The sequence below is a fragment of the Pseudoflavonifractor phocaeensis genome, assembly GCF_016901955.1.
GTDB classification, from domain to species: Bacteria; Bacillota; Clostridia; order Oscillospirales; family Oscillospiraceae; genus Flavonifractor; species Flavonifractor phocaeensis_A.
This window is the reverse complement of the sequence record NZ_JACJLC010000020.1, coordinates 1-48,952: the sequence shown is the minus strand read 5'-3', so window position 1 is coordinate 48,952 and position 48,952 is coordinate 1. Positions and strand designations below refer to the sequence as shown.

The 48,952-nt window shown below is 59.0% G+C and carries 43 protein-coding genes, 3 tRNA genes and 1 pseudogene; 28 read left to right on the top strand and 19 right to left on the bottom strand.

Going from position 1 to position 48,952, the window contains the following annotated elements:
• Positions 1–138: 138 nt before the first annotated feature.
• From H6B51_RS06715 to vanR, 9 genes are all read right to left on the bottom strand, one after another.
• Positions 139–2,289 carry a polyribonucleotide nucleotidyltransferase gene (locus tag H6B51_RS06715; RefSeq protein ID WP_204882944.1) on the bottom strand — a complete coding sequence of 717 codons (2,151 nt, stop codon included), beginning with the start codon at positions 2,287–2,289 and terminating at the stop codon, positions 139–141.
• A 185-nt stretch (positions 2,290–2,474) separates the two neighbouring features.
• Positions 2,475–2,741, bottom strand: a complete 267-nt coding sequence (gene rpsO, locus H6B51_RS06710) for a 30S ribosomal protein S15 (RefSeq protein ID WP_204882943.1) — start codon at positions 2,739–2,741, stop codon at positions 2,475–2,477.
• A 178-nt stretch (positions 2,742–2,919) separates the two neighbouring features.
• Entirely contained in the window at positions 2,920–4,305 is a 1,386-nt protein-coding gene (locus H6B51_RS06705; RefSeq protein WP_204882942.1) for an MATE family efflux transporter, read from the bottom strand.
• Between the two features lie 262 nt (positions 4,306–4,567).
• Positions 4,568–5,779, bottom strand: coding sequence for a DHHW family protein (locus H6B51_RS06700; protein WP_204882941.1), 1,212 nt, complete (start codon positions 5,777–5,779; stop codon positions 4,568–4,570).
• Between the two features lie 26 nt (positions 5,780–5,805).
• Positions 5,806–6,258 (bottom strand): DUF4358 domain-containing protein, encoded by a 453-nt coding sequence (locus H6B51_RS06695; protein WP_204882940.1) that lies wholly within the window; start codon positions 6,256–6,258, stop codon positions 5,806–5,808.
• A gap of 328 nt (positions 6,259–6,586) precedes the next feature.
• A tRNA-Val gene (locus H6B51_RS06690) sits at positions 6,587–6,662 on the bottom strand.
• Between the two features lie 4 nt (positions 6,663–6,666).
• Positions 6,667–6,741 (bottom strand) — tRNA-Glu (locus H6B51_RS06685).
• A 66-nt stretch (positions 6,742–6,807) separates the two neighbouring features.
• Positions 6,808–6,884, bottom strand: a tRNA-Met gene (locus tag H6B51_RS06680).
• 89 nt (positions 6,885–6,973) lie between these two features.
• Positions 6,974–7,666, bottom strand: a complete 693-nt coding sequence (vanR, locus tag H6B51_RS06675; RefSeq protein WP_204882939.1) for a VanR-ABDEGLN family response regulator transcription factor — start codon at positions 7,664–7,666, stop codon at positions 6,974–6,976.
• Positions 7,667–7,837: 171 nt separating this feature from the next.
• Here vanR and H6B51_RS06670 point away from each other — a divergent pair, with 171 nt between their 5' ends.
• From H6B51_RS06670 to H6B51_RS06660, 3 genes are read left to right on the top strand one after another with little or no spacing between them, the layout of a single operon-like run.
• Entirely contained in the window at positions 7,838–8,977 is a 1,140-nt protein-coding gene (locus tag H6B51_RS06670; RefSeq protein ID WP_204882938.1) for a sensor histidine kinase, read from the top strand.
• Complete coding sequence (locus H6B51_RS06665) at positions 8,974–9,678, top strand: GNAT family N-acetyltransferase (RefSeq protein WP_204882937.1); 705 nt, start codon at positions 8,974–8,976, stop codon at positions 9,676–9,678. The genes H6B51_RS06670 and H6B51_RS06665 overlap by 4 nt, the downstream gene beginning before the upstream one ends.
• 27 nt (positions 9,679–9,705) lie before the next feature.
• Positions 9,706–10,530, top strand: coding sequence for a putative RNA methyltransferase (locus tag H6B51_RS06660; RefSeq protein WP_204882936.1), 825 nt, complete (start codon positions 9,706–9,708; stop codon positions 10,528–10,530).
• Positions 10,531–10,597: 67 nt separating this feature from the next.
• Here the strand turns inward: H6B51_RS06660 and lepB are convergent, their stop codons facing one another.
• The 4 genes from lepB to H6B51_RS06640 all read right to left on the bottom strand — a co-directional run bounded on the left by lepB (position 10,598) and on the right by H6B51_RS06640 (position 15,473).
• Complete coding sequence (lepB, locus tag H6B51_RS06655) at positions 10,598–11,191, bottom strand: signal peptidase I (RefSeq protein ID WP_204882935.1); 594 nt, start codon at positions 11,189–11,191, stop codon at positions 10,598–10,600.
• 48 nt (positions 11,192–11,239) lie between these two features.
• A complete protein-coding gene (locus H6B51_RS18055; protein ID WP_204882934.1) occupies positions 11,240–13,444 on the bottom strand; it encodes an ATP-binding protein in 2,205 nt (734 codons plus the stop codon).
• Positions 13,441–14,520, bottom strand: coding sequence for a metallophosphoesterase family protein (locus H6B51_RS06645; protein ID WP_204882933.1), 1,080 nt, complete (start codon positions 14,518–14,520; stop codon positions 13,441–13,443). The genes H6B51_RS18055 and H6B51_RS06645 overlap by 4 nt, the downstream gene beginning before the upstream one ends.
• A gap of 170 nt (positions 14,521–14,690) precedes the next feature.
• Positions 14,691–15,473: a TIGR00282 family metallophosphoesterase gene (locus tag H6B51_RS06640; protein ID WP_204882932.1), complete on the bottom strand. Its 783-nt coding sequence runs from the start codon at positions 15,471–15,473 to the stop codon at positions 14,691–14,693.
• A gap of 174 nt (positions 15,474–15,647) precedes the next feature.
• On the opposite strand from H6B51_RS06640, the gene H6B51_RS06635 reads away from it, so the two are divergent.
• From H6B51_RS06635 to prmA, 3 genes are read left to right on the top strand one after another with little or no spacing between them, the layout of a single operon-like run.
• Positions 15,648–16,184: a DUF1836 domain-containing protein gene (locus H6B51_RS06635; protein WP_204882931.1), complete on the top strand. Its 537-nt coding sequence runs from the start codon at positions 15,648–15,650 to the stop codon at positions 16,182–16,184.
• A 42-nt stretch (positions 16,185–16,226) separates the two neighbouring features.
• The gene (locus H6B51_RS06630) at positions 16,227–17,099 is read left to right on the top strand and encodes a DegV family protein (protein WP_204882930.1); all 873 of its coding nucleotides are present in this window, start codon (positions 16,227–16,229) and stop codon (positions 17,097–17,099) included.
• Positions 17,099–18,043 (top strand): 50S ribosomal protein L11 methyltransferase, encoded by a 945-nt coding sequence (prmA, locus tag H6B51_RS06625; RefSeq protein ID WP_204882929.1) that lies wholly within the window; start codon positions 17,099–17,101, stop codon positions 18,041–18,043. The genes H6B51_RS06630 and prmA overlap by 1 nt, the downstream gene beginning before the upstream one ends.
• Positions 18,044–18,331: 288 nt before the next feature.
• On the opposite strand, the gene H6B51_RS06620 is transcribed toward prmA, so the two are convergent.
• Positions 18,332–20,002: a DAK2 domain-containing protein gene (locus H6B51_RS06620; protein WP_204882928.1), complete on the bottom strand. Its 1,671-nt coding sequence runs from the start codon at positions 20,000–20,002 to the stop codon at positions 18,332–18,334.
• 32 nt (positions 20,003–20,034) lie between these two features.
• Positions 20,035–20,385, bottom strand: a complete 351-nt coding sequence (locus tag H6B51_RS06615; protein WP_204882927.1) for an Asp23/Gls24 family envelope stress response protein — start codon at positions 20,383–20,385, stop codon at positions 20,035–20,037.
• Positions 20,386–20,603: 218 nt separating this feature from the next.
• Between H6B51_RS06615 and H6B51_RS06610 the strand changes: the two genes are divergently transcribed.
• Complete coding sequence (locus tag H6B51_RS06610) at positions 20,604–20,792, top strand: hypothetical protein (RefSeq protein WP_204882926.1); 189 nt, start codon at positions 20,604–20,606, stop codon at positions 20,790–20,792.
• Positions 20,793–20,994: 202 nt separating this feature from the next.
• On the opposite strand, the gene H6B51_RS06605 is transcribed toward H6B51_RS06610, so the two are convergent.
• Both H6B51_RS06605 and H6B51_RS06600 read right to left on the bottom strand, forming a co-directional pair.
• Positions 20,995–22,101 carry a metallophosphoesterase gene (locus tag H6B51_RS06605; protein WP_243421168.1) on the bottom strand — a complete coding sequence of 369 codons (1,107 nt, stop codon included), beginning with the start codon at positions 22,099–22,101 and terminating at the stop codon, positions 20,995–20,997.
• Between the two features lie 25 nt (positions 22,102–22,126).
• Positions 22,127–23,884 (bottom strand): ABC transporter ATP-binding protein, encoded by a 1,758-nt coding sequence (locus tag H6B51_RS06600; protein ID WP_204882924.1) that lies wholly within the window; start codon positions 23,882–23,884, stop codon positions 22,127–22,129.
• A 265-nt stretch (positions 23,885–24,149) separates the two neighbouring features.
• Between H6B51_RS06600 and H6B51_RS06595 the strand changes: the two genes are divergently transcribed.
• From H6B51_RS06595 to H6B51_RS06495, 21 genes are all read left to right on the top strand, one after another.
• Positions 24,150–24,899, top strand: a complete 750-nt coding sequence (locus H6B51_RS06595; protein WP_204882923.1) for a helix-turn-helix domain-containing protein — start codon at positions 24,150–24,152, stop codon at positions 24,897–24,899.
• Between the two features lie 237 nt (positions 24,900–25,136).
• On the top strand, positions 25,137–26,069 hold the full coding sequence (locus H6B51_RS06590) for an AEC family transporter (RefSeq protein ID WP_204882922.1): 933 nt from the start codon (positions 25,137–25,139) through the stop codon (positions 26,067–26,069).
• A gap of 127 nt (positions 26,070–26,196) precedes the next feature.
• Positions 26,197–26,988, top strand: coding sequence for a polysaccharide deacetylase family protein (locus H6B51_RS06585; RefSeq protein ID WP_204882921.1), 792 nt, complete (start codon positions 26,197–26,199; stop codon positions 26,986–26,988).
• Complete coding sequence (rlmD, locus tag H6B51_RS06580; protein WP_204882920.1) at positions 26,975–28,333, top strand: 23S rRNA (uracil(1939)-C(5))-methyltransferase RlmD; 1,359 nt, start codon at positions 26,975–26,977, stop codon at positions 28,331–28,333. The genes H6B51_RS06585 and rlmD overlap by 14 nt, the downstream gene beginning before the upstream one ends.
• A 373-nt stretch (positions 28,334–28,706) precedes the next feature.
• A complete protein-coding gene (locus H6B51_RS06575) occupies positions 28,707–29,693 on the top strand; it encodes a DUF6017 domain-containing protein (protein WP_204882919.1) in 987 nt (328 codons plus the stop codon).
• 19 nt (positions 29,694–29,712) lie between these two features.
• Positions 29,713–29,925, top strand: a complete 213-nt coding sequence (locus H6B51_RS06570) for a DUF5348 domain-containing protein (protein WP_009270790.1) — start codon at positions 29,713–29,715, stop codon at positions 29,923–29,925.
• Between the two features lie 85 nt (positions 29,926–30,010).
• The gene (locus tag H6B51_RS06565) at positions 30,011–30,487 is read left to right on the top strand and encodes a PcfB family protein (RefSeq protein WP_204882918.1); all 477 of its coding nucleotides are present in this window, start codon (positions 30,011–30,013) and stop codon (positions 30,485–30,487) included.
• Positions 30,484–32,250: a VirD4-like conjugal transfer protein, CD1115 family gene (locus H6B51_RS06560; RefSeq protein WP_204882917.1), complete on the top strand. Its 1,767-nt coding sequence runs from the start codon at positions 30,484–30,486 to the stop codon at positions 32,248–32,250. The genes H6B51_RS06565 and H6B51_RS06560 overlap by 4 nt, the downstream gene beginning before the upstream one ends.
• Positions 32,251–32,437: 187 nt before the next feature.
• Entirely contained in the window at positions 32,438–32,653 is a 216-nt protein-coding gene (locus tag H6B51_RS06555; RefSeq protein ID WP_009270787.1) for a Maff2 family mobile element protein, read from the top strand.
• Positions 32,654–32,669: 16 nt separating this feature from the next.
• The gene (locus H6B51_RS06550) at positions 32,670–33,539 is read left to right on the top strand and encodes a VirB6/TrbL-like conjugal transfer protein, CD1112 family (protein WP_009270786.1); all 870 of its coding nucleotides are present in this window, start codon (positions 32,670–32,672) and stop codon (positions 33,537–33,539) included.
• Positions 33,540–33,550: 11 nt separating this feature from the next.
• Complete coding sequence (locus tag H6B51_RS06545; RefSeq protein ID WP_204882916.1) at positions 33,551–34,087, top strand: MT-A70 family methyltransferase; 537 nt, start codon at positions 33,551–33,553, stop codon at positions 34,085–34,087.
• 14 nt (positions 34,088–34,101) lie between these two features.
• Entirely contained in the window at positions 34,102–34,509 is a 408-nt protein-coding gene (locus H6B51_RS06540) for a PrgI family protein (RefSeq protein ID WP_177940446.1), read from the top strand.
• Complete coding sequence (locus H6B51_RS06535) at positions 34,406–36,886, top strand: VirB4-like conjugal transfer ATPase, CD1110 family (RefSeq protein ID WP_418055059.1); 2,481 nt, start codon at positions 34,406–34,408, stop codon at positions 36,884–36,886. The genes H6B51_RS06540 and H6B51_RS06535 overlap by 104 nt, the downstream gene beginning before the upstream one ends.
• Positions 36,883–37,833, top strand: a complete 951-nt coding sequence (locus H6B51_RS06530; RefSeq protein ID WP_204882914.1) for a DNA-methyltransferase — start codon at positions 36,883–36,885, stop codon at positions 37,831–37,833. Before H6B51_RS06535 ends, H6B51_RS06530 begins: the two co-directional genes overlap by 4 nt.
• A 38-nt stretch (positions 37,834–37,871) precedes the next feature.
• The gene (locus tag H6B51_RS06525; RefSeq protein WP_204882945.1) at positions 37,872–39,872 is read left to right on the top strand and encodes a CHAP domain-containing protein; all 2,001 of its coding nucleotides are present in this window, start codon (positions 37,872–37,874) and stop codon (positions 39,870–39,872) included.
• Positions 39,873–39,899: 27 nt separating this feature from the next.
• Positions 39,900–40,163 carry a DUF4315 family protein gene (locus tag H6B51_RS06520; RefSeq protein WP_204712962.1) on the top strand — a complete coding sequence of 88 codons (264 nt, stop codon included), beginning with the start codon at positions 39,900–39,902 and terminating at the stop codon, positions 40,161–40,163.
• Entirely contained in the window at positions 40,153–40,872 is a 720-nt protein-coding gene (locus tag H6B51_RS06515) for a DUF4366 domain-containing protein (protein ID WP_087150710.1), read from the top strand. Before H6B51_RS06520 ends, H6B51_RS06515 begins: the two co-directional genes overlap by 11 nt.
• Positions 40,869–42,986 (top strand): DNA topoisomerase 3, encoded by a 2,118-nt coding sequence (locus tag H6B51_RS06510; RefSeq protein WP_204882913.1) that lies wholly within the window; start codon positions 40,869–40,871, stop codon positions 42,984–42,986. The genes H6B51_RS06515 and H6B51_RS06510 overlap by 4 nt, the downstream gene beginning before the upstream one ends.
• 118 nt (positions 42,987–43,104) lie before the next feature.
• A complete protein-coding gene (locus H6B51_RS06505; RefSeq protein WP_204882912.1) occupies positions 43,105–46,836 on the top strand; it encodes a YodL domain-containing protein in 3,732 nt (1,243 codons plus the stop codon).
• Between the two features lie 2 nt (positions 46,837–46,838).
• Entirely contained in the window at positions 46,839–47,045 is a 207-nt protein-coding gene (locus tag H6B51_RS06500) for a transposon-transfer assisting family protein (RefSeq protein ID WP_204882911.1), read from the top strand.
• Positions 47,042–47,428 (top strand): cysteine-rich VLP domain-containing protein, encoded by a 387-nt coding sequence (locus tag H6B51_RS06495; protein WP_204882910.1) that lies wholly within the window; start codon positions 47,042–47,044, stop codon positions 47,426–47,428. The genes H6B51_RS06500 and H6B51_RS06495 overlap by 4 nt, the downstream gene beginning before the upstream one ends.
• Positions 47,429–47,581: 153 nt before the next feature.
• Here the strand turns inward: H6B51_RS06495 and H6B51_RS06490 are convergent, their stop codons facing one another.
• A complete protein-coding gene (locus H6B51_RS06490; protein WP_177645541.1) occupies positions 47,582–47,833 on the bottom strand; it encodes a hypothetical protein in 252 nt (83 codons plus the stop codon).
• Between the two features lies 1 nt (position 47,834).
• Positions 47,835–48,848 (bottom strand): annotated as a pseudogene (locus H6B51_RS06485) (relaxase family protein); the annotation flags it as partial.
• Positions 48,849–48,952 lie beyond the last annotated feature (104 nt).

Below are 48,952 nucleotides of genomic sequence, written 5' to 3'. Positions count from 1 at the left end.
CGCCCCACCCGCCTGCTCTGCCGGGACGCCCCCTCATCCGGCCCTGCGGGCCACCTTCCCCCCTGTGGGGGGAAGGTCAGGGGCGCAAAAAGGGCCGCCGGAGGATCTCCGGCGGCCCTGATACAGGCAAAACAGGATTTACTTGATGGGCTCGCCGGCGGCCTTCTTGGCCTTGATCTCCCGGAGGGCGTCCCGATAGGACAGGTTGACCCGGCCCTTCTCGTCGATATCGGTGACCTTGACCCAGATCATGTCGCCGATGTTGACCACGTCCTCCACCTTCTCCACCCGGCGCTCGGCCAGCTTGGAGATGTGGACCATGCCGTCCTTGCCGGGGGCCAGTTCCACGAAGGCGCCGAACTGGAGGATGCGCACCACCTTGCCGTAGTAGAGGGCGCCCACCTCGGGCACGAATACGATGGTCTCGATGGTCTTTTTGGCAGCGTCGCAGGAGGCCTTGTCGGTACCGGCGATGTAGATGGTACCGTCGTCCTCGATGTCGATCTTGGCGCCGGTGTCGGCACAGATCTTCTGGATGACCTTGCCGCCGGAGCCGATGACCTCACGGATCTTGTCCACGTCGATCTTCATCTTGACCATCTTGGGAGCGGTGTCGGCCACGTCGGGACGGGGCTTGTCGATGCAGGGCAGCATGATCTCGTCCAGGATGGCGTACCGGGCGTCCCTGGTGATCTCCAGGGCCTCCTTAATGATGGCGTGGGACAGGCCGTCGTTCTTGATATCCATCTGGATGGCGGTGATACCGGCCTTGGTGCCGGCCACCTTGAAGTCCATCTCGCCGTGGAAGTCCTCCACGCCCTGGATGTCGATGAAGGTGGTAAAGCCGCCGTCATCGTCCTGGATCAGGCCGCAGGAGATGCCGGCCACGGGGGCGGAGATGGGCACGCCGGCGTCCATCAGGGCCAGGGTGGAGCCGCAGATGGAGCCCTGGGAGGTGGAGCCGTTGGAGGAGAGCACCTCGCTCACCACCCGGATGGCGTAGGGGAAGTCCTCCACGGAGGGGATGACGGGCTCCAGGGCCCGCTCAGCCAGGGCGCCGTGGCCCTTTTCCCGGCGGTTGGTGGACCGGGCGGCCCGGGCCTCGCCCACGGAGTAGGAGGGGAAGTTGTAGTGGTGCATATACCGCTTCTCTTCCTCTTCCCAGATGGTGTCCAGCTTCTGGGCGGCGGAGAGGGTGTTCAGGGTGCACACGGAGAGCACCTGGGTCTGACCACGGGTAAAGAGGCCGGAGCCGTGTACCTTGGGCAGCACGCCCACCTCGGCGGCCAGGGGCCGGATCTCGTTCTTGGCCCGGCCGTCCACACGGTGGCCTTCCAGCAGCCAGGCCTTGACGATCTTCTTCTGGAACTTGTAGGTGATCTCCTCCAGGTACTTGTCCATCTCGGGATAGTCGGCCAGGAAGAGCTCATGCCAGTGCTCGATGAGGGCGTTCCACCGCTCCTCCCGGACGTTCTTGTCGTCGGTGTCCATGGCGGCGCGGGCCTCATCCATGGTGGCCTCCACGATCTTGTCAAAGAGCTCCTGGTCAAAATCGGCGTGGTCGTAGGTCATCTTCTCCTTGCCGATCTCGGAGACGATGTTGTTGATGAAGGCCACCTGGCTCTTGATCTCCTCGTGGGCCTTCACGATGGCGTCGTACATGATATCGTCGGGCAGCTCCTTGGCGCCGGCCTCGATCATGACCGCCTTCTTGTCGGTGGCGGCCACGGTCAGGTCCAGCTGGGAGTTGTGCTTTTGCTCGTTGGTGGGGTTAAAGACGATCTGGCCGTCCACATAGCCCACCTCCAGGCAGCCGATGGGGCCGGCCCAGGGGATGGGGGAGAAGGCCAGGCAGGCGGACACGCCGATCATGGCGGTGACCTCGGGAGAGCAGTCCCGGTCCACGCTCATGACGGTGGCGGTGACCACCACGTCGTTGCGGAAGTCGTAGGGGAACAGGGGCCGGATGGACCGGTCGATGACACGGCTGGCCAGCACGGCGGGCAGAGAGGGCTGGCCCTCCCGGCGCATGAAGGAGCCGGGGATGCGGCCCACGGCGTACAGCTTCTCCTCAAAGTCCACGCTCAGGGGGAAGAAGTCCACGCCGTCCCGGGGACGGGGGGACACGGTGACGGCCACCAGCACGGTGGTCTCGCCGTAGGTGACCATGGCGGAGGCGGAGGCCAGCTCGGCCACCTTGCCGACGTCAATGGTCAGGGGGCGGCCCGCCACTTCGGTCTTGTAAACCTTGTGATGGGTGAATTCCTTGTGCTTGATCACGGTTGACATGGGGAAATCCTCCTTTTCGTTGGTGTTTCCCATTCGTCAGAGCCTGACTCTTTTAGCACTTGAAGCCAGGTCCGCCTCTCTCTCCGGGCCCAGGTTCAACTGCTAAAAGCACGCTCTGAGGAATGGGGTGGGTGATGGTGATAAGGGGTGGCGCGGTGTTCCGCGCCACCCCTATCAAAATACAATTACTTACGGATGCCCAGCTTGGCAATGATGGCACGATACCGCTCGATATCCTTGCTCATCAGGTAGTCCAGCATCTTGCGGCGCTTACCGACCATCTTCAGCAGGCCCCGGCGGCTGTGGTTGTCGTGCTTGTGGATCTTCAGGTGCTCGGTGAGCTCCTGGATGCGGGCGGTGAGAATGGCGATCTGCACCTCGGGAGAGCCGGTGTCAGTGGGATGGGTGCGGTTGGCCTCGATAACAGCAGTCTTTTCGTCCTTGCGGATCATGGTTTTGTTCCACCTTTCATACAATGTGCCCGCGGGCTGCGTGACCGGCCGGTGTGAGCCGGGAGACGAAGTCCGGGGTAGAGTTGGCGTCTGCTCACAGACTAAAACAGTTTATCATAGTTTTACCTGGTTGTAAAGGACTCATTCGGATTTTTACGGGGGTTTTTTTGACGTTTTTTTAGGGCCGCCCTGATGTCTGGGGGGCTGCCCCGCCGGATACGGGGGGCTTGAGCCAGCCGCCCCACCTGTAGTACACCAGCAGGGCCAGGGAGGTAACCGTCCAGGTGATGGGGTAGCTGGCCTCCACCATGATGATGGTGTGGACCCGGGGCACCGCCAAAAAGAGCCAGGCCAGCCGCAGGCCGCACACCCCGAACACTGAGATGAGCATGGGCACCAGGGACTTGCCTGCCCCCCGCATGGCGCCGGGCAACAGCTCCACCAGGATGTAGGTGATATAGCAGGGGGCCAGGAAGGCGACCATCTCCACCCCGATCTCCAGCACGTCGGCGTCGGGGGTGAAGAGGGTGAGAATGGGCCGGGCAAAGATCACCAGGATGGCGCTCATCACCAAAGTGATGCCGGCGCTCATGCCGGTGCACACCCCTACCCCCCGGCGCAGCCGGTCGTATTTCCCCGCCCCGTAGTTCTGCCCGGCAAAGGTAGTGAGGGATTGGGAGAGGGCGGTCATGGTCATCCAGAACAGGATGTCCATTTTGCCGTAGGCGGTCCAGGCGGCCACGGCGTCAGTGTCAAAGGAGTTGATGGCCCACTGGATGACGATGTTGGAGGCGGAGTACATCACCGACTGGAGGGCGGTGGGTACCCCCACCTTCAGGATGGCGGCCAGGGGCCGGCGGCGGATGGCCAGGGCGGCGGGAAAGAGCTGGTAGGGCTGGCCCGCCGCCCGCATGAGGGAGATCACCACCAGCACCGCCGACAGGGCCTGGGAGGTGACGGTAGCGATGGCTACCCCCAGTACCCCCAGGGGGATCACCAGCACCAGCAGCAGGTCCAGAACGATGTTGCACAGAGAAGCGGCGATGAGGAAGTACAGGGGCCGTTTGGAGTCCCCGATAGCCCGGAGTACGCCGGTGCCCATGTTGTATACCACGTTGGGGATCATACCCAAAAAGTACACCCGCTGATAAAGAATGGCGTCGGACAGAGCGGCGGCGGGGGTGTCGATGGCTCTGAGGGACCAGGGGGTGAGCACAAAGCCTATCACCATAAAAAAGGCTCCGATGAGCACTGCCAGCAGCATGGCGGTATGGACGCTGTGGTGGACCTCCTCTCCTATCCGGGCGCCAAACCGCTGGGCAATGACCACCACCGCCCCGGCGGCCAGGCCGGTAAAGATGCCCACCGTCAGGTTGACGATGGGCCCGGTGGCTCCCACGGCGGCCAGAGCTACCTTGCCCGCGAATTGGCCCACTACTACGGTATCCACCGTGTTGTACAGCTGCTGAAAGAAGGTGCCAAACCACAGGGGAAAGAACAGGGCCAGGATCTGTTTCCAGATCACTCCCTGGGTAATGTCGCCCACCGGCTGGGACAGACGCATCGGGTATCCCTCCATGACAGAAATCTGGCGGCACAAGGCCTGGGCCGCAGAGACGATTGTACACGGTTTGGGTTGGAAAGGCAAGAGGGCGAAAACGAGGCTGCCGCGAAATAGAATCCCGCTGTCATTCTGAGCCCCAAAGGGGCGAAGAATCTTTCTGTGACGGATAAATCGGCAGGAAAGATCCTTCGCTAGCGCTCAGGATGACAAAATTGGGGCCTGTTGCGTTATGTTGCAACAGGCCCTTGGGTAAGCAGGGTATTTAGCTTGTGGGGATGATATTGCTGAGGGAGCCCACCAGCAGGCCGGTGCTGATCATCATGATGTTGTTGGCGAAGATCAGGTCATCCGCGCCCTGCTCTCTGGCGTATTCCACCAGATCGCCCTGCCAATAGCGGAAATCGATCTCGTAAACGGTGCTGTAATGATCCACCAGATAGGGCATCAGAGCGTTGCCAAAGGATTCCTTCACCACGATGCACACCGAACCGTCGGTCACATCCGGATTCTGGAACACAGTCAGGGGGTGATCGCTGCCGGCAAAGGTGTTGTATTTGGAGGAAGCCGCCCACTGGGACACATCGGAGATGATGGGCCATTTGGTGGGGGTTCCGTCCTTGTCGTAGCAGACCATGGTGGCCGACTTGCTGTACGGCTTGTAGGCGTAGACGGTGTCCGCGGGGAGCAGCTGAGGATCTTTGCCGTTGCCCCAGTACAGGGTACCCAGGAACCCGTCAAAGGCGACCTCCTCCCGCTGGTCCAGGGAATATGGGGCAATGCCCTTGGACTGACAGAACGCCTCATAGGCATAATAGGCCCCCCGGCCATTCCAGTGGTGGTCGGTGCGGAAATAGAGGTACTCGTCCCGGTGGCGCATCAGATTGTCGTAGCAGTTGACCCGGATCACGTTGTCCGACATGTTGTTAAAGGTGGTTTGGATGCTCTCGCCCTGATCGATGTAATAGGGGAGCTGCTCCCGGATGTCGTCCGGCAGTGTGACACCGTAGGCGGTGGGGATGGGGAGAGAATACACGTTGGTCTGTCCGGCCAGTTGATCCGCCGCCGCGCTGACCAGTTGGGCATAGGAGGCGGCGGTGCCCTGGTTGTAGGCGCACAGATTGAAGGCCTGATTGTCCACCCGGATCTGGTTTGTCTCAGCGTAGGTGGTGTACGTACCGGACTGGCTCAAGAGAGTCGGGTAGTCGTCCTGCTGTTGGCCCGTTTCAGAGGAGCCCTGCTCTGGCGGATCCTCCTGGGACGGCGTACTGGCATCTGGCTGTCCGGGAATGCCGGGGGTCCCGGCGGCCTCCATATCCGGCGTGTAGGCCTGGGCCAAATAGTGGTCGGTAAGCTTATATGCGGCCAGCGTGCAGGCCGAAATGAGGACGGCGGCCAGAATAAATCCCATGATCCATCCCTGCCTGCGCCGTTTCCGTTGTCCCGTGGTCAGGTTCTTGTTTGAAGATTTGCTCATGCGCGTTCCCCTTCTGATATAATGTACTATGGCAGGAGCTCTTTGGCGGTGGCAGTGTCTTCGGTGATACAGAGGAGCACGTAAACATCATTGGTGTAGATGAGGGCGTCTTTGATTTTGGACACCTCCTCCGGCATGTAGTTGGCGGCCTGCTGGGACAGGCTGTTCAGATGGGTCTGGATCAGCTCCTCAATGACGGGCACATCCTGCTGCTGCTTGGCCTCAAACAGGATGACCTGGTCGGAGGAGGTGCCTTGGGCAGTGTACATTGTGACGGCGGTACCATCGGGCAGGCCGGAAAAATAATATTGGGCGTTGTCGCTGATGTCCAGCAGGGCGCCGTCATATTGAACATCATGCAGCAGCGCATCCAGGGCGGCATTGGCGTCAAGTGTCGGGTTCGATTGTGCGCAGGCGGTGAGGGTGGTCAGCGCCAGGGCGGCGGTACACAGTCCCAGGAGCAGGGGCTTGATGTTCATGGTGGTGCTTCCTTTCGTGGATGGGTGATTTTTGTTGACATAACACTCTTATTCCAAAACCCGGCAGCAGATTGGCGGAAAAGCTCAATTCATGTCAAATACTCTTGTTTCATGATAGTACACCGGCGGGTTGCAGTCAAGTTACAAAAACCTTAGCAAAGTTACAAATGGAAAAATAAAATATAACAAAAAACCAAAGTGCCAGCCGTAAACTTCCAGGGCAGTCACTGGCGTGCTGAAACGCCAGCGGTTTCCATAATGAAATGACCCGCGAGGCCGCGGGCAAAATAAAACAGAGCCTGCGCTGTGTGCAACAGGCTCTGTTTCATGGTGGAGACGACAGAACTCGAATCTGTGACCCCTTGCGTGTGAAGCAAGTGCTCTACCGGCTGAGCTACGCCTCCATATTGGTGACCCGTACGAGACTCGAACTCGTGTTACCGCCGTGAAAGGGCGGTGTCTTAACCACTTGACCAACGGGCCATGCTGCCAAGCGGCCGGTACCGAAAGGGGTGTCCCAAAAGACGGCGCCGGCCGTCTTTTGGGTCATGGTAGCGGCACCTGGATTTGAACCGGGGACACTACGGGTATGAACCGTATGCTCTAGCCAACTGAGCTATGCCGCCGTTTTTACCCGGATGAACAGGGCAAGAGATAGTATAGCCGAAGGCTTCTTGTTTGTCAACGGTTTTCCCGAAAATTTTTGAAGAAAATTTTATTCGATCTTGTAGCCCACGCCCCACACGGTCTTGATAAACCGGGGATTCCGGGAGGGTTCCCCCATTTTCTCCCGCAGTCGGCGGATGTGGACCATGACGGTGTTGTTCCGGTCCAGATATTTCTCCCCCCACACCGTCTCAAACAGCCGCTCGGCGGAGATGACCTGGCCCCGGTTTTCCGAGAGCATCCACAGGATGTCGAATTCGATGGGGGTGAGGTTGAGCTCCTTGTCATACAGGGTGCACTCATGGGTGGAGCGGTTGATGACCAGGCCGTTGAAATCCAGGATGTCCCGGCTCTCCCCCTTGTCGGCCTCGTTGTACCGGGTGTACCGCCGCAGCTGGGCCTTCACCCGGGCCATCAGCTCCAGGGGGTTGAAGGGCTTGGTAATATAGTCGTCCGCCCCGATGGTCAGGCCGGTGATCTTGTCCATATCCCCCGTTTTTGCGGTGAGCATGAGTACGGGAAAATGGTGCTCCCGGCGGATCTCCCCACAGAGGGTAAAGCCGCTGATATCGGGGAGCATCACGTCTAAAATGGCCAGATCCACCGGCTTGCTCTTTACCACGCCCAGAGCCTCGCTGCCGCTGTTGCACTTATAGACGGTGCACCCCTCGCTTTGCAGATAGACCTCCACCAGATCGGCGATCTCGGGCTCGTCGTCCACCACTAAGATCCTGGCGTCCACGGCGCTCCCTCCTTTCGGCTCAGATTATACCGGGCCGGGCCCTCTCCCGTCAAGGGACGGGGGAAAACGTAATAAAAACATAATAGTTGAGCCACATCTCCGGGATGACTTTTCCACAATCCGGTGGTACAATGGGGAAAACCGCCGGCCGGTAGCCGAAAAGGAGGGCCTATGAAGGGGAAATATACCCGCCTGAAACTGAAAATGCTGCTGCTGGTGGTGGCGGGCACCATCGTCGCCGGGGCGGTGGGAATGTTTTTGCTGGAGGTGGTGGTGGACGGGGTGCTCCAGGACCCCTTCGCCCGGTTCTTCCTGTGGGCGGCCCAGACCCTCTTCGGCCAGAGCCCGGAGGCTGCCGCCAGCCTGTACCAGACTGCCATCCGGGACAACAAGCAGGAGATTCTCACCCTGTGCGTCATGGTGCTCATGCTGGTGGCCTTTTATCTGGCCATGGGCCGGTTCACCCGTTGGCTGGAGGAGGTGCGCTCGGCCACCCGCCGGGTGATGGAGTCCAGCCAGGAGCCGGTGGCCCTCTCCCGGGAGCTGGCCCCCATCCAGAACGACCTGAACGTGATCCGGGCCCAGCTGGCCGCCCGGGAGCGGTCGGCCAGGGAGCTGGAGCAGCGCCGGGGGGATCTGGTGGCCTTTCTGGCCCACGACCTGAAAACCCCCCTCACCTCGGTGGTGGGCTATCTCACCCTGCTCAACGACGGGGCGGAGCTGGACCCGGAGCGCCGGGCCAAGTTTACCGGCATCGCCCTGGACAAGGCCCTCCGGCTGGAGGAGCTGCTGGGGGAGTTTTTCGACATCACCAAAATGGACCTGGACGGAGGCCTGGAGGAAAAGGTGCCCATTCAGCTCTCCGTGCTGCTGGAGCAGCTGGCCGATGAATTTTATCCCCAGTTTACCGATAAGAACCTGGTGTGCGCCCCTGACATCCAGCCCCACCTGGTGGTCCGGGGGGACCCGGACAAGCTGGCCCGGGTCTTTGACAACGTGCTGCGCAACGCCGTCAGCTACTCCATCCCCGGGGGCCAGGTGGACGTGGTGGCCCGGGCGGTGGGCAGTCAGGCCGAGATCACCATCCGGGACCAGGGCCTGGAGATCCCCGAGGGGGAGCTGGCCCACATCTTTGAGAAATTCTACCGGCTGGACGCCGCCCGCTCCTCCAGCACCGGCGGGGCGGGGCTGGGCCTGGCCATTGCCAAGGAGATCGTGGAGCGACACGGAGGGGCCATCCGGTGCGAGAGCAACGGCCAGCTTACCAGCTTCATCATTGACCTGCCCCTGTACAAGGGGGGACGAAAATGAACCTGAGAGAGACCGTTCTGGCCCGGCTCAACGGGAATCGACTGCTCTATCTGGACATGCTGGAGGTCCTGCGCCGGGGCACCGCCCAGGTGGTGTGGGCGGGGGCCGGCGGGGTGCTGCTGTACGACCCGCCCAGCGAGGTATGGTTCGTGGACGCCCACACTCCCGCCGCCCTGGAGGAGATGCTCCCCCGGATGGAGGGGTGTACCATCCTCACGGGCCATCAGATGTGGTATAAGGACAGGCTGGCCGTCCATTTCGGCTTTCACAACCAGCAGATCTGCTATCAGTCGGCCTGGCTGGAGGAGAAGCCTCCCTCTCCCCTCCCCTTTGGTGGGGAGCTGCGGCGGCTGGACCGGTCCTGGGCTCCCTGGGCGGAGGCGCACTACAGTCACTCTTTCGGCGGACTGCCCTATATGGAGGAGGCTGCTGACCGGGGGATGCTGGGAGCCTTTGTGGCGGGAGAGCCCGCTGGGTTTGTCAGCTTTCATGTGGAGGGCTCCATTGGTATGCTGGAGGTGCTGCCCCCCTACCGCCGCCAGGGCGTGGGAGAGGCCCTGCTTCGGGGAATCGTGGCTCTGGCTCTGGAGGAGGGGAAATACCCCTATGGCCAGGTCTTTACCGATAACGGCCCCTCTTTAGCCCTCCAGCGCAAGGCGGGCATGACCCTGTCCCGGGAGCGGCTGTTCTGGCTCTTCTGAGCCTAATTTACAAAAGGAGTGCATCTAATGGTGAGCCTGTTTCGCTGTCCCGTCTGCGCTTCTCCCCTGACCCGGGGGGAGGAGGCCTATACCTGCCCCAACCGGCACAGCTTTGACATTGCCAAGGAGGGGTATGTCCATCTCCTCCCCGCCAACCGTAAGCACTCCAAAGCCCCGGGAGATGACAAGGAGATGGCCGCCGCCCGCAGCCGGTTTTTGTCCGGAGGATATTACAGTCACCTGCGGGCCGCTCTGGAGGAGCTGGCCCTGGCCCATACCGGGGAGGACCCGGCGGTGGTGGACTCGGGCTGCGGCGAGGGATACTATACCGCCGGGCTCCATGAGGCCCTGTCCGCCGCCGGCCGGCGGGCGACCATGGCGGGGGTGGATATCTCCAAATTCTGCCTGCGCTGGGCGGCCAAGCGCACCCGTCAGGTGGAGTTTGCCGTGGCCTCTGCCTACCGCCTGCCGGTGGCCGACGGCAGGGCAAACCTGCTGCTCAATTGCTTTTCCCCCCTGGCGGCGGAGGAGTTTTACCGGGTGCTGGCTCCCGGCGGGGTGTTTCTCTACGTGGTGCCCGCCCCTGACCACCTGTGGGAGCTGAAGGAAGTGCTGTACGACAAGCCCTATCGCAACCCGGAGGAGGCCATCCCCTATCAGGGGTTTACCTATCTGGATATCGTGAAGGTGGAGCGGGACATCGACGTGGAGGGCCGGGCCCTGGCTGACCTGTTCCGTATGACCCCCTACTTCTGGAAGACCCCCAGGGAAGGAGCTGAGCGGCTGGCAAAGCTGGACACCCTTACCGTCCGGGCCTCCTTTCGGGTCCATGTGTTCCGGCGGAACGGGTAAAGCTCCTTTGTTTCGCTTACAAGGACAAAAGAAAAAACCTGCCGTAAGCGGCAGGTTTTTTCTTTTGTCAATTCGTGGTCACGCCGTGGGTAATGCCTCCAAAATCCTGAAAAGGCAGGATGACCCATAGGGCCCGGCCCAGCACATACCGTTCGTCCACCGTGCCCAGAGTCACGTCCCGGCTGTCGGAGGAATTGTTGCGGTTGTCTCCCATGACGAAGATGGACCCTTCGGGCACGTCCACTGAGGTCAGGTTCTCGTAGTAGGGCTCCCGCATGGCCTCATTGATGTAGGGCTCATTCAGCACCTGGCCGTCCACCGACACGGTGCCGGCGGCGTAGTCGATGTCCACGTGCTGCCCTCCCACGGCGATGACCCGCTTGACGATGGGGCCGTCGGCGGCGTCAAACTCCTTGGTGAGCACCACCACATCCCCCTGCTTGGGGGTGTAGCCGATACTCTGGAGGAGCAGCATATCCCCGTGGTGGAGGGTGGGGTACATGGAAGAGCCGTCCACACCGATGATGCGGCCGATAAAGGTGAAAATAAGGATCAGGGCCACCAGCACCATCACCAGAGCCTGTAGCCAGAAATACAGGTCTACCTTCAGGGCGTCCCGCCCGGACAGTTCCTGTTCCTTTGCCAATATGATCAACTCCATACCGTTGGAATAGCAAACATTATACCCCGCTTGGTGGAAAAATGCAAGCTACTGTGCCGCCAACCAGGCAGCTTCCCGGCTGTGGCAGGTGAACAGCAGGATCTGCCGTTCTTTCCCCAGCTCCGCCAGGGCCTCCAGGGCCAGGGCCATGCGGCTGTCATCAAAGTTGGCCAGGGCGTCGTCCAGTACCAGGGGGCAGGGCTCCTCCGACGGCAGCACCAGCTGGCACACTGCCAGCCGTACCGCCAGGTAGAGCTGATCCGCCGTCCCCTGGGACAGGGCCAGGGCCCGCCGGGGCTGGAGACCGCCGGCCTCCTCCGCAAGGGCCTCAAACTGCCGGGTGAGGGAGACAGCGTCGTACTTCCCGCCGGTGAGTTTGGCCAGCAGCTCCCCGGCCCGCTGGTTGAGAGAGGGGGAGAATCGGGCCTGGAGTCCGGCGTGAGCGGTTTCCAGGGCGGCCAGAGCCTGTTCCAGGGCGGCGTGCTCCGCCCGGCGGCGGGAGAGCTCCTCAGTGAGGGCCTCCCGGCGGCTCTCCAGCTCGGCGGGGTCTCCCATGGTCTTCAGCTCCCCCAGGGCCATGGCCAGGCCGCTGCGCAGCCGGGAGAGCTCCGCCGCCCCCGCCTCCAGCCGGCGGGCGGTCTCGGCGGGATCGTACCGGGGTTCCACCCCGGGGTCGGCAAGTCCCTCCTGAGGGGCGGGCAGGCTGTCGGCCAGCTGACGGGCCCCCTCCAGCTTCACCCGGGCGGTGGCCAGCCGCTCCTCCAGGCTCAGGGCCCGGGAGAGGGCGGCGGACACCCCAAAGGTGTCCTTCACCGTGGGGGCAAAGGGGCGCACCAGCTCCAGCAGGGCCTTGCGGGTGGCCTCGTCCCGGGCGATGAGGGCGTCCAGGTCGGCCTGGGCGCTCTCCTTCTGCCGGGCGGCCTGGTCGGCCACCACCTGGGCCTCCCGGTAGGCGTTAGCCCGGGCCAGGATGTCCTGGGGGGTCTGGGCCCCATAGCGTTCCAGCACCTGGGCTCCGGCGGAGGCTGCCCGCTTTTTCCGGAAAGCGGCGGCCACGAACAGACACACGCCGATCCCCACCAGCACGCCGCAGGCCACGCCCCCCATCCAGGGGGCGGGCAGCACCTCTGTAAAGGACAAGACCAGCGAGCCGGCGGCCAGGGCCAGGGCGGCCGCCCCCACCGCATACAGTCCGCCGCAGCGGGGGGCCTCCCCCGCCGCCTGGGCGTCGTCACTGGCCTGCTCCCAGGCCTGGTCGGGGGTCATACCGGGGAACAGAGGGTCCTCCGCTTTGGCGGCGGCCTGCCGGGCGGCGGCGCTGGCCTCCTCCAGCCGGGCCTCAGCCCCCTTCCGGCTGGTGTGGAGGGCGTTGAGCTGGTTCAGCTCCCCCTGGGCCTGCTGGAGCACTTCCTTGTCCGGCGGGGCCCCGTACCGGTTGAGCTCGGCCTCCAGGGTCTCCACCTGGTCCCTGGCCTGGGCCAGGGCTGCCTGGCCCTCCTCCCACCGCCTCCGGCGGGCCTCCATGGCCCGGGCCAGGTGGGCGTCCCGTTCGGCCTCCAGCAGCTTCTGTTCCTCCTGGAGCTTGTCCACCTCCCGCTTGGCCTCCTGGGCCAGCCGGAAGGCCTTGGCGTGGCGGGCCTCCAGCTCCTCCAGTTGGTTCAGTTCTCCCTCCAGGCGGGGGATCAGGCCGGTCTTGTTGTGCTTGCGGCGGTTGAGCCAGTCCCGCAGCCGCCGCTCCACCTGGGAGTAGGACACGTCCTCTTCCCCGCTGGAGGCCAGGGCGGCGATGCGGGCCTCCAGGGCGGGGGCGCCGTCAATGGCGGCCCCGCCCTGTCCCACAAAGGCGGAGCGCTCAAAGACCTCCCGGGGCACGCCGGTGAGGGCCTCCCCCACCGTGTCCCCCGTCAGGCCGGGCACCGGCTCTTCTGTGCCGGTGTACACCGCCTCAAATTTGCCGAAGGGGGTGTTTCCTTTGGGCCCCCGGCGGAGGGTAATGGCCTGACCCTTCCACTCCAGCTCTACCACACCCTCCATGGGGGCGCCGGACCAGGGTTGGTAGCGGTTTTTCTCAGCGATGTAGTTCTGCTTGTCCCGCTCCTTGGTGTTGATGCCGTAGAGCATGGCCCGCAGGAAGGCGGCCCAGGTGGACTTGCCCCCCTCGTTGGGAGCCTGGATGATGTTCAGACCCTCCTTCAGGGTGAGCTCCCGGTGGTCCAGGCCTCCGAAGGTGGCTTTCATGGCTTTGATGATCATGGATATGGATCCTCCCCGTTTTCCAGCGCCGCCAGGGCAAACCGGGCGGCCAGCTCATGGTCGGGGCCACGCTCCTTCAGGGAGCGCAGCAGCAGGCCGGTGAGGCTGTCCTCCCGCACCCGGGCCCACAGGTCCCGGCGTTCCCTGGTGTAGTCCCGCAGGGAGACGGAAAAATACCAGGGCTGGGCCAGAGCGGCCAGGGCGTTCAGGTCGGGGGCGGCAAAATCCCGCTGGCCGGTGAGAGCCAGGCGGCAGATGTCCTCCGACGGTGTGGCGGGCAGGGCGTCCCGAAGGGCGTCGGCGGCGTTCTCCGCCCCGGTGACGTCTACCTCCACGATCTCGTACCGGCGGCCCGCCAGAGGGACGAACCGGGCGGTGAGATCCTCCCGCCGCTCCCCCAGGGTAACCACCAGCACGCCCTTGTCTCCCGTCTCGTCAAAGCCCCGGCCCTCGGGGCAGCCGGGGTAGGCCCACCAGGTCTCCCCCGCCTTTTGCAGGCCGGAATAGCTGTGGATATGGCCCAGGGCCAGATAGTCCAGGCCGCTGGCGGCGATGTCTCCCCGGTCGATGGGGCCGTAGCGGCCCTTGCCCTCCACGTTCCCGTGGAGGACCATCAGGTGGCGCAGCCCGTCGGCGGGGGCGGTAAAGCCCATCAGCGGGGAGCGGTCGGCCTGGGGGGTGGTGAAGGCTGCCCCGTGGACTACGCAGCCCAGCTGGGGCAGCGCCACGCTCTCCACCCCAACCGAGGTGAAAATGTGGACGTTGTCCGGCCAGGCGGTCCCGGCGTACACCGAGCGGGGGTCATAGCAGTCGTGGTTGCCGGGGGCGATGAACACCGGCACCCCCAGCCCCCCCAGGGTGCGGGCCAGCAGCTCCACCGTCTCCTGATAGGTCTGCCCTCCATCCAGCAGGTCGCCGGCCAGCAGCACCAGGTCGGCCTGTTCCTCTTCCGCCAGGTCGGCCAGCCGGGTCAGCAGCTGCCGCTGCTCGGCCCGGCGCTGCCTGGCCTTGTCCGGGGGCAGGGCCCCAAAGGGGGCGTCCAGATGGAAGTCCGCCCCGTGGATCAATTTCAGCATAAATCGTTTCCTTTCCCAATGGGATCATGAGTTCTGACCGGTGGGGAAACGGCAGGCCCTGCGAAAGCGGCTGTCCGTCCATTCCCCTCATCCGGCGTTTGCTGGGCAAATGCCACCGTCCCCCTCAGGGGGAAGGTCAACGGATGGCCCGTATTTGTGGAAGACGGCGATTAGTCCCGGATGTCCACCCGGGCCACCTCCACGCATCTGCCCTGGTCGGTGTCGATGACGAAGAGCACAGCGTCCAGGCGGCAGGGGCCGTCGGCCTGCTCGAACCGCCGGGGCAGCCCCCCCAAAAAGCGGTTGATGGCCTGCTCCGGCCGGATGCCCAGCACGCTGAGGTCCGGGCCGGTCATGCCCAGGTCGGTGACGAACCCCAGCCCCTTGGGCAGGATCCGGGTGTCGGCGGTGGGCACGTGGGTGTGAGTGCCCCACAGGGCCTGGACCCGGCCGTCCAGGTAAAAGCCCATGGCCCCCTTTTCGCTGGTGGCCTCGGCGTGGAAGTCGGCCAGCACCACGTCCACGCCCTCCATCCGCTTTAAGATCCGGTCGGCGGTGGTAAAGGGATTTTCAAAATTGCTGTCCATTTCACACCGGCCGATCAGATTCATCACCCCGATGCGCAGGCCCTTTGGCCCGTCGTACACCCCCCAGCCCCGGCCGGGCACCCGGTTGGTATAGTTGGCGGGGCGGAGGGTATAGCGGTCGCTGTCCAGAAAGTCGGCGATCTGGATGCGGTTCCAGGTGTGGTTGCCCAGGGTGATCACGTCGGCCCCGGCGTCAAAGATCTCCCGGGCCTGCCGGGGCAGGATGCCCACCCCCGAGGCGTTTTCCCCGTTGACCACGGTAAAGTGGGCGTCCACCCGCTTTTTCAGGCTGCGGAGGTGGCGGGTCAGGCAGTCCAGCCCGGCGTCTCCTACCACATCTCCCACGGCCAGTACGTTCAGCTTCATATCAGGTCTTCCTCTCTGTGTTGGCGCAATACAAACATTATATGTGATTTTGGCGAAAAGGGCAATCGTTCTTTCTTGGGGGGCCAATGACCCTTTACTTCCCCAAAGTGCCTGTGATATAATAATGGAAAAACCACATCATATGATTATGAAAACCAGAAAGGGGGACCTGATATGGAGGAGATCAGCGAGCTGAAGGAACGGCTGGAGCGGGAGCGCCCGGTGGAGTGGGAGGGCTTCCCCGACATCGGCCTGTATATGGATCAGCTCATCAACTATATGCCCCGACAGCTCATCCACTACGGCGAGGGGGAGGCCCTTACCTCCGCTATGGTGAACAATTATATTAAGGATGGGGCCATGCCCCGGGCGGAGGGCAAACGATACTCCCGCACCCACCTGGCTTACCTCACCGCCTTGTGCGCATTGAAGCAGGTGCTGTCGGTGAAGGACGCGGGCCTGCTGCTGGCGGCGGCGGCCAGGGGCCATGAGTCCCGGGAGATGTATGAATTGTTCCGTATGGAGCTGGACCGGGCCCTGGATGTGACCTCCGGCTCCCTGGATCCCTTGGCGGCGGAGGAGGACCTGCCCGGCCTGGCCATGTCCCTGGCCCTGCGCAGTTACGCGGACAAACTGGCCTGCCAGCGGATCCTGGAGCTGCTGCGGGCCAAGGAGCCCCAGTCGGAGAAGAAGCAAAAAGGCAAGTCCTGATTGTATTATCGAGAGAGGATATCACAGGAGGTTATTGATAATATGGCAGATTATGTGATTTTAACCGATTCCTCCGCCGATCTGTCGGCGGAACTGGTGGCAGAGCTGGAGGTGGAGGTGCTCCCCCTGTCCTTCACCATGGAGGAAAAGACCTATCGCAACTGGCCGGACAACCGGGAGATGGACCCGGCCAAATTCTACCAGAGGCTGCGGGATGGAGGGCTGGCCACCACCTCCGCCATCAACGTGGGGGACTATACTGACGCCATTGAGCCCATCCTGAAGGCGGGGAAGGACGTGCTGGTGCTGGCTTTTTCCTCCGGCCTGTCCACCACCTGCAACTCCGCCCGGATCGCCGCCCACGACCTGTCCGAGCAGTATCCTGACCGGACGGTGGCGGTGGTGGACACCCTGTGCGCCTCCCTGGGCCAGGGCCTGCTGGTGTGGTACGCCGCCCAGCGGCGGAAGGCGGGCCAAAGCCTGGAGGAGGTCCGGACCTGGGTGGAGGAGCACAAGCTGAACCTGTGCCACTGGTTCACTGTGGATGACCTGATGTTCCTCAAGCGGGGGGGCCGGATCTCGGCGGCCACCGCTGTGCTGGGTACCATGCTGTCCATCAAGCCGGTGATGCATGTGGACGACGAGGGGCATCTCATCAAGGTGGGCACCGCCCGGGGCCGGGGGGCCTCCCTGAAGGCTCTGGTGGACCACATGGAGGAGACCGTCCTGGATTTGAAGGACCAGGTTATTTTTATCAGCCACGGCGACTGCCTGGCTGACGCCCAGAAGGTGGCCCAGGACGTGCGGCAACGCTTTGGGGTGGAGACCGTCATCATCAATTATGTGGGACCGGTGATCGGCGCCCACTCGGGGCCGGGCACCGTGGCCCTGTTCTTCCTGGGGAGTAAACGCTGATGGAGGATATCAAGTGGCTGGAGGTCACGGTGGACACCCCCCGGGCCGGGCTGGAGGCTCTGTGCGCCCGGCTCACCGGCAACGGGGTCAACGGGTTTTCCATCGAGGACGAAGAGGATTTCAAGCAGTTTCTGGAGCAAAACCGGCAATATTGGGACTATGTGGACGAGGAGCTGCTGGAGCGGATGCGGGGCGTGTGCCGGGTGAAGTTCTATGTCACCGACGACGCTCACGGCCGGGCCCAGCTGGTCCAGTGGATGGAGGGCGTGGATCTGCCCTATTCCACCGCCGTGCTGGGGGAGAACGACTGGGCCCACAGCTGGCAGAAATATTATAAGCCCATGGCGGTGGGAGAACGGCTGTGGATCGTGCCAGAGTGGGAGCGGGGCCAGGAAATGCCCCAGGGCAAGGTGCCGGTGTACCTGAACCCGGGGCTCACCTTCGGCACCGGCAGCCACTCCTCCACCCGGCTGTGTCTCATGGGGCTGGAGGAGTACACCGTCCCCGGCCAGCCGGTGCTGGACCTGGGCTGCGGCAGCGGTATTTTGTCCATTGCCGCTCTCAACCTGGGGGCCTCCGCCGCCGTTGCGGTGGATATCGACCCCAAGGCCGCCGACGTGGCCTATGAAAACGCCGCCCTCAACGGCATTGGAAAGGACCGGTATACCGTCCGGGCGGGGGATGTGCTGTCTGACAAGGCCCTGGCCGCAGAGCTGGGCCGGCAGCGGTATCCCCTGGTGCTGGCCAACATCGTGGCCGATGTGATCATTCCCCTGTCCGCCAAGGCGGGGGATTACCTGACAGAGGACGGGGTGTTTTTGTGCTCCGGCATCATTGATACCCGGGCCGGAGAGGTCCAGGCCGCCCTGGAGCGCAACGGCCTGAAGGTGTTCCGCCGCCGGGAGGAAAAGGGTTGGGTGTCTCTGGCTGCCCGGAAAGGGTGAATGGAGTCAGGAGTTAGAAGATAGGAGATATCGTAGGGGCGACCCTTGTGGTCGCCCGGCGATACGTTGGCCGCCCCGTCGCGGCAGCTGTCGTAGGGGCCGGCGTCCCCGGCGGCCCGCCGCGCCGATCCCCACCTCGTCACGTCGGGCGGGTCTGGGACCCGCCCCTACGGACGAATTGGGCGCGTAGGAGCGGATATCGTCCGCCCGGCGGTCCCCGTCTCGTTTCCGATCCTGGCAATAAAAAAGCTGCCGCTTTCACCAAGCGGCAGCTTTTTTTATCCGGTTTTATTCGGCGGAGATCATATAGTAGTACACCGGCTGACCGCCCGCCAGCAGGGTAATCTCGGCATTGGGGCAGCACTGGGTAAAGAGCTCCAGGGCCTTCTGGGCCTCCTTTTCGGACACGTCCTCTCCGTAGAAGATGTTGATGAACTCGGCGGACTGCTGGGCGTCGGCCTCAGCCAGGCGGCGGAGCAGCTTTTCGATCTTCCGGTCGGTGCCAAAGAGCTGGTGCTCGGTGAGGGCCAGGTAGTCTCCCCGCTTGATGGCAAAGCCGTCAAAGTCGGAGTCCCGGGCGGCGTAGGTGATCTCAGAGGTGGTGACCTTGCTCAAAGCCTCGGTCATGGCGGCCACGTTGTCCTCCTGAGAGGCCTCCGGGTCCATGACCATCAGGGCGGAGATGCCCTGGGGGATGGACTTGGTGGGGAGCACCACCACCTGCTTGCCCTCGGCCAGCCGGACGCACTGCTCGGCGGCCATAATGATATTCTTGTTGTTGGGGAGCACAAAGACGATCTCCGCCGGTGTGGCGTCGATCTCCTTCATAATGTCGTCGGTGGAGGGGTTCATGGTCTGCCCTCCGCTGATGACCCCGTCGGCCCCCAGGTCCTTGAACACGGCGGCCAGCCCCTCGCCGGCGGCCACGGTGACCACACCGTACTTCTTCTCGGGGGCGGCGATGACCCGGCCCTTCTCCTCCTGGTGGTCGTCCTCCAGGTCGTCGGTGCTCTGGATGTGCCGTCCGGCGGCCAGATCCTCCGCCTGGGTGCGCATGTTCTCGATCTTGGCCAGCTCCAGGGTGCCGTACTTCTGGGCCTCGGTGAGGGCGGCGCCGGGGATGTCGGTGTGGACATGGACCTTGAAGCAGTCGTCGTCCTCTCCGATGACCAGGCTGTCGCCGATGCTGTTCAGATAGGCTTCAAAGGAGGTCAGCTCCTTGTTGGTGGTCTTACGGACGATGAACACCGTGTCAAAGGTAAAAGTGATCTCCTCGGCGGCAATGGCGGCATAGTCGGTCTTCTGCTCGGCCTTGCTCTCCTCGGCCCCCTCGGGCAGCGGCTCTCCCCGCAGGGAGTCCAGCATGCCCCGGAGGATCACCAGGAAGCCCTCGCCGCCAGCGTCCACCACCCCGGCTTTTTTCAGAACCGGGTTCATCTCGGTGGTGTGCTCCAGAGCCACCTGCCCCTCGGCGATGGCGGCCTCCAGCACGCCCTCCGGATCGTTGGGGGAATTGCGGGCGGCGTCGGCGGCCCGGGCGGCAGCCAGCCGGGAGACGGTAAGGATGGTGCCCTCGGCGGGCTTCATGACGGCCTTGTAGGCGGCGGCCACGCCAAAGTCCAGGGCGATGGCCAGATCCCGGCCGTCGATCTCCACCTTGTCCTTCACTGCCTTGGAGAAGCCCCGGAAGAGCAGGGACAGGATGACCCCTGAGTTGCCCCGGGCCCCCCGCAGCAGGGCGGAGGCGGTGGTGGCGGTGGCCTCCCCCACGGTGCGGGGCTGCTTTTTCTTCAGCTCGGCGGCGGCGGTGGCGATGGTCAGGCCCATATTGGTGCCGGTGTCGCCGTCGGGAACGGGGAATACGTTCAGCTCGTTGATATGCTGTTTTTGCACGTTGATGGCGGCCGCGGCATGGATGATGGCCTGGGCGAAAGACGCTCCGTCAATACGCTCTCTCATGTCTGTGTTCCTTCCTTTCGATGGACGGCCCGTCAGCCGATGACCATGGAGTCGATGCAAACATCCACGCTGCGCACGGTGGCGCCGGTGGTGCGCTGCACGATATAGCGGACCTCGCTCATGATGGAACGGCTCACCGCCATCAGGTTGACGCCGTTGTCCACAATAATGTGCAGCTCAATGGAGACGGAGGAATCCTCGTTGTAGGTGACCTTGACGCCCTTGCCCATAGACTCCCGGCGGAGCAGGTGGACCAGGCCATCCCGCTTGGAGCGCACGGCCATACCCTTCACGCCGTAGCAGTTGGTGGCGGCGGCGCCGGTGATGTTGGTAAATACCTCGCTGCTGATGGTGATCTCGCCCAGTTCTGTTTGCAGCTTCATAGACGCGTCCCTTCCTTTCCTGGGGTGTGTACCCGCGATCCCCGCCGTAGCAGGGGGAATTCCACTGATTGTCCTTTTATTGTATTCTATTTTTGCCCAAAATACAAGGGAAAAAAGTTTCGGTAAAGTATGACCTCGCACTTGTATTTTTCCACAGAAACGTGTACACTGTACCCATCAGCATTTTGTGTACCAACCAAAAGGAGGCTGTCTGGACTATGAAAAAATATTTCTTTCTGATCGTGAAGATGCTGGCCGCTCTGGCCGCGCTGGGCGCGGTGATCTACGCCGTGGTCGCATACTGGGATAAGATCATGGAGCTGCTCTGCAAGGGCAAGAGCATGATCTCCGGCTGCGACGACGACTGCGCCATGGAGGACGTGGACTTCGCCGACTGGGAGGAGTAACCATTTACTGCAAAGGCCGCTGCCACAGGCAGCGGCCTTTTTTTGCGGATGGGCGGGCGGATCATATCCGCCCCTACGCAGCTGGACGGAGCCATGACCTTCCCCCCACAGGGGGGAAGGTGGCCCGCAGAGCCGGATGAGGGGTCCTGTCGCTGGTTGACACCGGGCGGGCAGCACTGGGAGGACGATGTCCGCTCCCACGTCACGGTTTTTCGCGCACGGGCTCCAGCCGGCCAAAGTACCAGCCGGTGACCCCGTCCTTTTTCACCAGGGCCCGGTCTGTTCCCTGCCAGATCACCGACAGCCGGTCTCCGGGGGACACCTTCGGCCGGTAGTCGGTGGATTCTTTGCACCGGGTCCCCTGGGGGGAGGCGTACAGGAATCCGGTGGGAATGTCCACCAGCCGGCCGCTCTCCGGGTGGAAGCAGCGGCACAGGGCCTCTCCCCGCTCCGCCACCTTCACCAGGTTGTGGCCCCAGCGGATGTTTACCGATGAGGGGCTTTCCTCCTGGCCGTCCAGGGCCACGGCGGCGGGCAGGCCGTCATAGGCAAACCAGGTGAAAGCTCCGCCGGGGGCCTGGGGGAGCACCAGGGCGTTGAGCTGGGCGTCGGGCTGGAGGCCGCAGCCCCCGTCGATGGACACGATGCGGGGCCTCTCCGCCACCAGAGGCCGGCTGGCGGGGATCTCCGGCCGGTAGAGGGTCACAGGGGTGTGACCCACCACACACCACCGGCGGAAGGTATGGCCCTGGTCCAGGAAAAAGTCATTTTTCATGCAGGTCCAGGCGGGCGTCTCGTTCAGCTTGTCCTCGTCGGGCACGCCCCCGTGGACGAACAGATAGTCAGGAGTGAGGAGCACGTGGGGCATGGCGTCCAGGAAGGCCAGCTCGGGCTGGTAGTGGGCCAGGATCACCTGCCGCAGGCCGGGCAGATCCTCCGGTCCGTGGGTCAGAAAGCCCGCCAGCCGCCCCATCTGAAGCAGCAGGCTCCGATCCCGCCAGATGTTGAGGTAGTGGTGAAAAAATTCCGGCCGGACGGCGGGGTGCTTTACAAACTCCACCGCTAGGTCGTCGCAGTTCCCACGGACGAAATACACCGTCCGCCGGGCGGCCAGGTCCATGAGCCATCGGAGCGTGGCCAGGCTGTCCGGTCCCTTTTCCACCAGGTCCCCCAGAAAGATGAGGATATCGTCGGGGCCGTACCCCGCCTGGTCCAGCACCCCTTTCAGCAGGCCCAGGCAGCCGTGGACGTCGCTGAGCACCAGCACCCGCCGCCCCGGCGGCAGCTGGGGCCGCTCAATTCTGGCCATCTGTCCCACGGCTGACACTCCTTTCTTATACGGAAACTGATTTTTGCGCCTGATACAACTTTGCGTATTCGCCATTCCGTTCCATCAGCTGCTGATGGGTGCCCTCCTCGGCGATGCCGCAGCCGTCGATGACGATGATACGGTGGGCCGAGCGGATGGTGGACAGCCGGTGAGCGATGATGAGGGTGGTGCGGCCCACGGCCAGGGCGTCAAAGGCGGACTGGATGCGGGCCTCGGTAACGCTGTCCAGGGCAGAGGTGGCCTCGTCCAAAATGAGGATAGGAGGATTTTTCAGGAAGATACGGGCAATGGATACCCGCTGCTTTTGACCGCCGGAGAGCATGACGCCCCGCTCTCCCACCTGGGTCTGGAAGCCGTTGGGCATCTCCATGATATCGTCGTAGATCTCCGCCCGTTTGGCGGCCTCCACGATCTCGGCCTCGGTGGCGTCAGGCCGGCCATAGCGGATGTTGTCGTAAATGGTGCCGGCAAAGAGGAACACGTCCTGCTGGACGATGCCGATCTGCGCCCGGAGGGAGTGCTGCTTCAGCTCCCGCACGTCCTGGCCATCCACCAGGATCCGGCCCTGGGTGGCGTCGTAGAACCGGGGGATGAGCTGGCACAGGGTGGATTTGCCGCCTCCCGAGGGGCCCACCACCGCTACCGTCTCTCCGGGGCTGACGTGGAGGGTGACGTGCTCCAGCACCGGCTCGGGGGAGGACTCATACCGGAAGGTCACGTCGTCCACCAGAATGTCCCCCTTCACCCCAGTGAGCTCCCGGGCGTCGGGGGCGTCCTGGATGTCGGGCTCCACCCGCATCAGCTCCACGAACCGCTTGAAGCCCGCCATGCCCTGCATGAACTGCTCCACAAAGGCGGACAGCTTGCGGATGGGGGTAATAAAGGTGGTGACGTACAGGGCGAAGGTGGTCAGGTCGATGAAGTCCATCTGCTCCTTCATGATGAGGAAGCCGCCGAAGGCGATGACCACCACCGACAGGATACCCATGAAAAACTCCATTCCCGACTGGTAGAAGGCCATCACCCGGTAGTAGCCCCGCTTGGCCCCCCGGAACTGGTCGTTGGCGGCGTTGAACTTGGCGCTCTCGGCGTCCTCATTGGCGAAGGCCTTGGCGGTGCGCATGCCGGAGATGGAGGACTCCACCTCTCCGTTGATCCCCGCCAGCTTGGCCTTCACCTCGATGGAGGCTTTCATCATCTTTTTCCGGGTGAGGGAGGTGAAGAGGATGAAAATAGGGATGACGGCAAACACCACCAGAGCCAGCTGCCACCGGATGGTGAGCATGATGCCGAAGGCTCCCAGAATGGTCACCGAGGAGATAAACAGGTCCTCGGGGCCGTGGTGGGCCAGCTCGGTGATCTCGAAGAGGTCGCCGGTGACCCGGCTCATCAGCTGGCCGGTGCGGTTTTTGTCGTAAAAGGCGAAGGACAAATCCTGCATATGGGTGAACAGGTCCCGGCGGATGTCCGCCTCCATCCGCACCCCCAGCAGGTGGCCCCAGTAGGTGACGATGAAGTAAAAAACACCTTTCAGCACATAGGCCAGGGCCAGAGCGGCCATGACGGCGAAAAAGGCGGTGTACAGCTTATTGGGCAGCAGATCCTGCATGGCCGCCCGGGATACCATGGGAAAGAGCAGGTCCACCAGGCAGATACACAGGGCGCACACCATGTCCAGCAGGAAGAGCTTCCAGTGGGGCTTGTAATAGGAGGCGAATATCCTCAGATACCCCCGGCTTTTGAAATCTTTGGTATGGGTCATGTCGGTCTCCTCTCAAAAATCCGTTACCTTATAGTATATCCCGCTCCCTCCGACCTTGTCAACCGAGGAGACAGGGATGAGATAGGAGATATCGTAGGGGCGGATATCATCCGCCCGCATGACCTTCCCCCCACTGGGGGGAAGGTGGCATTTGCGGAGCAAATGACGGATGAAGGGGGCCCTCGCGTCGGACATTTGGCCCACTCTACCGCCGTTCGGTTGCCAAACGGCGGGTGGGACGGTATGATAGGCGTGAGGTGATGGTATGTACCAGGTGGACAGACAGGCCTTCGGAGCCTTTGTGGCCAGTCTCCGGAAGGACAAGGGCTATACCCAGAAGGAGCTGGCCCAGCGGCTCCACATTACCGACAAGGCGGTGAGCAAGTGGGAGACCGGCGCCTCTATACCGGACACTGCTCTGCTCATCCCTCTGGCGGAGGAGCTGGGGGTGACGGTGACCGAGCTGCTGCTCTGCCGCCGCCAGGAGCGGGACATGGCGGCGGAGGACGTGGACGGCGTGGTGCGCGCCGCCCTGGACTATGCCGGGGAAAAACCCCGGCGGGCCTGGGGGGAAAAAAGCCTGTGGCCCCTGTGGTATGTTCTGGCGCTGGCTGCCGGGTGTGTGGAGCTGTGGCTGTGCTGGCGGCTGGGGCTGGCCATGGAGGGCCTGGTCACGCCGGTGCTGCTGGGGGCGGGCTTCGGGGCCTACTTCTGCTTTTTTGCCCTGCTCAGGCTGCCTCCCTTATACGATCAGTACCCCATGTCCTTTTTCCACGACGGGCCCATCCGGATGAACCTGCCTGGGGTGACCATCAATAACCGCAACTGGCCCCACATGGTAAATGTGGGCCGGGTATGGTGCTGCAGCGCCATGGCGGGAGTGCCATTGGTGGGGTTGCTCCTGGGCGGCATCAGCCCCGCCCTGTGGGCGGCGGTCCAGCTGGCGGTGGTGCTGACTCTTACCCTGGGCGGGCTGTTTATCCCCATGTATGTGGTAGGGAAAAAATATCAGTGACCCCATATGGGCCTGTTGCAAAATAACGCAACAGGCCCCAATTTTGTCATCCTGAGCGTCAGCGAAGGACCTTTCCTGCCAGTTTGGCAATCACAGAAAGATTCTTCGCCCCTTTGGGGCTCAGAATGACAGCTGTGTTCTATTTTGCAACGATCCCATATTTTTGCCCTCCCCTTGCCACCGGCAGGCCAGGGTGATACAATAGGCTGGATTTTGTGTGGAAAAGAGAGCTGTATCATGTTGGAATATTTACTGATGGTAGCTTCCCAGGTGGGAACGGTCTTTCTGATGATGGCGGTGGGCTTTCTCCTGGCCAAGGGGGGCAAGCTGGATCGGGCGGGCATTCCCCAGCTGACCAACCTGTTGCTCAACGCGGTGCTGCCCTGTATGCTGGTGGACGCCCTGCAGATCGAGCGATCCCCGGAGCTGCTGGGTGCCATGGGGTACGCCGCCCTTCTGGCCTTCGGGCTGTATGTGATCTACTGCCTGCTCACCGCTCCCCTGTTCCCCCGCAAGCCCCAGGCCACCGGCAAGGCCCTGCGGTTCGGGGTGCTCTACGGCAACGTGGGCTTTATGGGCATCCCTCTGGTGCAGATGGTGCTGGGAGACGATGCCATGATCTTTGGGATCATCACCCTGATGGTGTTCAACCTGTTCAACTGGAGCCAGGGAGTGCTGCTGATGGGAGGAAAGGAGCAGGTTTCCCTGAAACAGGCGGTGGTCAATCCGGGCATCCTGGGGGTGCTCACCGGCCTGGTCCTATTCCTGTGCGGCGTCACCCTGCCCCCCATGGTGGGCAACGCGGTGAGCTTCCTGGGCAGCATGAACACCCCCCTGGCCATGGTGATCATTGGGGCCCAGATGGCTATGGCCGACTGGAAGGCAACCTTCCGGGACAGGGGTATCCTGTGCGCCGCCGCCCTCAAGCTGGTGGCCATGCCCCTGCTCACCGCCCTGCTGCTCTACCCCATCCATCCGGAGCCCGACCTGTACTGCACCCTGGTGATCCTGGCGGCGGTGCCTACCGCCAGCATTACCGCCATGTTTGCCCAGCGGTACAGCCAGGACGTGACCCGCAGCGCCCAGCTGGTCACCCTGTCCACCCTGTGCTCGGTGCTCACCCTGCCCTGCTTCGCGGTGCTGGCGGCGGTGCTCAGCGGGAACGCCTGAGAACAAAACGGTTAAAAATACTTACAATATGCATATATCCATTTACGGCGGCGGCGGGAAATGTTAAAATGAGATGACCATCCCACCGGGGGCGGGGCTTTGCCCTGCCCAAAAAATGGAGGTACCCATGAAGAAACTGTCCATACTGTCCGGAGCCCTGGCTCTGGTCTTGCTTGCTGCCTGTTCCTCCGGCGGTCCGTCGGGGGCCTCTCCCCAGGTCCAGAGTCCGGAGACCGCCACGGCCGCCCTTTCCGCCAGCCCGTCGGAGCCGCCCCAGTGGAGCAGCCAGGTCTTTGCCGACACCTATTACGCGGAGGACGGTACCATGGTGATGGATGTACGCTACACCCTGCCCATGGTGGAAAATACCGATACCTGCCCCGCCGGGGAGGCCATCAACGCCTGGTACAAGGACTACGGCGAGAACTGCCTGGCCGAGGCGGCCAGTGGCGCGGCGGAAGCGGAGGGGGACTACGACTCCTCCAAATCCACCCAGCTGCCCTTTACCCCCACCAGCCATGAGATGAGCTACGAGGTGCTGCTGGACAACGACCAGGTCATCAGCATCAGCCGGGAGTGGTACATCGGCACCGGGGCGGCCTATCCCACGGTGTTTCGCCTGGGAGACAACTTCGATCCCCAGACCGGTATCAAGCTGGCCGCCGCCGACTTTTTCACCGATGCCGAGACGGTGAAGGACCGGGTGGTGGAGGCCTTCCTGACCTGCGCCGAGATCATGGAGGGGAGCTTTACCAAGGAGCAGGTGGAGGAGGTCTATCAGGCCGAGCAGTTCTGCCTGACCCAGGAGGGGTATGTGTTCTGGATCCAGGGCAACACCCTGCCCGCCCTCCACTCCCCCGTGTCGGTGACCATTCCCTATTCCGCGCTGAAGGACGTGAGTATGTATGCCGCCCAGTAAATTTGCCCAGGGCCAGACCTATTCCCTGACCATTGAGGGCTACGGCAGCGACGGAGCCGGAGTGGCCCGGCTGGAGGGTATGGTGGTCTTTGTGGCCGGAGGCGTTCGGGGGGAAAGATGCCGGGTGCGTCTCACCCATGTGGGTCGCTCCGCCCTGTGGGGAACGGTGGTGGCGGTGGAGACCCCCTCCCCTGCCCGTATCCAGCCCGACTGCCCTTACTTTGGCCGGTGCGGCGGCTGCCAGTTCCGCCATCTGACCTATGCCGAGGAGCTGGAGGCCAAGCGGACCCGGGTGGAGGACTGCCTCCGCCGGCTGGGAGGCGCGGACATCCGGGTCACGGAGATCCTGGGAGCCGACCAGCCTCAGGGCTATCGCAACAAGGCCCAGTATCCGGTGGCCCCCGGGCCCGCCATCGGCTTCTATCGCCTTCGCACCCACCAGGTGGTGGATGTGGCCGACTGTCGGCTCCAGAGCCGGGCGGCCTCCAATCTGCGGGAGGGAGTGAAGGCATGGATGACTGCCTATCGCATTCCCGCTTATGACGAAAAGCGGAAAAGCGGCCTGGTGCGCCATGTGTATGTCCGCACCAACCGGCAGGGCCGAAGCCTGTGCTGCCTGTTGGTAAACGGGGTGGGCGTGCCCCGGGAGCACGAGCTGGTGGAGGCCCTCCGCTCCGCCGAACCTGGCCTGGCCGGGGTGGTGCTGGGGGTGAACCAGAGCCATAGCAATGTGATCCTGGGGGAGTCCTACCGCACCCTGTGGGGGGCGGACCACCTGGAGGACACCCTGTGCGGTTACGCCTTCCGGCTGTCGGTACCCTCCTTCTACCAGGTGAACCCCCGGCAGACCGAGGTGCTGTACAGCAAGGCCTATGAATTGGCGGGACTGACGGGACAGGAGACCGTGCTGGATCTGTACTGCGGCATTGGCACCATTTCCCTGGTGATGGCCCGGGGGGCCCGTCAGGTGTGGGGAGCTGAGGTAGTGCCCCAGGCGGTGGACGACGCGGTGGAAAACGCCCGGCGGAACCATGTGAACAACGTCCGCTTCCTGTGCGCCGACGCCGGGGAGGCCGCCCGCCGGCTGGCGGCGGAGGGCCTGCGGCCGGATGTGGTGTGCGTGGACCCGCCCCGGAAGGGGCTGGCGGAGGACGTGGTGGACACCATCGCCGCCATGGCCCCGGAGAAGGTGGTGTATGTCTCCTGCGACCCGGCCACCCTGGGCCGGGACGTGAAGCGGTTCGCGGAGCGGGGCTATGCTCTCCAGACCGCCGTAGCGGTGGATATGTTCCCCCGCACTGTCCACGTCGAGACAATAGTGTTGCTACAAAGAGAAACCTTGTAGAAATCCTTAGATTTAGGCACTTTTCCCGCCATGTGGTGTTTGACGCAGAGGGTGATAAATTCCGCAATAAGCGTATTGAGGACTATATCACGGTTTCGGTAGTTATTGATATGGAGTGTGGGAACACAAAAAACTAAATAGTTGACTGAAAAGGACATCGTGCAAGCGGTGTCCTTTTCTTTTAGGCGAAACCGCAGATTTTGAAACAGTCTGCGACTTTTTTATGCCCTTATGTTACGCAGTAGGGGCAGAAAAAGCCTTGATACAAGCGGCTTTGCGGGCGCGTTTCTCACGCGGTAAGGGCTTTATCCCTAAACCCTCAAAATCGCTGTTCTACTGCGTAACAAATCCACAGCAAAGGAGTGATGAAGCTATGGCAGTTTTCCGCGTGGAGAAAAGCAGGGGCTACACCGTAATGAGCAACCACCACCTACGCAACAAGGAGCTTTCCTTAAAGGCAAAGGGGCTTTTGTCGCAGATGTTGTCCTTGCCGGAAGATTGGGACTACACCCTTGCGGGACTGTCCCATATCAACCGGGAAAGTATCGACGCGATCCGCACCGCCGTATGGGAGCTTGAAAAAGCCGGATATATCACAAGGCGGCAGGGACGCGACGAAAAAGGTAAAATGGCGGCAATCGAGTACACCATTTACGAGCAGCCGCAGCCCCCGTCATTGGAAAACCCGATATTGGAAAATCCAACAACGGATAAGCCGGTATTGGAAAATCCGACAACGGAAAACCCGACGTCGGATAATCCAACGCAAATAAATAAAGAAGAACAAAGAACTGACTTACCAAAAAAAGAAAAATCAAATACGGATTTATCAAATACCCATTCCATTCCTATCCTTTCCCCTAACCCCTCTCCTTTGGGGGACGACGCGGCAGAGCCGCAGGAATGGAAGCGAAAGGAAGCGGCAGCACAGAGCGCATTTGAGATTTACGAGGAAATCATCAAGGACAATATCGAGTACGACATTCTCAAACAGAATATGCCCTACGATTATGACAGGTTAGATGAAATCGTCGATCTCATGCTGGAAACGGTCTGCACCCGGAGAAAGACAATCCGTATTGCCGGGGACGACTACCCGGCGGAGCTTGTCAAGGCAAAGTTTATGAAGCTGGACAGCGAGCATATCCGTTTTGTCCTGGACTGTATGCGGGAGAACACAACCAAAATCCGCAACATCAAGCAGTATTTACGGGCGGTGCTGTTCAATGCCCCGTCCACTATCGGCAACTATTACACTTCCCTTGTCGCTCACGATATGGCGAGCGGCGCACTTGCGCCGAGAAAGCCGAAGTTTGGCGACCCGGACTATTACTCATGCAACGAGGGCGAAAGCCTGTAAAACCAAAGGAGGACGCTTTATGAAACAGGGAGCTTTGATTTTTGATGAAACCGCCGACCGTTACGACATTCGATTTGACCTTGCCGACTACTACGGCGGCTTGCATTGCGGCGAGTGCATGGAGGTGTTCGCGGGCGGCAAATGGAAACCGACCCGCATTGAGTACGGGGAGAATTGGTATCTTGTGGGTGTCCGCGCCGAGGACTTGAACGGTCTGCGGGTGCGGATTTAAGCGGGGCGACGTGAAGAACGGACGCCCTGTTTTTATGCCACAAAGCGGCGTACCACCCTAAAAATCATCGAAAGGAGGACGGTAAATGCAAGATGAAGTAAACGAGAAAGTTGTTGCCCTATCCATTAAGACCTCAAAGCTGACCGCCGAAGTGCTGCAAAAAGCCATGAAAGCGGTTTTAGCCAAAGGCAAGCAGCAGCTTTCCAAAGCCCCGCATGGGAAAATCTCTATGCGGCAGCTTATGAAACCGGGCGAAAAGGTAACGAATATTGAGATCACCGACGCGAATATCAAAGCCTTTGACGCTATCGCAAAGAAAAACGGGCTTGATTATAACGTCAAGCGGATAGAGAACGGCAAGCCGCCGACCTACCTTGTTTCCTTTCGGGGCAAGGATATTGACGTGATGACCGAAGCATTTAGGGAGTTTTCCGCAAAGAAGCTCTCACGGGAGCAAAAGCCCTCTATCCTCAAAGCGTTAGCGTCCTTTAAGGAAGCGGCAAAGCAGCTCAACGCAAACCGCCAAAAGACAAAACACAAGGACAGGGGGATTGAGCTATGAAGCCGAAAATCAAGAAACTGCTTATCCTCAATGCCCCGTATCTGCTCTTTGTGTATCTTTTTGATAAAGTCGGACAGGCGGTGCGTCTTGCCCCCGGCGCGGATATGAGCGCAAAGCTCCTGTCTATCGGGGACGGTTTTTCCGCCGCTTTTTCAAATGCCTTTCCGAGTGTTCACCCCGCCGACCTGTTGATCGGGCTTGCGGGCGCGGTAATCGTCCGGCTTGCCGTCTACATCAAGGGCAAGAACGCGAAGAAATACCGCAAAGGCATTGAATACGGCTCTGCACGTTGGGGCAAAGCCGAAGATATAAAGCCCTACATCGACCCGGTTTTTCAAAACAATGTGCTGCTCACGCAGACGGAACGGCTGACGATGAACAGCCGCCCGAAGCAGCCGAAGTACGCAAGGAATAAAAATATCCTTGTGATCGGCGGCTCCGGCTCCGGCAAGACAAGGTTTTTTGTGAAGCCGAACTTAATGCAAATGCACAGCAGCTATGTTGTTACCGACCCGAAAGGCACCGTCTTAATCGAGTGCGGAAAGCTCTTGCAGCGCGGCGGGTACAAGATAAAAGTGCTGAATACGATAAACTTCAAGAAATCCATGCGATATAACCCCTTTGTGTATATCCGCAGCGAGAAAGACATTTTGAAGCTGGTAAATACCATTATCGCCAACACCAAAGGCGACGGGGAAAAATCTGGCGAGGATTTTTGGGTGAAATCGGAACGGCTCTTTTACTGCGCTCTGATTGGCTATATCTACTACGAAGCCCCGGAAGCGGAAAAGAACTTTACGACGCTGCTTGAAATGATAAACGCCAGCGAAGCCCGCGAGGACGACCCGGAGTTTCAAAGCCCGGTTGACCTCATGTTTGAACGGCTGGAAGAAAAAGACCCGGAACATTTCGCTGTCCGGCAGTATAAGAAATTCCTGCTTTCGGCGGGTAAAACACGTTCCTCAATCCTCATTTCCTGCGGGGCGCGGCTTGCCCCCTTTGACATACGGGAACTGCGGGAACTCATGGAAACCGACGAAATGGAGCTTGACACGCTGGGCGACCGCAAAACGGCGTTATTCGTTATCATTTCCGACACCGACGATACCTTTAATTTTGTCGTATCAATCCTTTACACGCAGCTTTTCAATCTCCTTTGCGACAAGGCAGATGATGTGTACGGCGGGCGGCTGCCCGTCCATGTGCGCTGTCTGTTAGACGAGTTTGCGAACATCGGACAAATCCCGAAGTTTGAAAAGCTGATCGCCACCATACGAAGCCGGGAAATTTCCGCTTCTATCATTCTGCAAAGTCAATCGCAGTTAAAGGCAATTTACAAAGATAACGCCGATACCATAGTCGGCAACTGCGACACCACGCTTTTCCTCGGCGGCAAGGAGAAAACGACCCTCAAAGAAATATCGGAAATCTTGGGGAAAGAAACGATTGACAGCTTCAATACCTCGGAAACACGCGGACGGGAGCTGTCCCACGGGCTGAACTTCCAAAAGCTCGGCAAGGAGCTTATGACGCAGGACGAAATCGCCGTCATGGACGGCGGCAAATGTATCTTGCAGCTACGGGGTGTGCGCCCGTTCTTTTCCGACAAGTACGATATAACGCAGCACCCGAACTACAAATACCTCTCCGACTATGACAAGAAAAACGCCTTTGATATGGAAAAGCACTTGCGACGCCGCCCCGCAATCGTCAAGCCGGACGAAGTATTTGACTACTACGCCATAGACGCCGCCGACCTGTAAGGCGGCGCAGAAAGGAGGTTTTTATCAGACGCAAAAATCCCTGTCCCTATTGGGGACGCGCCCCTACCTGTAAACAGCATATCCCTTTCCCCATGCGGTAGCCGAAAAGACTACCGCTATTTTTTTACCCGAAATCCAACACAAACATATTTTTACCGCCGCAAAACGCGGCAGAAAGTGAGGTTATATGGAATTTTTTAATCAGGCAGTTACCGTTTTGCAGACCCTCGTTATCGCGCTCGGTGCCGGACTTGGTATCTGGGGCGTAATCAACTTGCTTGAGGGCTACGGAAATGATAATCCGGGCGCAAAAAGCCAGGGCATGAAGCAGCTCATGGCGGGCGGCGGTGTCGCCCTTGTCGGTATGCTGTTGGTTCCGCTTCTCTCCGGGCTTTTCTCATAAGCCGCGGAGGTAGCCTATGCAGAGCATACTTGACGCGATTAACGAATGGATAAAAGGTATTCTGATCGGAGCCATCAACGGTAATCTGTCAACTATGTTCGGGGACGTAAACGAGAAAGTAGGCACAATCGCAACGCAGGTAGGGCAAACCCCGCAAGGCTGGAACGCGAATATCTTTTCCATGATACAGACGCTATCGGAAAACGTCGTCGTACCGATTGCGGGGCTTGTCATTACCTATGTCCTATGCTATGAGCTAATCAGCATGGTAGTGGAAAAAAACAATATGCACGACGTTGACACCTTTATGTTTTTCAAATGGTTTTTCAAAGCGTTTGTGGCGGTATTCCTCGTAACGCACACCTTTGATATAACAATGGCGGTGTTCGACGTGGCGCAGCACGTTGTTTCCGGCGCGGCGGGGGTGATCGGCGGCGAAACTTCCATTGACGCCGCCGAAGCCCTCGCGTCCATGCAGGACGGGCTGGAAGCTATGGAAATCCCCGAATTGCTCCTGCTCGTTATGGAAACAAGCCTTGTCAGCCTATGTATGAAAATCATGTCGGTGCTGATAACGGTTATCCTCTACGGCAGAATGATAGAAATATACCTGTATTGCTCTGTTTCGCCTATCCCATTCGCAACTATGACAAACCGGGAATGGGGGCAGATCGGGAACAACTACCTAAAAGGGCTGTTTGCCCTCGGTTTTCAAGGTTTCCTCATTATGATATGTGTCGGCATTTACGCCGTCCTTGTCAATGAAATGGTGGTAGCTGATAATCTGCACAGCGCGATATTTTCCCTTGCAGCCTATACGGTAATCCTCTGTTTCTCCCTGTTCAAATCCGGCGCACTTGCAAAATCCATATTCAACGCCCATTAAGGAGGTGGCGCGTGAAAAAATATAAAATCATTTATGCTGACCCGCCGTGGCGATATGAAAGAAGTAAAGTACAGGGGGCGGCAGAAAAGCATTATCCTACAATGCAGCTTGACGAGTTGTGCGCCTTACCCGTTTCAGAGCTTGCGGATCAAGACTGTATTTTGTTTTTATGGGCTACATTTCCGCAACTAAACGAAGCGTTGGAGCTTATCAAGGCATGGGGGTTTACTTATAAAAGCGTGGCTTTCGTCTGGTTGAAGCTCAACCGAAAATCCCGGACGTGGTTTTATGGCTTGGGCTTTTGGACGCGGGGAAATGCGGAAATCTGTCTGCTTGCAACGAAAGGGCACCCGAAACGGAAATCCGCAGCAGTACATCAATTTATTATCAGCCCCATAGAACAGCATAGTAAGAAGCCGGACGAAGCGCGGGAAAAGATTGTCGCCCTTATGGGAGATCTCCCGCGTATTGAACTGTTTGCGCGGCAGCGTACCCCCGGTTGGGACGTATGGGGGAATGAAGTAGAACACATCGATATTTTTTCGTGAAAGGGGGTATTCGCTTGGCGTATGTTACCGTACCCAAAGACCTATCCAAAATCAAAACCAAAGTAGCATTTAACCTTACGAAACGGCAGATCGTTTGTCTGGGCGCGGCTCTCCTTGTGGGATTGCCGCTTTTCTTTTTGCTCAAAGGCAGCGCGGGGACGACCCTTGCAGCTATGGCAATGATTGTCGTTATGCTGCCCTGTTTCCTCTTTGCCATGTATGAACGACACGGGCAGCCCCTTGAAGTCGTGGTAAAGAACATCATTCAGACAAAGTTTACCCGTCCAAAGGAACGCCCTTATCAGACGGAAAACTTCTATGCCGTCTTGGAGCGACAGCGAAAACTTGAAAAGGAGGTATCGGCTATTGTCAAAGGCACAGGCGCAAAAGGCGCGGGAAGCCGCCGCAGGAACAAAGCGTAAATTATCCCGCGCCGAACAGAAACAGATTGCCGCCCTTATAAGGCAGGCAAAGGGCGACGGGAAAGCGCATACCGCGCAGCAGACCATTCCCTACTTGCAGATGTACCCGGACGGGATTTGCAGGATTACGGAAAAGAAATACAGCAAAAGCGTTGTGTTTGAGGATATTAACTATCAGCTTGCACAGGCGGACGACAAGACCGCTATCTTTGAAAATTGGTGCGACTTTCTGAATTACTTTGACGCTTCCGTTTCGGTGCAGCTCTCTTTCATCAATCAAGGGACGCAGCGCGGCGAAGCGGAAAAAGCTATCGACATTCCGGCGCAGGACGACGCTTTCAATTCCATTCGCGCCGAGTATTCGGATATGCTCAAAAACCAGCTTTCCAAAGGGAATAACGGGCTTGTGAAGCACAAATACATCACCTTTTCCATTGAAGCGGACAGCTTGGCGGCGGCAAAAGCCCGCCTTGCCCGTATCGAAACGGACGTACTCAACAATTTTAAGGTGCTGGGCGTAGCCGCCCGCCCCATGACGGGCTATGACCGCTTGAAAGTGCTGCATGGGGTGTTCCACCCGGAGGGTGAGCCGTTTTCCTTTGACTGGGCTTGGCTTGCCCCGTCGGGGCTTTCTACCAAAGACTTTATTGCCCCGCCGTCGTTCCGTTTCGGCGAGGGGCGCACGTTCCGTATGGGGCGCAAGATCGGCGCGGTGTCATTCTTACAGATACTTGCGCCGGAGCTGAACGACCGCATTTTGTCGGACATTCTCGACCTTGAAACGGGCGTGATTGTCAATCTCCATATCCGCAGTATCGACCAGAGCGAAGCCATTAAGACGATTAAGCGGAAAATCACAGACCTTGACAAAATGAAAATCGAGGAACAGAAGAAAGCCGTCCGTTCCGGCTATGACATGGATATTATTCCGTCCGACCTTGCCACCTTTGGCAGCGAAGCGAAAAATCTCTTGCAGGATTTACAGAGCCGGAATGAGCGAATGTTTCTCCTTACGTTCCTTGTGGCAAACATGGCGGACACAAAGCGGAAGTTGGAAAATGACGTGTTCGCGGCGGCAGGTATCGCGCAGAAATACAACTGCGCTTTGACCCGTCTTGACTACCAGCAGGAAGCGGGCTTGCTGTCGTGCGTCCCTATCGGGGAAAACCTCGTCCCCATTCAAAGGGGCTTGACGACAAGCAGCACCGCTATTTTTATCCCCTTTATCACACAGGAGCTTTTCCAGACCGGGGAAGCCCTGTATTACGGGCTGAACGCTTTAAGCAACAACATGATACTTTGCGACCGCAAGCAGCTTAAAAACCCGAATGGGCTGATTTTGGGAACGCCGGGAAGCGGTAAATCCTTTGCGGCAAAGCGGGAAATGACAAACGCTTTCCTCATTACGGACGACGATATTATCATCTGCGACCCGGAAGCGGAGTATTTCTCCCTTGTGCAGCGTTTGGGCGGACAGGTAATCCGGCTTTCCCCGACGGGCAAGGGCATTGACGGGAAGCCGCAGTACGTCAACCCTATGGATATTAACCTCAATTACAGCGAGGACGACAGCCCCCTTGCGCTGAAATCCGACTTTATCCTTTCCCTCTGCGAGCTGGTGATCGGCGGCAAGGAGGGCTTGCAGCCCGTGGATAAGACGGTTATTGACCGGGCTGTACGGAACGTGTACCGCCCGTACCTTGCCGACCCCGACCCGGCGAAAATGCCTGTCTTGGGCGACCTCTACAACGAGCTTTTGCAGCAGCCGGAGCCGGAAGCGGCGCGGATTGCGGCGGCGTTGGAGCTGTATGTTTCCGGCTCACTCAACGTCTTTAACCACCGTACCAACGTGGAGCTTTCAAACCGCCTTGTCTGCTTTGATATTAAGCAGCTTGGGAAGCAACTCAAAAAGTTAGGTATGCTCATTGTGCAAGACCAGGTATGGAACCGCGTAACGGTCAACCGGGCAGAGAAAAAGGCGACGCGCTACTACATGGACGAGTTTCACTTGCTCTTGAAAGAGGAGCAGACGGCAGCCTATTCCGTCGAGATTTGGAAACGGTTTAGGAAATGGGGCGGCATACCGACCGCTATCACGCAGAACGTCAAAGACCTCTTGGCAAGCCGCGAAGTGGAAAACATCTTTGAAAACAGCGATTTTGTCCTCATGCTCAATCAGGCGCAGGGCGACAGGGCTATCCTTGCAAAGCAGCTCAACATTTCCCCGCAGCAGATGAAGTACGTTACCCATACCGAAGCGGGCGAGGGGCTTATTTTCTACGGCAACGTGGTACTGCCCTTTATCGACCGGTTCCCGAAAGATACCGAGCTTTACCGCGTAATGACGACGAAGCCGGAGGAAGTGGGCGACGCATGAAAACGGACGTAATCATCAACAGGGACGCCCTCTGCGCCCTGCGGGAGCTGCCCGATGAAAGCGTCCATTGTTGCGTTACCAGCCCGCCCTATTATGCCCTGCGGGACTACGGGCTTGACGCGCAGATCGGGCGCGAGGACACGCCGGAGCAGTACATTGATCGGCTTGTCGCCGTATTCCATGAGCTGAAACGGGTATTGCGCCCGGACGGCACCTTTTGGCTGAATATCGCAGACACCTACTGCGGCACCGGCAGCAAAGGCGGCTACGCAGACCCGAAAAATCCAAAGGGCAGGAACGGGCAGAGCCTTTCCCTTAACCGCCGCGCCCCAAACTGCAAGCAAAAGGATTTAATCGGTATTCCGTGGCTATTGGCGTTTGCCCTGCGAGCGGACGGGTGGTATTTACGCAGCGACATCATTTGGCAGAAAGAAAACCCCATGCCCGAAAGCTGCAAAGACCGTCCGAGCCGTTGCTATGAACACATTTTCCTGCTTGCAAAGTCAAAGCAGTATTTCTATGACGCTGCCGCCATAGCCGAGCCGATAGCCCCCACGACGGCGGCGCGGTACAGGCAGGGACGCGCAGCCGGACACAAATACGCCGAGGAAGTCCCCGGACAGGGTAAAGTGCAGGGAATCAACAAAGCGAGGAAAGGCGGCTACTACGACGACGCGCTGATCCCCACCATGCGGAACAAGCGGGATATATGGCTGATTAACACCGTCCCTTACAAGGGCGGGCATTTTGCCGCGTTCCCGCCGAAGTTAGCGGAAACCTGTATTTTGGCGGGCTGTCCGAAAGGCGGCATTGTGATAGACCCATTCTTTGGAAGCGGTACTACGGGCAAAGCGGCAAAAGACCTTGACCGCCATTATATCGGCATTGAGATTAACATTGAGTATTGCGCCCTTGCGAGGGCGCGGATTGGAGGTGAAAGCACTTGAAAGACCCGATGAAGCCCCGCGACAAAATCACGCAGAAAATGAGCCGCGACGGGCTGACCGAGCAAAACCAGTCTACGGGCGAAAGCGAGCTTATCAGCAAGCGCGTACAGGACGTGGATTTTCAGAAAACGCCGGAGCAGCAAGCCGCACAGGACGCGGCGCAGCTTCAAGGGGCGGTTTCCCCGTCCTCTCCCTTGCCCCACGCGCCGGAGCATTTTTCAAAACCGCAGGACGCAGCCGCCGAGCGCGTCATGGAGCATATCGGCGCGGGGCAGACCCGGAAAGCGTCGAAAAAGGCTGTCCGGCGGGCGCAGGAAGCGGCAGCGTCAAAGGCGCAGCCGTCCCGTCTGCAATTTACCGACGAGGAACGGGCAACGCCGGAGCTGGAAAAGTACATCAAGAAATCGGACAAAGCCGCCGACCGTCTGGACGCAGCGCGGGCGGCACTTCCCCCAAAGAAGAAATCGCGGCTGCAATTTGACAAGCAGGAAACGCCGCCGAGCTTCGAGGGCAAGCGCAATCCCTTATCCCGCCCCGCGCAGGAAGCCGGGATTTTCGTCCACAACAAGATACATTCCGTGGAGAAAGACAATTCCGGCGTTGAGGGAGCGCACAAATCCGAGGAAGCCGCCGAGCGCATGGGGAAATACGGTGTCCGAAAGGTCAAAGAGGGCTACCGCAGCCACAAGCTGAAACCTTACCGCAAGGCGGCGCAAGCGGAAAAAGCGGCGGCAAAGGCAAACGCCAACTTTTACTATCACAAAGCCCTGCACGATAACCCGCAGCTTCGCAGCAACCCCCTTTCCCGTTTCATGCAGAAGCAGAAAATCAAGCGGGAATATGCAAAAGCGGCAAGGAAAGGCGGCGCAGCCACCGCGAAAAAAGCGGCGGAAAGCACCCGCAAGGCGGCAAAGAAAACCGCCGAGGAAACAAGGAAAGCCGCGCTCTTTGTGGCAAGGCACCCGGTAGGCGTACTGATTGCGATTGCCGCGCTGCTTTTGTTCATCATCATTTTTGCGGGGCTGTCCTCTTGTTCCTCTATGTTTTCCGGCGCGGTCAACGGCGTTGTGGGGACTTCCTACACGTCGGAGGACAGCGACCTTGTGGCGGTGGAAAACAACTACGCCGCTATGGAAAACGAGCTGCAAGCCGAGATTGACAACATCGAAAACACCCACCCCGGCTACGATGAATACCGCTACGACCTTGACGCTATCGGGCATAACCCGCACGAATTAGCGTCCTATCTGACTGCCCTTTTGCAAAGCTACACCCCGCAGAGCGCACAGGCAGAAATCGAGCGTATCTTTGATATGCAATACACCCTCACGCTGACCGAGGAAGTGGAGGTACGCTACCGCACCGAAACGAGGACGGACAGCGAGGGCAACAGCTACACCGTAGAGGTACCGTATAACTACTATATCCTCAACGTCAAGCTGGAAACCCGCCCGATCACGTCCCTTGCGCCGGAGCTGTTGAACGACGAGCAGCTTGAAATGTTCCGCGTCTATATGGAAACGAGCGGCAACAAGCCGCTTATTTTCGGCGGCGGTTCTCCCGACGGAAGCCCGTCCGAGGACATAAGCGGGGTACAGTTCGTAAACGGTACCCGCCCCGGAAACACCGCCCTTGTAGACCTTGCAAAGCAGCAAGTCGGGAATGTGGGCGGCTATCCCTATTGGAGCTGGTACGGCTTCAATTCCCGCGTGGAGTGGTGCGCCTGTTTCGTGAGCTGGTGCTACAATCAGGCGGGCGCAAGCGAGCCGCGCTTTTCCGGCTGTCAATCGCAGGGCGTCCCGTGGTTTCAATCGCGGGGACAATGGGGCGCGAGGGATTATGAGAATATCGCCCCCGGCGACGCTATCTTTTTCGATTGGGATTTAGACGGCAGCGCAGACCATGTAGGCATTGTGATCGGCACAGACGGAAGCCGCGTTTATACCGTCGAGGGAAATTCCGGCGACGCCTGTAAAATCAAGAGCTATGCCCTTACCTATGAATGTATCAAAGGATACGGGCTGATGAATTGGGACTGACCCACCGAAGAAAGGAGAATTTTATCTATGGCTATGAACAAAATTGAACGTCTTGACCGGGAAATCCAAAAGACCCGCGAGAAGATCACCGAGTATCAGAACAAGCTCAAAGAGCTTACCGCGCAGAAAACCGAAGCGGAAAACCTGCAAATCGTCCAGCTTGTGCGGGCTATGCGCCTTACCCCGCAGGAGCTTACCGCCATGCTGTCCGGCGACACAATCCCCGGTATGGCGGCTCTCCCCGCAGACGGTTACGCCGAAGAACAGGAGGACGCAGCGAATGAAGAATAAAATCAAAAGGACTTTGACCGCGCTTTGTGCCGCCCTTATGCTTATGGGCGGCTTTTCTGTTACCGCCTTTGCACAGACGCCGGAGAACGACGCCACCAACGATACGGGCGTTGTCGTGGAAGAAACCGAGGACACGCCGCCCCTTACCCCGGACGGGAACGCTACCCTTGTGGACGACTACGGCGGCAATAAGCAGCTCATTACCGTTACCACCAAAAGCGGCAACTATTTCTATATCATCATCGACCGGGACGACGAGGGCGAAAACACCGTCCATTTCCTCAATCAAGTAGACGAAGCCGACCTTATGGCTCTTATGGAGGACGAGGACGGGCAGACGGAAGAAACGCCCGCCGTCTGCAACTGTACGGATAAATGCGAAGCCGGAGCCGTCAATACCGCTTGCCCCGTCTGCTCTGTCAATCTGGGCGACTGTACGGGCAAGGAAGCCGAGCCGGAGGAACCCGAACAGCCGGAAGAAGAAACGCAGGGTAACATCGGCGGTATTCTGCTGATCGTCCTTATCCTTGCCGGAGGTGGCGGCGCAGCGTTCTATTATTTCAAAGTCTTAAAGCCGAAAAAGGACGCGGCAAAGGGAAATGACAATCTCGATGAATACGATTTTGACGATTACGACGAGGACGAGGAAGCGGACGGCGAGCTGCCCGACGGCGCAGCAGCCGACGAACAGGAGGACGAAACCGTATGAGTGAAACACTTATCATAGCTGAAAAGCCGAGCGTGGCGGCGACGATTGCCGCCGCGCTGGGCGCAAAGGAGAAGAAGGACGGGTATATCGCAGGAAACGGCTGCCTTGTTTCCTGGTGCGTGGGGCATTTGGTACAGCTTGCGGAAGCTGCCGCCTATGGCGAGCAGTACAAAAAATGGAGCTATGACAGCTTACCCATTCTGCCGCAGGAATGGCAGTACGCTGTTGCCAGCGACAAGGGAAAGCAATTCAAAATCCTAAAAGACCTCATGCACCGCGCCGACGTTTCCGAAGTCGTCAACGCTTGCGACGCAGGGCGCGAGGGAGAACTCATTTTCCGTTTTGTCTATGATGTGGCGGGCTGCAAAAAGCCCATGCGCCGCCTTTGGATTTCCTCTATGGAAGAAAGCGCAATCAAGGCGGGCTTTGCGTCCCTCAAGGACGGGAAAGAGTACGACCCCCTTTATTCCTCTGCCCTTTGCAGGGCAAAAGCCGATTGGATTATCGGTATCAATATGACCCGCCTGTTTTCCTGCCTGTATGGAAAGACGCTGAATGTGGGGCGCGTCCAGACCCCGACGCTTAAAATGCTTGTAGACCGGGACGCCGCCATTACCACCTTTAAGAAAGAAAAATACTACCATGTGTGCCTATCCCTCTCCGGCGTGGAAGCCGCAAGCGCGAAGATCCACGCCGCAGAAGAAGCGGGGAATTTGAAAGCCGCTTGCGAAGCGGCACAGGCGGTTTGTACTTCCGTTACCCGCGAGGAGAAAACCGTTGCCCCGCCGAAACTCTTTGACCTTACCAGCTTGCAGCGGGAAGCAAACCGCATTTACGGATATACCGCAAAACAAACCCTTGATTTGGCGCAAGCCCTGTACGAAAAGAAGCTGCTTACCTATCCAAGAACGGACAGCAGCTATCTTACCGACGACATGGGCGGTACGGCGGCGCAGATCGCCGCCCTGCTTGCCGGAAAGCTGCCCTTTATGCAGGGCGCAGACTTCACGCCGGAAATCTCCCGTCTGCTGGACAGCAAAAAGGTGTCCGACCACCACGCGATTATCCCTACAATGGAGCTTGCAAAAGCCGACCTTGCCGCACTGCCGGAAAGCGAGCGCAATATCCTTACCCTTGCAGGGGCGCGCCTTTTAATGGCTTGCGCCGAACCGCATATCTTTGAAGCGGTTACGGCGGTTTTCTCCTGCGCGGGGCAGATTTTTACCGCACAGGGAAAGACGGTGCTTGCCGCAGGGTGGAAAGGCTTGGAACGCCGCTTTATGGCGACGCTGAAAAAGAAAGCTGACACCGAGGACGACGAGGAAAACGCCCTTTCGCTGGACGTACCGCCTTTTGCCGAGGGGCAGACTTTTGACAACCCGCAAGCGGCGGTTACGGAGCATTTCACGACGCCGCCGAAGCCCCATAACGAAGCGTCGCTGCTCTCTGCTATGGAACGCGCCGGGAATGAGGAAACCGACCCGGACGCGGAACGCCGGGGGCTTGGGACGCCCGCCACCCGCGCCGCTATCATTGAAAAGCTGGTAAAGGGCGGCTTTGTGGAGCGCAAGGGAAAGCAGCTCATTCCGACCAAAAGCGGGATTGAGCTTGTCTGCGTCCTGCCGGAGGTGCTTACTTCCCCGCAGCTTACCGCCGATTGGGAAAACAATCTGACGCAGATTGCAAAGGGCAACGCCGACCCGGACAGCTTTATGACGGGCATTGAAACCATGACGCGGGAGCTGGTAAGCACCTATCCTTTCCTTTCCGACAAGGAAAAGGAGCGTTTCAAAGAGGAAAAGCCGGTGATCGGCAAATGCCCCCGTTGCGGCGCGGACATTTACGAGGGCAGAAAAAACTACTACTGCGCGAACAAGGATTGCGCCTTTACCATGTGGAAGAATGACCGATTTTTTGAGGAACGGAAAGTAACCTTTTCCCCGAAGATTGCCGCCGCCCTCTTGAAAGACGGGAAAGCAAAAGTCAAAAAGCTGTACTCCCCGAAAACGGGGAAAACCTACGACGGTACTATCCTGTTAGCCGATACGGGCGGGAAGTACGTCAACTACCGAATTGCAATCCAGAGGGACAGAGAAGTTACGCAGCAAGCATAGGAAAGGGGTACCCTTTCCGTAAAAATCCCCGTTTTCGTCTGCCGACGATTGCGGGGATTTTGCTTGTTGGGAAGTGTCCCAAACCCTCTTGAAAATCTGAAACGAAAGGAGCGACCGAATGAGCGAACAATTTTCTATCTTACTTGGAAACCATAGCCGCCTTGAAGCCGGACAGACGGACGGCGCGTGGCTGCCTATGCCAGCCACAACGGAGCAGCTTCACGACGCTATGAGGAATATTGGCGTTACCGCAGAAAACCCGCAGGATTTATTTGTGGGCGGCTTTGCAAATACCGAACAATGCCCCTTTGACGTGCCGCTTTCCGTTATCCAAAGCGGCAGCATAGACGAGCTGAATTATCTTGGAAAGCTGCTTGAAATGCAGGGCGACGAGGATAAAGCGAAGTTTGCGGCGGCGGTTACGCTGGGCGAGTATGCCGGAAATCTCAAAGACCTTATCAACCTTGCACAAAACCTTGACTGCTATTGGATTTATCCCACCGTCCAAAGCGAAGAAGATTACGGCTACTATCTGATCGACGAGCTGGACGAATTGGAGCTGCCGGAAGAAGCAAAGCGGTATTTCATGTATGAGGAATACGGACGGGACGCCGCTATCAACGACGGGGGCAGATTTACCGAACAGGGCTATATCTATAACAACAAGAACACCTTTTCCGAGTGGTACAACGGGCGCGAAAGCGACATACCCAAAGAATACCGCATTATGAGCTACCCGCAGCCGGAGCGCGGCGAAACAGAACGTACAGACTTTGACGCGGCGGCTACCATGCCGCCCGCCGCCGAGCCGCGCCCGGTTATCCCCCTTATCCTTACGGCGGACAACCCCGCCGACAAGATGAAAGAGATTACCGACCGTCTGGAACAGGGCATTATGGGCGTGTTTGAAAGCGAGCGGTACGCGGAGTATTTGCGTACCATGTCAAAGTTTCACAATTACAGCTTGAACAACACCCTCTTGATTGCCATGCAGGGCGGCAATTTGGTAAAGGGCTACCGTCAATGGGAAAAGGAGTTTGACCGCCATGTGAAGCCCGGAGAAAAGGCAATCAAGATACTTGCCCCCGCCCCGTACAAAGTCAAAAAGGAACGGGAGAAAATCGACCCGGACACGAAAATGCCCGTGATCGGCGCGGACGGGAAGCCTGTCATGGAAACGCAGGAAATTACCATACCCGCCTACAAGGTGGTATCTGTCTTTGACGTATCGCAGACCGAGGGAAAGGAGCTGCCAAACCTCTCTGTTTCCGAGCTGACGGGTGATGTGGAGCAGTACCGGGACTTTTTCGCAGCCCTTGAACGGACTTCCCCCTTTGCCATTGCTTTTGAAACGCTGGACGGCGGCGCAAAAGGACGTTGTTATTATGAAGAAAACCGTATTGCAATCCATGAGGGCATGAGTGAATTACAGAACATTAAAACGGCAATTCACGAAATATCCCATGCGACTATGCACGACACCGCCCCGGACGACCCTACGCGCCCCGACCGCCGTACCCGCGAGGTACAGGCGGAAAGCGTCGCTTACGCCGTCTGCCAGCACTACGGGCTTGACACGTCCGACTATTCTTTCGGATATGTCGCCGGGTGGAGCAGCGGCAAGGAGCTTTCGGAGTTGAAAGGCTCTCTTGAAACAATCCGCAGCACCGCCGCAAAGCTGATTGAAACCATTGACGGGCATTTTGCTGAAATCCAGCAAGAGAAAGCCGCCGTACAGGAACAGGAAGCGCAGCCTATCACGCCGGAGCCGCAGCCCGCACAGGAGCAGACGGAACAGGCGACGCCGCCGGAAACCGCCCCACAGGAAGCGGAGCCGCCCGCCGTGAAATACTATCCGATCAACGAAGCTGCCGCCCGCCGCGCAAAGGAAATGAACAGCTATTCCGACTACAAGCCCGGTAGCGCAACGGCAGAATACCGCAGCTATGTCGAGGAAGCCGTACAGCTTGCCGAGCGGCAGAAAGCGCGGGTAGACCCGATGTACCATGAGAAAATCGACAGTCTGCTTGATACCTACGCCCGGAAACTTGCGGCGAATATGAACAAGGGCTTTGAGATCGACGCCCGCGTTCCCTCTATTCTGATTGCGGGCGGCTCTAATTTCCCCGTCCGTAAAAAGGAAAAGCAGAACGCCGCCCGCGATACCAATTACCGGGAGTGGCAGGACATTCAAGGCTTACTCGATAAAATCCGCAGTACCTGCATGGGCGGTATCAGCGCGGACGACCCGCAGGCGGTTCAAAAGCTGGAAAAGAAACTTGCGGGCTTGGAGAAAGCGCAGGAAACCATGAAAGCGGTAAACGCCTATTACCGCAAGCATAAAACTCTTGACGGCTGCCCCCATTTATCGGCGGAGAGTATCGAGAAAATGAAAGCGGATATGGCGAGCCAGTGGCATATCGAGGATAAGCCCTATCCGACATGGGCGTTATCCAACAACAGCGCGGAAATCCGGCGTGTGAAAGAGCGTATCAAATCCCTTTCGCAGCAACGGGAAATCGGCTATGTCGGCTGGGAATTTGAGGGCGGCAAGGTAGAAGCCAACGCCGAAGCAAACCGTCTGCAAATCCTCTTTGAAGAAAAGCCGGACGCCGCCACGCGGGAAGAATTAAAGTCAAACGGTTTTCGGTGGTCGCCCAAAGCCGAAGCATGGCAACGGCAGCTTACCGATAACGCATACCGTTCCGCAGACTACATCAAAGCCATTTTGCCCCTTTCCGGGGAAAAGCCCTCGGAGCTTTTACGGGCGCATATCCGGCAGCAAAAGTCGGCTTCACAGGAGGCACCCGCGCCGGAGCCGATTTACAAGGTACACACAAACCCGCGCAGCGACAGCCGGGAAAACCTTTGCTTCTTACAGGCATATATCCCGCAGGAGGACGGGAAAGCGCAGATCGGGGACGTACTGTATATCGGTACGCCGGAGAAGTGCCGCGAGCTGATGGCGCAGCTCAACGCCGGAGAGCTGACGCAGGGCGAAGTGAAAGAGCTTTACGCAAAGGCGCAGGAAGCCGGACAGGATAAAGACACCTTTTCCATTTATCAGTTAAAGCGCGGGGACGAAACAAGGGACTTGCGCTTTGAGCCTTACGACCGTCTGCAAGCGACGGGACACGCCGTAGATCGGGCAAATTATGAGCTGATCTATACCGCGCCCCTTGCGCCGGACACTTCCCTTGAAGATATTTACACCCGTTTTAATATCGACCACCCCGCCGACTTCAAGGGACATAGCCTTTCCGTTTCCGATATTGTGGTGCTTCATCGGGACGGCAGGGACGCCGCTCATTATGTAGACAGTATCGGCTATCGGGAAGTACCGGAGTTTTTCAAGGAGCAGGGACGGCAGCTTACCCCCGACGAGCTGGAAACGGGCGAAACCGTGAAAACGCCGAGGGGGACTTTCTATGTAACCGCCATGAGCCGCGAGCAAATGGAAGTTGCCGGGTACGGGCTTCATCATCAATCCGAGGACGGCAAGTATCTAATTATGGGGAATGGGACGCGGGCTTTTGCTATTCCCGCCGAACAGCCGGAAAAGGTCAACCCCTTAAAGCACATCGAGGACACCGTAGAGCAGAACGACAACGCTTTTGACGGGCTTATCAATAATACGCCGCAGACGCCCACCGCCGGAGAGCTGGAGCAAAAGGCAAAGGCTGGCGAGCCGATCTCTCTTGCGGACTATGCCGCCGCAATCAAGGCGGAGAAAGAGCGCGGCAGCGCAAAGCAGGAAAAGCCCTCTATCCGGGCGCAGCTTCGAGCCGAAAAGGAACGGGCGGCGCAGAAAAAGACCGTAAAGACGAAAAATCACGAATTGGAGGTATGAGTATGGTACAGTTTACCGTTGAAGAAACAAACCTTATGAGTATTTACCACGAGGGCGGCAAGGCGCAGCTTATGGAGAACATGACCGCCGCGCTGCCCGATATGGACGCGGATATGCGGGAGCTTGCAAAGCGCACCATTTCCAAAGTGGACGCTTTGACCGATGAAGAATACGCGGGGCTTGCCGTCTATGCCGCCGATGAAGCATGAGTGCGGTAAAGCGGCTGACGCCGCCGCAAAGCCGGAAAGTGGGTGCCCTTGTAAAACGGGAGTGTTGCAACTGCGTAGACGGTAAATGCCTTTTGCTGGACGACGGGGACGAGTGCGTTTGCCCGCAGCTCATTTCCTATTCGCTGCTTTGCAAATGGTTTCGCGTCGCGGTACTTCCCGCCGACAAGCTCCTGTATGCGGAGCTGATGAACACCGAGGACAAAAGACGTTGTATCGAGTGCGGCGCGTCCTTTGCGTCCAGCTCAAACAGCGTCAAATACTGCCCGGAGTGCCGCAAGCGGATCACCCGCAGACAAGCCGCCGAGCGTATGCGAAAAATGCGCTCCCTGTTACGCGATAGGGGCGCAAAAAGCCTTGTATAGCGCGGCTCTGATAGCCGCTTTTCCATAGGGCAAGGGCTTTATACCTTTTCCCTCAAAAATGACGTTCTACTGCGTAACGCCTTTTCCTGCACCCATAGAAAACCGGGGCGCGGTGGCCACACTATCGGCTGCCGCGTCCCGGCTTTTTCTGTTTTATAAAACTTCTATATCCGCTATGTAATATGGCATTGCGCCGATAAAAGTATTGTCCTCTGTCTTTAAGACAAGCAAGTCAGTTTCTCTGATGTAGCGTCCATAGTCAATACGCTGCACATATCCTACAAGGGTTTTCCCGTCCGTAAATGTGATTTTTACTTTGCTCCCAATATCAATATAGCTTTCCATGCCGTACATATCATTTTCTTTTGTTACTCTGATACACGCCGTAATATCAACGATTTTCATTTTATTCCCGTTCCTTTCCTTTCTCCTGTTCCGGCTCTTTTGGCTGCCGCAAAATGCTGTCAACATTCCGCTTGATAACGTCGTATTCCTTAACCTGTTTTTTCAGCTTGCCATAGTCGGCGTATAGGGCTTCTTTACGCTCTTGCAGCTTGGCGTACTCTGTTTGCAGCGCGGCAATATCGGGAAGTTTGGAAATGCCCGCCCCCTTGATTGCCTTTACTGCCGCTTCATGCAGGATTATATCGCGCTCATGGGCTGCCCGGTAGCTGCCCTTATCCTTTGCCTTGCGGTAAGCGTCGTAGGAGGGCTTTGTCTTTTGATAGGTGGTAATGTTCTTGATAAGCACCGCCATATCGGAAAGCCTTGTTTCCACGTCCTTTAATACTTTTGCTGCCTGTCCGCTTGCCGTCTGGACTTCTGCAATCTTGGCGGTCAAATCCCCGTACTGTTCAATCCCGTGTGTTGTGAGGAAGTTATACGTCTTTGCTGCCTGTTTCAGATTATGGATTTTCGCCCATTGTTCATAGCCCTGGCTCTGCGCCGCTTTGATACTGTTTTCAATGTCAATGAGCAGCGACACACCCCGATCTGCTTGCGGGACTTTTGCAGCGCGGGTACGCTTGCCCTTTATCCGTTCCTTGATTGCGTCCTCGGTGTAATCTGCGCCGATAGTCTTTAAGCGGGTAAACCGTTCCTGCCCCGGCACAAGGCAGGACACATATTTTCCGCGCTTTATCTCATAGCCCAACCCTTGCAGACGGGATAGCAATTCCTCGAAGCTGTTTACTTGCGGGATTAGGGTATCAACGGCAATCTTCAATTTTGCCTTTGCGGATTTCTCCTTGTGGTACGCAGCATAATTTTTTCCCTTGCTGCCTTTCTCCGGCACGACCACCGACAAGCCGTTTTCTCGGCACAGCCTGTCGCTGATGTTGCGTATGCCATAATAGGTGCGCTTATTGGAAACGTACTTGTGGTGATCTACAAAGTTGACCGCGCAAAAAATGATGTGGTGGAGTAGGGAAGCACCGCCTTGTCACATTGCTGTGGTAGGTTTGCGCCACCCTCTCCGGGAACCGTACGTACCCCTCTCAGAGTATACGGCTCTGTTACTGCTCG

Excerpts from the sequence above, each read along its gene's own strand:
- H6B51_RS06715 (WP_204882944.1), bottom strand. The coding sequence starts at position 2,289 with ATGTCAACCGTGATCAAGCACAAGGAATTCACCCATCACAAGGTTTAC.
- rpsO (WP_204882943.1), bottom strand. The coding sequence starts at position 2,741 with ATGATCCGCAAGGACGAAAAGACTGCTGTTATCGAGGCCAACCGCACC.
- H6B51_RS06705 (WP_204882942.1), bottom strand. The coding sequence starts at position 4,305 with ATGCGTCTGTCCCAGCCGGTGGGCGACATTACCCAGGGAGTGATCTGG.
- H6B51_RS06700 (WP_204882941.1), bottom strand. The coding sequence starts at position 5,779 with ATGAGCAAATCTTCAAACAAGAACCTGACCACGGGACAACGGAAACGG.
- H6B51_RS06695 (WP_204882940.1), bottom strand. The coding sequence starts at position 6,258 with ATGAACATCAAGCCCCTGCTCCTGGGACTGTGTACCGCCGCCCTGGCG.
- H6B51_RS06670 (WP_204882938.1), top strand. The coding sequence starts at position 7,838 with ATGAAGGGGAAATATACCCGCCTGAAACTGAAAATGCTGCTGCTGGTG.
- H6B51_RS06665 (WP_204882937.1), top strand. The coding sequence starts at position 8,974 with ATGAACCTGAGAGAGACCGTTCTGGCCCGGCTCAACGGGAATCGACTG.
- H6B51_RS06660 (WP_204882936.1), top strand. The coding sequence starts at position 9,706 with ATGGTGAGCCTGTTTCGCTGTCCCGTCTGCGCTTCTCCCCTGACCCGG.
- lepB (WP_204882935.1), bottom strand. The coding sequence starts at position 11,191 with ATGGAGTTGATCATATTGGCAAAGGAACAGGAACTGTCCGGGCGGGAC.
- H6B51_RS18055 (WP_204882934.1), bottom strand. The coding sequence starts at position 13,444 with ATGATCATCAAAGCCATGAAAGCCACCTTCGGAGGCCTGGACCACCGG.
- H6B51_RS06645 (WP_204882933.1), bottom strand. The coding sequence starts at position 14,520 with ATGCTGAAATTGATCCACGGGGCGGACTTCCATCTGGACGCCCCCTTT.
- H6B51_RS06640 (WP_204882932.1), bottom strand. The coding sequence starts at position 15,473 with ATGAAGCTGAACGTACTGGCCGTGGGAGATGTGGTAGGAGACGCCGGG.
- H6B51_RS06635 (WP_204882931.1), top strand. The coding sequence starts at position 15,648 with ATGGAGGAGATCAGCGAGCTGAAGGAACGGCTGGAGCGGGAGCGCCCG.
- H6B51_RS06630 (WP_204882930.1), top strand. The coding sequence starts at position 16,227 with ATGGCAGATTATGTGATTTTAACCGATTCCTCCGCCGATCTGTCGGCG.
- prmA (WP_204882929.1), top strand. The coding sequence starts at position 17,099 with ATGGAGGATATCAAGTGGCTGGAGGTCACGGTGGACACCCCCCGGGCC.
- H6B51_RS06620 (WP_204882928.1), bottom strand. The coding sequence starts at position 20,002 with ATGAGAGAGCGTATTGACGGAGCGTCTTTCGCCCAGGCCATCATCCAT.
- H6B51_RS06615 (WP_204882927.1), bottom strand. The coding sequence starts at position 20,385 with ATGAAGCTGCAAACAGAACTGGGCGAGATCACCATCAGCAGCGAGGTA.
- H6B51_RS06610 (WP_204882926.1), top strand. The coding sequence starts at position 20,604 with ATGAAAAAATATTTCTTTCTGATCGTGAAGATGCTGGCCGCTCTGGCC.
- H6B51_RS06605 (WP_243421168.1), bottom strand. The coding sequence starts at position 22,101 with ATGGCCAGAATTGAGCGGCCCCAGCTGCCGCCGGGGCGGCGGGTGCTG.
- H6B51_RS06600 (WP_204882924.1), bottom strand. The coding sequence starts at position 23,884 with ATGACCCATACCAAAGATTTCAAAAGCCGGGGGTATCTGAGGATATTC.
- H6B51_RS06595 (WP_204882923.1), top strand. The coding sequence starts at position 24,150 with ATGTACCAGGTGGACAGACAGGCCTTCGGAGCCTTTGTGGCCAGTCTC.
- H6B51_RS06590 (WP_204882922.1), top strand. The coding sequence starts at position 25,137 with ATGTTGGAATATTTACTGATGGTAGCTTCCCAGGTGGGAACGGTCTTT.
- H6B51_RS06585 (WP_204882921.1), top strand. The coding sequence starts at position 26,197 with ATGAAGAAACTGTCCATACTGTCCGGAGCCCTGGCTCTGGTCTTGCTT.
- rlmD (WP_204882920.1), top strand. The coding sequence starts at position 26,975 with ATGCCGCCCAGTAAATTTGCCCAGGGCCAGACCTATTCCCTGACCATT.
- H6B51_RS06575 (WP_204882919.1), top strand. The coding sequence starts at position 28,707 with ATGGCAGTTTTCCGCGTGGAGAAAAGCAGGGGCTACACCGTAATGAGC.
- H6B51_RS06570 (WP_009270790.1), top strand. The coding sequence starts at position 29,713 with ATGAAACAGGGAGCTTTGATTTTTGATGAAACCGCCGACCGTTACGAC.
- H6B51_RS06565 (WP_204882918.1), top strand. The coding sequence starts at position 30,011 with ATGCAAGATGAAGTAAACGAGAAAGTTGTTGCCCTATCCATTAAGACC.
- H6B51_RS06560 (WP_204882917.1), top strand. The coding sequence starts at position 30,484 with ATGAAGCCGAAAATCAAGAAACTGCTTATCCTCAATGCCCCGTATCTG.
- H6B51_RS06555 (WP_009270787.1), top strand. The coding sequence starts at position 32,438 with ATGGAATTTTTTAATCAGGCAGTTACCGTTTTGCAGACCCTCGTTATC.
- H6B51_RS06550 (WP_009270786.1), top strand. The coding sequence starts at position 32,670 with ATGCAGAGCATACTTGACGCGATTAACGAATGGATAAAAGGTATTCTG.
- H6B51_RS06535 (WP_418055059.1), top strand. The coding sequence starts at position 34,406 with ATGCCGTCTTGGAGCGACAGCGAAAACTTGAAAAGGAGGTATCGGCTA.
- H6B51_RS06530 (WP_204882914.1), top strand. The coding sequence starts at position 36,883 with ATGAAAACGGACGTAATCATCAACAGGGACGCCCTCTGCGCCCTGCGG.
- H6B51_RS06525 (WP_204882945.1), top strand. The coding sequence starts at position 37,872 with ATGAGCCGCGACGGGCTGACCGAGCAAAACCAGTCTACGGGCGAAAGC.
- H6B51_RS06520 (WP_204712962.1), top strand. The coding sequence starts at position 39,900 with ATGGCTATGAACAAAATTGAACGTCTTGACCGGGAAATCCAAAAGACC.
- H6B51_RS06515 (WP_087150710.1), top strand. The coding sequence starts at position 40,153 with ATGAAGAATAAAATCAAAAGGACTTTGACCGCGCTTTGTGCCGCCCTT.
- H6B51_RS06510 (WP_204882913.1), top strand. The coding sequence starts at position 40,869 with ATGAGTGAAACACTTATCATAGCTGAAAAGCCGAGCGTGGCGGCGACG.
- H6B51_RS06505 (WP_204882912.1), top strand. The coding sequence starts at position 43,105 with ATGAGCGAACAATTTTCTATCTTACTTGGAAACCATAGCCGCCTTGAA.
- H6B51_RS06500 (WP_204882911.1), top strand. The coding sequence starts at position 46,839 with ATGGTACAGTTTACCGTTGAAGAAACAAACCTTATGAGTATTTACCAC.
- H6B51_RS06495 (WP_204882910.1), top strand. The coding sequence starts at position 47,042 with ATGAGTGCGGTAAAGCGGCTGACGCCGCCGCAAAGCCGGAAAGTGGGT.
- H6B51_RS06490 (WP_177645541.1), bottom strand. The coding sequence starts at position 47,833 with ATGAAAATCGTTGATATTACGGCGTGTATCAGAGTAACAAAAGAAAAT.